Raw genomic sequence first — 56,244 nt, forward strand, 5'->3', positions numbered from 1 at the left:
GTCGTTGTTGATGCCGTTGCGCGCGTGCGTGTTCTTGTAATAGTCCCACGTGGTCTGGACGCCGTAGTGCGCGTCCACGCCCACGGACGCCCGGTTGGCGAGCGTGTTGTCACCGAACGTGGTCGTGGTGCTGGAGAACGCCGTCGAGTTCGACGTGGTGGGCGGTGGGGAGGTGCTGGTGCCCTTGTTGTTGGCGTCGCGGGTCTCGCCGTTGCCCCGGTCGGGGTCCTTGAGCTCGTACGTGCCGTCGGACTTCTGGTTCACGCCGATCGACACGTTGCCGACCAGGAAACCCTTGCCGTTGCCCGTGGCGGGCCCGGCGGCGACGGCGGTGTTCGGCGTTCCGGCCCGGCCGGTGCCGGGGCGGGCGAACGTCTGGAAGCCCTCGGTGCTGCCCAGGATCGCGCCGGAGGTCGCGTCGACCCGGACGTTCACCTGGCTGGGGCCACCGTCGGCGGTCTGGCCGTTGACAGCGACCTGCCAGACCAGCGCGGGGGCCCCGTCGAGCGCGTCGACGGCGAGGGAGGGCGTGGCGCGCAGGGAGTAGCCGGCGAGGCTGTCCCCCGCGATGGCGGCGGCCCGGGCGGCGTCGAGCCGCGGGGTGGTGTCCACCGCGACGGACGGCGCCTGGGTGCGGGCGAACTGGCCGCCGCGCGCGCTGTGCGCGACCAGGTCGCCGCCGAGGACCGGCAGGCCCTGGTAGGTGCGGTCGAACCGGACGTGCCGGGTGCCGTTCGGGTCGAGGGTGACGTCCCGGGCCGTGTAGCCGTCGGCGGGGCCGTCTCCGCTGGCGGCCTTCAGCCCGGGGGCGCCGCCGAACGCCGCGAGCGCGTCGCGGACGGCGATGTCCCGGGGGGAGCCCGCCGGGGTGTCGGTGGCCTCGGCGAAGCCCGCGGTGGCGAGCAGGCCGCCGGCGAGGGCGACCGCGCCGACGATGCCGGCCCGGCGCGACCAGGTGCCTGGTTGTCTCATGGAGGTCCTTCCGGAGGGGTGTGCCCCGGCGACGGGAGAACCAAGGGGTGTCGCCGGGGCGGACTGCACGTAGCGTCACGTAATCCGGCCTAACGGGACCTGAACACCACACCAAGAGTGACTTAAGGTATTTACGGCGGCCACCAGGTCATCAGCGGGTGACCGTCCGGTGGGGAAGCGGCCCCGACCGGGGCGGTCCCGGTCGGGGCTTGGGCCGGCCACGGTCGGCCGGCCCACGGTGGGTCACGCCGGAACGGTCCAGCGCTGGTTCGGCCCCGCGTGGCAGGTCCACAGGAGCAACCGGGTGCCGTTGGCGGTGCCGCTGCCCTCGGCGTCGAGGCACAGCCCCGACTTGGTGTTCCGCAGGGTCCTGTCCGCCTGCCAGGTCCAGCCCTGCGCGGGCGTCCCGTTGCAGTCGTGGAGCTGCACCACCGTGCCCGGGGCGGTGGCCCCGTTGCGGGCGTCCATGCACTTGCCCAGGGCGCGGACCGTCCCGTCGCCGGTGACCGACCAGGTCTGGGCCGCGGTTCCGTTGCACGTGTACAGCTGGAGCGCCGTGCCGTTGGCGGAACTGCCGCCGGTGACGTCCACGCACTTCCCGGACGTGCCGGTGACCGGACCGGCCGGGGCGACGGCGGGCAGGGCGTCGCGGACCTGGGCCGCCAGGGTGTAGGGGTCACCCGACCGGGTGGTGGTGTAGGCCTTGCGTTCCCTGTTCCAGGTGTCCTCGACCGCGAACCAGTCGATCGCCGCCGGGGTGCCGTTGGCCACCAGGGCCGCGTCGAGGCCGTCGAGGTACTTGTTCCACCGCATGGCGTAGAAGTCGCGCACGAGTCCGGACAGTTCGCGGTTGGCGTAGTCGTGCAGTTGGCCGCCCTCACTGCCCTCGCGGGGACCCCAGGTGGTGATGATCGACCGGGCGTCGTACTCGGTGGCGGCCGATCCTGTCGAGCCGGCGAGCCAGGTGCCGAGCAGGAACCGCTTGTCGGAGCCGAGGACCTGGTCGAGGAGCGTCAGGTCGCCGGACCACTCGGTGCGCAGCTGGCGGAACTTCGTCAGGTCCTTCGCGTCGTAGGCGGCCTTGAGCTGCGGGAGCAGGGTGCGGCTGCGGTTGGCGAGAGACTGGCGGGCCAGGTCGACCACGTCGTAGCGGTACGCGTCGGAGTCGCGCTGGGCCGCTGGCACGGCAAGGAGTTCGGTGAGCGCCCGCTGGACGGTGGCCGGGTCGTAGCGCATCGAGCCGGGGCTCCACTCCGCCGCGTGGGAGGCGGTCAGGCTCGGCCGGGCAGCGAACAGACTGTCCTGCGCCTCGCTCAAGTTGCCCGCCGGCATGCTGTACGGGCCGCGCCGCAGCAGATCCCACGCGGCCATGGCGTGCGGGTCGGTGGTGCCGTAGCGGCGGGCGGCGTAGGCGGTGAACCAGGCTGTCTGGTCGAGGGGGCCGGTGCGCCAGGCCAGTTCCATGAACAGTTCGAACGTGGCCGGGTCGGTGCCCGTGCCCTCGGGCAGGTACGCGATGCCCTTCAGGGCGCTGCCGGGCTTCGTGCGCCATTCGTTGAACCGGGTGGCCCACACGCCGGTGTTCGCGCCGATGGTGGTGTGCCCGCCGAAGTTGGGGATCGTGCCGAACGCGTACGGCACGCCCTTCCAGCTGGATTCGCGGTTCATGTCGTTGTAGCGGTCGGACAGTCCGTCCACGATGAACAGCCGGTCGTGGACCACGTTGTCGACGATCGCGGCCGGCGGGTTGGACTGCCAGCCGAGCAGGACCCAGGTGGCCCCCGGCCGGGCCGTGTCGAGCGCGGTGAACACGCCACGGGCCGCGTCGCCGACGGGCACGTTGCCGGGGTTGCCGCCCTCGTGCAACAGGTCCATCTTGTACATCGTGGAGTCGCCCAGCAGGGTGCGCTGGTGGCCGTAGTAGCTCGCCGCGACCTGCGCGTACTTCGCGGTGCGCGGGTCGAGCCACGACGGGCGGGTGAAGCCCTGCCAGCCGCCCTGCGCGACGACGTTGACGTTGCCGTTGCCGTTGCGGGAGGAGAAGTCGGTCGGGACGGTGCCGAAGTAGCCGGGCAGGACCGGGGTCATGCCGAGCTCGCGCAGCCGGTTGACGATCTTCTTGCCGAGGGCCGCGCGGGCGGTGAGCTGGGCTTCGGTGACCGGGCCGCCGAAGCTGGACATGTTCTGCATGAGCCACCAGGGCTGGTGGGCCGGGCCCGGGATCCAGTTGAGGAGCTCAGTCTTCGTGTAGCCGAACTCCTGCAGCGTCGCGTAGTACACCGCGTCGGCGCCCATCTGGACGAAGACCTCGTTGGCGCCGTGCAGGGCGAGGAGGTCGATCTGCCGTTCGAACGCCGGCCAGTCGCGGTAGGCGCCGGAGTACCCGTCGTCGGTGTCGTTGAGGGCGAACCGGTGCGGCACGACCGCGTCCTGGCGCAGGGTGCCGGTGGGGGCCGGCAGCGTTCCCGGCAGCCGGGACAGGCTGTCCCCCGGCCAGCCGAGATCGACCTTGGCCACATACTTCAGGTACCAGTTGACGCCGGTCAGCAGCACGGCCGGGCTGGTGCCCTGGACCTTCACCGCACCGGCCGTCCCGGACACGGCGAAGTAGTCCCCGCTGGCGGGGCGCGCGACCGGGTCGAACGTGATCTGGGCGGCGTGTGCCGGGAGCAGCCGGCCCAGGCTGGCCGCGGCGGGGGCGGGGTCGAACGCGGGGGCAGCGGAAGCGGGGGCGGCGGTGCCCGTCAGGACGGCTGCGAGGGTTGCCATGGCCGTGGCGACGGCCCAGGTTCGGCGGGGTTTCATGTGACCACCTCGTTTTAGTAACGCAACGTGCGTTACTATGCGCGTGAGATAGTGCACTGTCAATCCCCGACCGGGAAAGGGGCACACGGGTGCCATCCGCGACCGCCGCCACCGGGCCGCACGTGCTCCGGCAGATCAACGTCGCCGCCGTGCTCACCGCGCTCCGCCAGGCCGAACGCGCCGTCGCACGGGTCGCCGACCTGATGACGACCACCGGCCTGTCCCGGCCCGCCGTCACCCGCGCCCTGGCCGACCTCCGCGACGCCGACCTCGTCGAACTCGTCGCCGACGAAACCACCCGCATCGGCCGGCCCGCCCAACGCGCCCGGTTCCGCGCCGAACTCGGCCACGTCGCCGGCGTCGACGTCGGCCCGCACAAGATCCTCGTCAAGATCGCCGACCTGGCCGGCGAGGTGCTCACCACCCACCGGATCGCCACCCCGCCCGCCGCGACCGGGCCGGAGGTGTTCGACCTGGTCACGGCCGGGCTCGACCAGGCTGTCGCCGCCGCCGGGCTGACCCACGCTGACCTGTGGGCCGTGTGCGTCGGCACGCCCGGGATCGTCGACCGCGACCACGGCGAGGTCGTCCTCGCCCCGAGCATCCCCGGCTGGGCCGGCCTGCCCGTCGTGCCGCAACTCCGCGACCAACTGCACTGCCCCGTCCTCATCGACAACGACGTCAACCTCGCCGTCCTCGCCGAACGCTGGCGCGGCACCGCCATCGGCGTCGAATCCCTCGTCTTCGTCCAATGGGGCGAACGCATCGGCACCGGCCTCATCATCGACGGCGCACCCTACCGGGGAGCACACGCCGCCGCCGGCGAACTCGGCTTCCTCGACCTCGGACTACCCCCCAACGACCCCACCGGCAGGCCCGCCGCCAACGAAGGCACCGGCCCGTTCGAGCGGCTGGTCGGAGCCGCAGCGATCCATGAACTCGCTGTCGCCATGACCGCCGGCGGACGCGACCGGGACCTGCACGCCCAACTCACCGCACCCGGGGAACGCGACATCGCCCCACTGTTCGCAGCCGCCGCCACCGGCAGCCCAGTGGCCGTCGCCGTCGTCGACCGCGTCGCCGCCCGCTTCGCCCAAGGCCTCGGCGCGCTCATCCTGCTCATGGACCCCGAACAGGTCGTCATCGGCGGCGGACTGTCCCGCGCCGGGGACACCCTCCTCGACCCGGTCCGCCGGCACCTGGTCGGCCGGACGCTGTCCTCCCCCACCGAAGTACGGGCGTCGACGCTCGGGGAGGACGCGGTGGTGCTCGGGGCGGTCCGGCACGCGTTGGACTCGACGGCGGAACGGTTGACGGCGTTGGCGTAGCGCGGGTCCCCCGGGTGCCCGACGCGGGTGGGAGCCGCGGTGCCGGCCGGTGAGCAAGGTAGGCCGGTCCGTGCGGGGCTCCGGGGTCGGGGCGCCCCGTCCGCGCGGGGCCCGGCGGTCGGTGCGTCCGGTCCGCGTTGGGCCCGGCGGTCGGTGCGCCCGGTCCGCGCTGGGCCCGGCCGTCGGGGCTGCCGGGTTCAGTCGCCGTGTGACTCGCGGACGACGGCCAGCGGGCCGCCCACCCGCAGCAGCGCCGAGCTGAGCGCCCGCTCGGCGGCCACGTCCGGGCGGCCCGGGCGGGTGACCAGTCGCTGGCCGTCGACGGTGATCCACAGGGTGGTGGACTTCTCGCGCCCCCGGTACCGGATGATCTCCAGTGCCTTCACGGCGGAGGCCGGGTGGGTGAGCAGGTGGCCGTCGACCCGGCGGAGCACGACCCGGTCGGGGAGCACGAACCGCACCTCCACGATCCGGCCGCGGTCCCGCCACCAGTCCCAGCCGCAGAGGAACAGGGCCAGGGCCGGGATCACCAGGGCGTACGCCATCGCCGGGCCGGCCAGGCCGGAGTCGCCGGTCAGGGTGCCGGCCGCGCAGCCCAGCACGGGCACGGCGGCGAGCGAGATCCCGACCACCTTGGCGAACTGGCGCGTCATGTCGTCGGGATCGTCCGACATGGAGCGCCACGCGAGAGAATCGTCCACCCGCCGAGTGTCACCGACGGAGGCAACGAACCGGTAAACACGGGCGTCCGGCGGGAAGCGCGGGAGTACCGGTGCCGACCACGAGCGAGGCACGTACCCGTCAGGTGGTGGCGTCGAGGAGGACCGTGCCAGGGTGGGTGACCAGGTAGAGGACGCTGCGGCCGTGCGGGGTGCGGGCGACCAGGCCGGCCGCGAGCAGTACGTGGAGGTGCTGGGACACCGCCGCCGGGGACAGTCCGACCCGCCGGGCCAGTTCCGTGGTGGTCGCCGGGCTGCGCACCAGGGCCAGCAGCCGGGCCCGGGACGCCCCGATCGCGCCCGCGAGCCCGTCCGGCGCGGGCGCGCCCTCCCACAGCAGCGCGGCGGCCCGGGCCGGGTAGACGGCCACCGGGGGCGAGTCGGACCGGATGTTCCACAGCACCCGGCGGTCGACGAACACGCTGGGCATCAGGGGCAGGCCCCGGCCGCGCAGGTCGAGGTCGAGGTCCCACGGGTCGTCGGCGAGCAGCCGGTCGCCCGCCCAGCGGACCGTCGGGTGCAGGGTGTCGAACAGCCGCCGGGGGCCGCCCTCGGCCAGCTGCCGGGACCGGTGCGCGATGTCGCCCTCCAGCAGGGACCGCATCCGGGGCCAGTACGGCAGGATCGCGGCCTCGTGCCAGGCGGACACCGCGTCGGCGAGTACCCCCAGCAGCTGTTCCGGGTCCTCCAGGCCCGCCCGGACCCGGGGCGCCAGGGGTCGGCGGACCGTGGTCGCGGTCAGGTCGGCGGTGACCACGTCGGGTGGGGTGGCCCGCAGCAGGGCCAGCTCGTCGCTGAACTCGACCAGCGGGCCGGCCGGCGGCGGGGTCAGGAAGTCCGGCAGCCACGCGCCCGGCGCGGCGACGTCCCGCAGGAACGGCAGGCCGGCGGTCGCCCGGTGCCGGACCTCGCGGACCCAGGGCAGGTGCACGGCGTGCCGGCCGGGGTCGGCCAGGGCGTACAGGCTGCGGACCGTCTCCCAGAGCGGGGAGATGCCGAACCGGACGTCGGCGACGTCGGCGACCTCGAACCGGATCACGCTCACCGGGTACTCCATTCGGTGTGGGCTTAATCCTTGAGGGTTCCACACCGGCCTGCCGTCGACTGGACACATGACGACGACGATGGACGGACCGGCCGTGGACCGGGAACTGCTGGACTTCGCGGTGTCGGTGGCGGGGCGGGCCGGCGCGCTGTCGGCGGAGATGTTCTTCGCCGGGGCGCCGAGCACCCTCAAGCCGGACGGCACCGAGGTCACCGACGCGGACCTGGCGGTGGAGGACCTGATCCGGGCGGAGCTCGGCCGGTACGCGCCCGACGACGGGATCCTCGGCGAGGAGGCCGGCGAGAGCCCCGGCAGTTCGGGGCGGCGCTGGATCACCGACCCGATCTCGGGCACCGCGTACTTCAGCCGCCGGATGCCGCTGTTCGCGAACCTGCTCGCCTACGAGGACGAGTACGGCCCGGCGATCGGCGTGATCAACATGCCGGTCCAGCGGGAACTGGTCTTCGCCGCCCGGGGCCTGGGCTGCTGGGTGCTGGCCGGCCCGACCGACGACGTCACCGCCGCCCGCCGCACCCGGGTGGGCGGCCGGACCCGGCTGGACGGCGCGCTGACCCTGGCGATGAACCAGCACACCTGGTCGGAGGAGCTGCTCGTCGCGCTGCACCGCCGGGTGGCCGTGGTCGGCGCGATCCACCACGTGGCCGTGCACCTGGTCACCGGGCGGGCGGACGCCGCCGTGATCACCGGGCAGGGGTACGACGACCTCGCCCCGCTGCCCGTGATCCTGCGCGAGGCCGGCGGCCGGGTGACGGACCTCGACGGCGCGCCGGTGCTGACCGGGGACGGCAGCGTGCTCGCCACGAACGGGGCGCTGCACGGGGAGTTCCTGGGGCTGGTGGCGGGGCTGCCCCGGGCGGGGCGGCCGAAGGCGCTCAGCCGGGAGTGAGGCAGCCCGGGGGCCCGGGCTGCGGACGAGGGCGCCGACCGGGGGGGCGGAGCCGCGACTACGGCGGATTTCCAAGACCGGCTTCCCACAAAATGTCAGGGTGACGTAAGGAGGCCGCACCGGTCTCCGGTACCTGAGGAAAGGACGGACCCATGCACAGTCGTTTCACGGCACTCGCCCTCCTCTGCGGCGGCCTGCTGTCCACCGTGGCCCTGGCCGCGCCGGCCCACGCGGACCCCGCCGAACCCGTCGCCGCGTCCATCCCCGCCAAGTGCGTGGACGGCACCCGGATCCGGTCGTCGCCGCCGGACGGCACGGTCGTCGGGCTGTGCTACGCGCCGCACTCCGTGACCGCGCACTGCCGGCCCAGCACCGCGACCGGCTACTGGGTGCGGATCACCGACGCCACGACGGAGGTCAGCGGCTGGGTGAGCGGAAACCTCGTCAAGGCCGTGGGCTGGGAGAACCTGCCGTACTGCTAGGACCGCGCCCCCGCCGGGCCCCCCGCCCGGCGGCGGCACCCTTCCCAGGCGACCGTCACTGTGCGTATTGTGTGGGCTTGGGCGAGACAAGGGGATCTTGGTGGAGTTTCGAATCCTGGGTCCGTTGGAGATCCGGGCCGACGACGGCACGGTACGCCAACCGGCACGGCGGCGGCAGCGCCTCCTCCTCGCGATCCTCCTGACCCGCCCCAACCAGCAGGTGTCCGCCGCCCGGCTCGTGGACGAGCTGTGGGCGGGCGACCCGCCGAACTCCGCGGGCGCGAACCTGCAGTCCTACGTGTCCGACCTGCGCCGGCTCCTCGGCCGCGACCGGCTGCCGCACCAGAACGGCGGCTACCTGATCCGGGTCGACGACGCCGAGCTGGACACGACCGCGTTCACGGCGCGGCACGCGCTCGGCCGGGCGGCCCTCGACCGGGGCGAGCACGACGAGGCGGGCGAGCAGCTGGCCGCCGCCCTGGACCTGTGGCGGGGCGACGTCCTGGAGGACCTGCCCGAGCTGGACTGGCCCGAGGCCAGCCGGTGGGAGGACCTGCGCCAGGTGGCCGCCGAGGACGCGATGGCGGCGATGCTGGGCCTGGGCCGGCACGACGAGGCGGCCGCCGAGCTGCGGATCCTCACCCGCCGGTACCCGCAGCGCGAGCGGTTGTGGAGCCAGCTGATGCTCGCCCTGTACCGCTCGGGCCGCCAGACGGAGGCCCTGGCCGCCTACCGGGAGTTCTACCGGCTGATCACGGCCGAGTTCGGCGTCGAACCCGGGGCGGAGCTGCGCCGGCTGCATTCCCGGATCCTGGCCACCGACCCCGAACTGGACGCGCCGGCCGCGTCCACCGCCCCCCGGCCCCGGCAGCTGCCCGCGTCCGGGTCGGCGTTCACCGGCCGGGAGGAGCACCTGGCCACCCTGGACGGGCTGCCCGGCGATGTCACCGTCGCGGCCGTCGTCGGCGGCGGCGGGGTCGGCAAGACCACCCTCGCCGTGTACTGGGCCCAGCGCGCCGCCACCCGGTTCCCCGACGGCCAGCTGTACGTGGACCTGCGCGGCCACGCCCCGCCGCCGGCCCGCCCGCTGCGCCCGGCCGAGGCGCTCGCCGGCTTCCTCCGCGCGCTCGGGGTGCCCGCCGAGCGGGTGCCCACCGACGTGCACGAGGCGGCCGGTATGTTCCGCACCCTGCTCGCGGGCCGCCGGGTGCTGGTGCTCCTGGACAACGCGGCGTCGGCGGAGCAGGTCCGGCCGCTGCTGCCGGGCGGGAACAGCTGCCTGACGGTGGTGACCAGCCGGGACCGGCTGTCGGGGCTGGTCGCCGTGGACGGCGCGCACCGGCTGACCCTGGGCGCGCTGACCCCGGCGGAGGCGCGGGCCTTGCTGGCCCGGGTGCTGGGCGCCGAACGGCTCGACGCGGAGCCCGCCGAGGTGGACGCGCTGGTCCGGCTGTGCGCGGCGCTGCCCCTGGCCCTGCGGGTCGCCGCCGCCGTGCTCGCCGACCACCCGGACCGGACCCTCGCCGGGTACGTGGCGGAGCTGTCCGGCGGCCGGGGGCTCGACGCGCTGGAGATCAGCGGGGACGGGCAGGCCGCCGCGCGGGCCACGTTCGACCTGTCGTACGCGCGGCTCGGGCCGGACGCGCGCCGGCTGTTCCGGCTGGTCGGCCTGGCCCCGGGTACGGACATCAGTCCCGCCTCGGCGGGGGCCGTCGCGGGGATCGGGGTCGCGGAGGCCACCCGGCTGCTCGACCAGCTCGCGGCGGCGCACCTGGTGAGCGCCGGCCCGGACCGGTACGGCTGCCACGACCTGCTGCGGCTGTACGCGGTCGAGCGGGCCGAGCGGGAGGACTCCTCCGCCGAGCGCGCCGGCGCCCTGGACCGGCTGACCCGGTACTACCTGGGGACGGCGGACGCGGCGGCCCGGCTGCTGTACCCGAACAAGATCCGGCTGGCCCCCGAGACGGACCCGGCGGCACCGGAGGGGATCCCGCTGGCCGGGCGGTCGGACGCCTCGGCCTGGCTGGAGGCCGAACTGGCCAACCTGGTCGCCATGGTCACCGCCGCCGTGGACCGGGGCGCGCTGGCCGACGCGGCCCTGCTCGCCGACGCGCTGCGCGGCTACTTCTCCACCCGGCCGCACCCGCTGGACTGGTTCACGGTCGCCGACGCGGGCCTGGCCGCCGCGACCGGCAGCGGGGACCTGCGGGCCCAGGCCGCCGCGCACCTGAGCCTGGCCAGCGCGCACGCCTGCGTCGGCCGGCACGACGAGGCCATCCACCACTTCGGCATCGCCGTCGAGTTCGGCGACAAGGCCGACTGGCCCGAGCTGACCGCGACGGCGCTGACCAGCGTCGGGTCCAGCCACGCCATGCGGGGCGAGTGGCCGGCGGCGATCGACCACTACCAGCGGGCCCTCACCCTCAACGAGGAGATCGGCCGGGTGACGGGCGCGGCGGTGAACCTCACCGAGATGGGCCTGGCCTACATGGAACTCGGCCGGCCGGAGCTGTCCGTCGAGCACCAGCGCCGGGCGATCGACACGTTCCGCCGGGCCGGGCAGCGCAACGGGGAGGCGCACGCCCGCAACCGGCTCGGCATGGCCTACCACGCGCTCGGCCGGCTGTCCGCCGCCGTCGAGCATCTGACCGCCGCCCTGGACCTGGCCCGCGAGCTGGGCGACCGGACCGCCGAGTGGGCCGTCCTGGACAGCGCGGCGCTCGCCTATCTGGATGTCGGGGACCAGGACCGGGCCGACGGGTACGCGCGGGCAGCCCTGGAGCTGACCCCGCAGGTCCCGCAGCAGAACCTGGCCGCGTACGTGCACAACACGGTCGCGTTCGTGGCCCTGCGCGGCGGCCGGCTCGACGAGGCCGCCACCGAGTTCGCCACCGGGCTGCGGCTGGCCCGGCAGAGCGGCCACCGGCCGGCCGAGGGCGGGGCGCTCGTCGGCCAGAGCGCCACGCACCTGGCCCAGGGCCGGCCCGCCGAGGCCTGCGAGGACGCCCGCCGGGCCCTGGTGCTGGCCACCGACGAGGAGGGCAGCGAGCTGCGGGCCCGGGCCGGGGTGGCGCTCGCAGAGGCGCTGGTCGGGCTCGGCCGGCACGAAGAGGCCGCCGGGCACGCCGAACGGGCCGCCGAGGTGCACCGGGCGGGCGGCTACCGGCTCGGGTACGCCCGCGCGCTCGTCGTCCTCGGGCACGCCCGGGCCGGGATCGAGGGGGCCGACCCGGCGGAGTGCTGGCGGGAGGCGTACGCGATCCTCGCGCGGGCCGGGGCCACCCCGGAGGCGGCGGCGGTGGCGCAGTACCCGCGAATCGTTCCTCCGGGGTCGTGAGCCCGGCAGAATGGGGCGCGTGAAGGTCGACGCGCCGTACGCGCAGGGCACGCCCTGCTGGGTCGAGCTGATGGCCCCCACCGACCAGCGGGGCGCCCTCGGGTTCTACCGGGAGGTGTTCGGCTGGACCGGGGAGACCGGTCCGGCGGAGTACGGCGGGTACACGATGATGCTCCTCGACGGCCGGCCCGTCGCCGGCATCGGCGTCACGGTGCCCCGCCAGCCGCCCCCGTTCTGGGCCACCTACCTGGCCACCGACGCGGCCGACGCCGTCGCGGGCCGGATCCCGGGGGCCGGCGGGCAGGTGCTGATGCCGCCGACCGACGTGCCGACCGTGGGCCGGATGTTCCTGGCCGCCGACCCGACCGGCGGCGTGTTCGGCGTGTGGCAGGCCCTCGACTTCTTCGGCGCGGGCATCGTCAACGAGCCCGGCGCGTGGACGTGGAACGAGCTGGACACACCCGACGCGGGGGCCGCAGCGCCGTTCTACGCCGACGCGTTCGGGATCACCGTGCGGCCGGTGACCGACCGGCCCGACTACCGGGTGTTCACGGTCGCAGACCGGCCCGTGGCGGGGCTGCGGCAGGGCGGGGGCGCGCCGCGCTGGGCGGTGTACTTCGCGGTCACCGACCCGGACGCGACGGCCGGGGCGGTGCTGCGGGCCGGCGGGCAGGTCGTGCGGGAGCCGGAGGACGTGCCAGGGGTGGGGCGGGTGGCGGTGCTGGTGGACCCGCAGGACGCGGAGTTCTCGGTGCTGCGGCCGGCCTGACACCCACGATCGACACCCCTCGACGGGTACCGGCCGGGAGCGGTCGGTCCGGTCGCCTGTCGCCTGTCGCCTGTCGCCTGTCGCCTGTCGCCTAGAGTCTGGCGACATGAGTGTGGTTTCGCGGGTGGTGACCCGGTCCTCCGACGGGCGGATCCTCGGCTTCGACGTGTCCCGCCCGGCCCGGGAGGACGCGGTCCTCGTACCGGACGTGACGTTCGCCGTGCCCGACGGCGACGAGCCCCAGGGCCCGTCGGTGGCCCCGGACCTGGGCGCCGCCGTGTACGCGACCGCCGACGCGGTGGTGTGCCTGGCCCCCGACGGCGGCCCGGTCTGGCGGCTCGACCTCGGCACCGGCCCGGCGACCCACCACACCGCGTGGTCGACCTGCCGGTACTCCCCCGACGGCGCCACGGTCTGGGTCTACCTGCCCGACATCATGGCCGGGCGCGGCGACACGGACCGGTGGCTCGTCCTGGACGCCCGCTCCGGGGCCGTCCTCGCCCGCGCCGACCTGGACACCACCGGCCAGGGCGGCCACCAGGTGCCCGACCCCGACGGCGTCCACATGCTCCTCGACGTGGGCGAGGGCCAGGACGGCACCGTCGTGTACCGGGGCCGGCTGGACGGGGGGACGCTCGCCCTGACGGAGTACCCGTGGAGTGACCGGGTGTTGACGGGGTTGGCGCCCGACGGGCGGCGGGGCATGACCGTCGACCACAGCCAGCAGGACGTGGCGTTCCACGCGCACCCCGGCGGCGAGGTCCTGGTCGTGGTCACGGTCGCCGAGCTCGGGGACGAGGAGGCCGCCATGGAGTGGAGCGGCGGCTACCTCGACCCGGCGACCGCCGTGGTGACGCTCGTCGGGGAGACCGGGGACGGCGAGGACTGGCACCGGCACGCGCTGCTCGATCCGGGCACCGGCGCGGTGCTCGGCGACCTGGCGGCGGGTTCCCGCGACCCCTACGACCTCGAACTCGTCGGCGACGGGTCGTGGCTGACGACCGACGCCGACGGCAGGGTGTGGCGGCGGGTCCGCCGGGCCTGAGCGACCGGCTCCCGGGCCGCGACCACGCCTGCCCCGCCGGACGGGCTCACCGGGGCCTACGGGCGCGCGGTGCCCGCCATGTCGGCGGCGCTCCGTGCCTCGGTGTCCCCGGAGAAATAGCCGGTCAGGCGGCCGATCCCGCCGTCGCGGACCTCCGCCAGCAGCATGCCGTTCTCCTCGTGCCCCGGCCGGCCCGGCGCGTCGGCGGTCCGCCCGGCCCAGCGGAGCACGAACCCGTCGGCGGTCGGCGTCCAGTGCCGTTCCGTCAGATGCCGGCCGGCGGGCGCGTCCCCGGCGAGCAGCCCGGTCAGGTCCGCGACGCCGGCCGGCGGGCGGTGCGCCCGGGGCAGGTGCACGTCCAGGACGGCGTCGGGCGCGAACAGTCCGGGGCGGGGCGCGTTGGTCTCCAGGTACGCGGCGAGCCGCTCGACCAGGCCCGTCGCGTCGCACAGCTCGTGCAGGAAGGTCAGGTCCGCCAGGCTCGGGCGGTGCCGGCCCTCGACCCGGTCGAGGTTGGTGAACGTGACCGGCCCGGTGCACAGCCCGGCGAGCCGGCGGGCGGCCTCGTCCGTCTCGGGCAGGCCGGAGTTGACCATGGCCGACTCGTAGGAGGCGAACTCGTTGACCGCGACGTAGCGGCCCGGGGCGTCCCGGTCGGCGTAGAGCTCGTCCCGGAGCAGGGTGCGCCTGCCCTCGGTGGCCGCCCACCACCCGGCCTCCAGCCGGCGGAACTCGTCCACCCGGTCGGTGCTGAACGTGATGATCTGCACGAAAGACATGGCTTCCTCCAGCACGCCGCCCGGGCCGCTCCATCCCGGATCCTATGACGCGCGCCGTCGGCCCGCCGGGGAACGGAGGTCGTCGCCCGACCGCGCCCGGTGTCCGCTGTCCGGGCTCCGCAAAGCCCGGCCCCGGGCGTCGCGGCGTGCCTACGCTCAGGGGGAACGCGCCTGCGCTCAGCGTGGAAGAGGTGGTCACCATGTCCGAACTGCTGAACAAGAGCTTCGACAAGCCCGACGAGACCCGGATGTTCGAGGGGCACGGGCACGCGGACGTCCTGATGATGGGCGACCGTCCGGTGGCGCGCGGCCAGTTCGAGCCGGGCTGGCGCTGGTCGAACGACGTCAAGCCGATCGCGGGGACCGAGTCCTGTCAGGTCTCGCACCTGGGCTACGTGCTGGAGGGCCGGATGCGGGTCTTCATGGACGACGGCAGCGAGTACGACCTGACGCCCGGCCACGTCGTCGCGATCCCGCCGGGGCACGACGCCGAGGTGCTCGGTGACGGGGCGTGCGTGATGCTCGACTTCGGGGAGATCTCCGGGTACGCCAAGCGGTGACCCCGTGGCGCGGGGCCGCCGGTCCGGCCCGGGCGGCCCGGCGCTCAGCCCCGGAGGTCCTCGGTGCGGTCCACCTCGATCACCGTCGTGTGGTACGACGCGATCATGGCCATCACCTCGTCCTCCAGGCCGCCGAGCCACTCCGGCCCCCCGTAGAACGCGTCCTTCTGCCGCGCGCGCGCCTCCAGGGACGCGAACGCGCGGATCAGCACGTACCCGTCGGCGTCGTCCAGGGACGGGCCCGCGCGGACGACGTCGATGCCGTACCCGTCGGACACGGGGCGGATCCGCTCCCGGAAGACCCGGTCGAAGGTGTCGCGGACACCGGGGCGCAGCTGGTACCCGCGGATCTCGAGAATGCTCATCGGCCCAGCATGCCCGGCTTCCCTGACATCCTGTGTCAGGACGCGCGGAGCCAGCGGTCGGGACGGGCGTGTCCCGGTCAGGGCTCGCGTGTCCCGTCAGGACGGGCGTACCCGGTCAGAACGGCGTGTCCTGGTCAGGACGCGCGGAGGAAGTCCAGCAGGAGTGCCGTGGTCTCCGCCGGGCGCTCCAGGCTCGGGAAGTGCCCGGCCCACGGCAGCGCCACGTGCCGCACGTCCGGGACCAGCCCGGCCAGTTCGACGGCGATGTCCTGGAAGTCGACCAGGTCGTGCCCGCCGGAGACCACCAGGGTCCGGGCCGTGATCGCGGTGACGTCGACGGGCTCGGCCCGGGGCTGGTACTCCCCCGCCGCCAGTTCCCGGGACAGGCCGTGCCGGCACATCGTCCGGACCAGCGCGCGGGTCGGTTCGTCGGCGTCCGGGCCGACCCAGGTGGCCATGTTGCACTCGACGGCCGCGTCGAGGTCGCCCGCCGCGAGGGCCGCCTCCTCCGCGTCGTAGAAGGCCCGCAGCGCCGGTGACGGCGCGCGACCGGCCCGGGCGGCGCACAGCAGGGCCAGGGTGGTCACCCGGTCCGGCCAGCGCGCGGCGACCTCCTGGGCGATCCGGCCGCCGTAGGACGAGCCGACCAGCGCGGCGTCGGCCACCCCGAGCCCGCCGAGGAGCGCGGCGACCTCCTCGGCCTCGTTGTAGCCGGGTGCCGGGGCCGGGGAGTCCCCGAATCCGGGCAGGTCGACGCGGACCACGCGGAAGCCGGCGTCGAGGAGGGGCTCCCACTGCGGGGCCCACATCCGTCGGTCGCACACGCCGGAGTGCAGCAGGACCAGGGTCGGGCCGGTACCGGCCTCGTCATAACTGAGCGTCACGGCACCGAGGATAGCCAGCCGCCACCGCACCGTCGATCGGGTTCCCCACCGGCCGGGTCGGTCGCGACGGCCCGGAGCACAATGGTGCGATGGAGATCGCCGAGATTCTCGCGCTGAAGACCTGGGCCGTCGTCGGCCTCACCGACCACCCGCACCGCCCCGCGCACGGGGTGGCCCGCTTCCTGCTCGACCACGGCCGCGAGGTGCTCCCGGTCAACCCCGCCGGCGAGGAGGTGCACGGCCGGCCGGGGTTCGCGCGGCTGGCGGACATCCCGGTACCCGTCGATGTCGTGGATATTTTCCGCCGTTCCACCGAGGCCGGGGCGCACGTGGACGAGGCGATCGCGATCGGCGCGAAGGTCGTGTGGCTGCAACTCGGCGTGATCGACGAGGAGGCGGCCGCCCGGGCCCGGGCCGCGGGGCTCACCGTGGTGATGGACCGCTGCCCCGCGATCGAGTGGCGCGCGCACGGCCCCCGACCGGCCTGACGAACCCCCAGAAACCCGGCCTCGAGGGGTACCGGCGCCACGGCCTGACCCCGGAGTCCCCCGATCACGGGGCGGAAGCCGCTACCGGAGTGTGTCCGCCGGCAGCCGCCCGGCCCATGGTGCCCCGACCACGGGGCTGGTGCCGCCACCGGAGTGTGCCCGGCGGCAGTCGCCCGACCCGATGGAAGCGGGCCTGGCGGCCGTCGTCGCGCGCACGGTGGTCCCGTGCGCCACTGTCGCGCGCACGGGAAGGGCCGGCCGCCTGATGGCGACCGGCCCCTCGACGAACGCGATACCTAGAGGGTGAGCGTCCAGGTGTCGATCTTGCCGGTGTCCGCGGAGGCCGCGTCCTGGACGCGCAGGCGCCAGGTGCCGTTCTTGGCCTCGGTGGACAGGTTCACGGTGTAGGTCTGGTTGATGTTGTCGGCGCTGCCGCCGGCGCGGTTGTGCAGCACGTAGGCCGAACCGTCCGGAGCGACGAGGCTGACGACCAGGTCACCGATGTAGGTGTGCACGATGTGCACCTCGACCTTGGAGGTGGCCGAGGCGTTGCCGGCGCAGCCGGCCACGGTGACGTTGCTGTACACCGTGGTGTTGTCCGGGATCGCGACGTCGGTGCCGTTGGTGACGGCGGCACAGTTCGGGCCACCGGTCGGCGACGAGGTCGCGGTCGGGCTGGCGGTCGGGGTGCCGCCACACGGGGCGTCCTCACCGGCGACGGTCACACCGGTCCACACAGCCTGGACGGCCTTGTACTCCGGGGAGCACAGCCCGTGCAGGTCGGTGGCCGCCGAGAGGGTCGCGGCGCGGACGTCGTTGGTGCCGGAGGTGACGTACTTCGTGGAGCTGGTGAAGTAGACGTCCATGGCCCGGTACCAGATCTTCTCGGCCTTGGACCGGCCGATACCCGCGAGCGTGGTGCCGTTGCAGGTCGTGGCGACGCCGTACTCGGTGGAGTCGTTGCCCTCGGCCAGCAGGAAGTACGCCAGGTTGCCGACGCCCGAGGAGTAGTGCACGTCGATGCTGCCGAGACCGGAGTACCAGCAGTTCTTCGACGAGCCGTCCTTCTTCGGGTCGTACATGTACCGCAGCGGGGTGCCGTTGCCGTTGATGTCGATCTTCTCACCGACGTTGTAGTCGCCCGGGTCCGAGGCGTTGGCGGCGTAGAACTCCACCATGTTGCCCCAGATGTCCGAGGCGGACTCGTTGAGGCCGCCGGACTCGCCCGAGTAGGTCAGACCACCGGGGATGATGCTCTCGGTGATGCCGTGGCCCATCTCGTGGCCCGCGACGTCGATGGACACCAGCGGCTTGCCGTTGCCGTCACCGTACGTCATCTGGGTACCGTCCCAGAACGCGTTCACGTAGTTGTTGCCGTAGTGCACCCGGCTCTTGACGCCCGCGCCGTTGCCGAAGATGCCGTTGCGGCCGTGCACGTTCTTGAAGTAGTCGAACGTCTCGGCGGCACCGTAGTGCGCGTCGACACCCGCCGACTGCCGGTTCGAGTTCGCGCCCGTGCCCCAGGTGTTGTCGGGGTCGGTGAACGTCGTACACGTGCTCGAACCGTTGTTCATGTCACAGGTGGTGCCGTTGCCACGGACCGGGTCGACCATCGAGTACGTGCTACCCGACTGGGTCGTGTCGATCGGAACCTGGCCCAGGTACAGGCTGTTGCCCGTGCCCGTGACGTGCTTGACGTCGTCGGTCGCGCCACGGATCGCGCCCGTGTTGGCGTCGACGACCACGTGCAGGTTGCTCGGGGTCTGGTCGGCCTTGATGCCCGACATCTCGACCTCGTACGCGAGGACGGCCGCGCCGTCACCGGAGGCGTCCACCACGAGGGTCGGCGTCGCCACCTTCTCCAGCTTGCCCGAGAACGCGCGGGTCGCCGAGGAGGCCGCCGAGTCGGCGGTGATCCCCGGGGTCGTGCTGATCCGCAGCGCGGCGCTCAGCCCGACCGTCGCGCTGGAGAACGAGCCACCCGGCGCGTTGTGCACGACGAAGTCACCGCCGAGCACCTCGAGCCCCTTGTAGGTCCGGGTGTAGCGCGTGTGCGTCGCGCCGGTGTTCTTGTCGATGATGGTGCGGTTGACGGCGTACGCGTCGCCGTCCGCTCCACGGATCGCGTCACGGTTCGCCGCGAGGGCGGCGTTCGCCTGCGCGATGGCCGTGCTCTGACTGGGTATTGACGGTGCCGCATTCGCAAGCGAAGCGACCCCTGCTGCCATTCCGGCGATCAAGACCACGGTTCCCACCGCGGCGACAGATCTGTTCACCGGAGCCTCCCATTCACTGAGGGGTTCGTGACGTGCGTCACGAGGGCATGTATAACAGCGCACGTAACCTGAGTAAAGACAGGTGAAACACATTGACGCTCACCAACTCCGTGGAGTTACGTTCACCCCGCGTTTCCCCAGGATTAGGCCACGGAGCGTGACAAAGGCGTCCGATCGGTCGGACAGTCGACCAGCCCCTGTGGACGCCCCATCCGCCCCACGGGCCACTCTGGACCTCTTCCGTCCCACGGGATGGGCGGCCGGCGTCCCACCTGCTCGGACGGGGTGACAGTGGCGCGGGCTCGGGTGGGACGGGCGCGGGCGGCGCGCGGGCGCTACGGCCCGCCGGGGCCGGCCGCCGTCAGAGCAGGGACAGGGTTCCGGCCACCGCGTCGATGTCGGCGATCGCCGCCGGCCCGATGGCGCAGCAGGTCGCCGTCCCGGGATCCACCTGGGTCCGCCCCGCGTCGTGGATCACCTCGACGGGCAGCCCGGCCGCCTCGGCCGCCGCGCACACCTCGGCCAGTTGCTCCGCGCCTGACACCCGCAGGACGACCTTCGGCTGGCCGTCGCGCAGCCAGTCCATCAGCAACGGTGAGTCCAGGTTGCGCAGGACCGCGCCCACCGCCGCGTGCGCCGCCTGGGCCGCGATCTTGCCCTTGCCCATGGCGAGGTCGGTCCGCACCACGACGACGAGTTTGTGAGCCACGACCGGACTCTACGGTGCGACCCCCGCGCTACGGTGGCCGGATGATGATCACCTCGGTCCCGTTCGGCACGACCGACTGGGCGCGGGTGCCGGCCACGGAGCACCCCGGCACGACCGGCACCGCGACCTGGCGGACCCGGCGGTTCGGCGACGTGCGGGTGCGCGTGGTCGACTACAGCCCCGGCTACCTCGCCGACCACTGGTGCGACAAAGGGCACATTCTGCTGGTACTCGAGGGCACGCTGACCACCGAGCTCGCGGGCGGCGGCACGGTGACCCTGGAGGCCCGCAGCAGCTACCAGGTGGGCGACGACACCGAGGCGCACCGGTCCAGCACGGTGACCGGGGCGCGCCTGTTCATCGTCGACTAGCGAGGCCCGGCGCGCGGGTCCGGCGGTCCGAGACGGTCCGCCGACCGGGGCGCTCACGGCGACGTCTGGCGCGGGGCGGGCTGCCGCGTCTACGTGGCCGGACCGACGGGCCGGGCGCGAGCCGTGCCGCTCCCGCCGGGGCCGGCTTCCCCCGACCGGCGGGCGGCTACCCGCCGGTTCGGTGTGATTCGCGCCTCTTGTACAGCCCAGACTCTGGCCCCCGACGACCGACACTCGACATGATCAGGTGTCTTGAGGGGGTACACGTGGTGCGAGTGCTTGTGGTCGACGACGAGGCATTGGTACGTTCGGGCCTCGGCGCGATCCTCGGGTCGGCCGGCGACTTCGAGGTCCTGACCGCGACCGGCGCCGAGGCCGTGGAGGTGACCCGGCGGCACCGGCCCCGGGTGGCGCTGGTCGACATCCGGATGCCCGATGTGGACGGCCTGACCCTGCTGCGCAGGTTGCGCGCGCTGACCACCCCGGTCGCCGTCGCGATGCTGACCACGTTCGACATGGACGCGCACGTGCACGAGGCGCTGCGGTCCGGGGCGTCCGGCTTCCTGCTGAAGGACACCGAGCCCGCCGAGCTGATCGCGGCCGTCCGGGCGCTCGCCGCCGGGGGCACGGTGCTGTCCCCGCAGGTCGCGACGCTGGTGGTCGACGGGTACCTCCGGTCGGGCCCCTGCCCCACCGCGCGCGCCCGGGTCGCGGAGCTGTCCGGCCGGGAACTCGACGTGCTGGCGCTCCTGGCGACCGGCCTGTCCAACGCGGAGATCGCCGACCGGCTGTACCTGGCGTCCGGCACGGTCAAGGACCACGTGAGCGCCCTGCTGGTCAAGCTGCGCGCCGTCAACCGGGTGCAGGCCGCCGGCATCGCGCACAGGGCCGGCGTCGTCGAACGCGGCGGGGCGTGACCCGCCGCCCGTCCTGGACACCCAGGTCCCCAGACCTGCGGCCGTCCCGCCGGGCACCCGGCTCAAGGTGGCAGTTCAGCCAGACACCCGGCCCGGGGCCGCTAGTCCGGGTCGCACACGGCCCGAGGTGGCCGCTCAGCCTCGCATCCCGCCTCTGGCGGCTCCCCGGACCGGCATCCGACCCGGGGCAACCATCCCGGCCGGGCCCAGGCCCGGGACGGGCGTTCCGCCGGGTAGCCGGCATCCGTCCGGGGCCGGGGGTGCGGCGCGGGCTGGTCGACGCGGCGCTGGTCGCGACGGCAGCGGCGGACGTGCTGCTCACCGCCCCGGCCGGCGGACATCCCGTCTACGCCTGTTCGCTGCTGGCCGCCGCCGTCCTCCCGCTGCGGCGCCGTTGGCCCCGGACCACCCTGCTGCTGGTACTGCCCGGGCTGTTCGCCGGCGTGGCGGTCCTGGCGGCCGTGTTCGCCCTCTACGCCGTCGCGACCGCCGAGCACCGCCGAAGGTGGCTGTACGCGGCCACCGGCGTCGTCGCCCTCGGCGCGGCCCTGCCCTGGCCGGCGGCCGAACTGTTCACCCAGCCGCCCGACGAGCTGGCCCGGTCCGTCATCTACGGCGTCCTCGCCGGCTGCGCGCCCACCGCCCTGGGCCTGGCCGTCCGGACCCGCGCCGAACTGACCGACCGCCTCGCCGAACTGGCCGAACGCCGGGCCCGCGAACAGGAATGGACCACCCAGCGGGTACTGGCCACCGAGCGCGCCCGGCTCGCCCGCGAGATGCACGACGTGGTGTCCCACCAGGTCAGCCTCATCGCCGTGACGGCCGGCGCGTGGCGGGTCGGGGCGATTGACGACGCGGGCCGGGAGGCCGCCGAGGAAATCCGCCGCCGCGCCGCCCGGACCCTGGTGGAGCTGCGGCACATGGTCGGCGTCCTGCGCGCCTGTCCGACCGCGCCGCTGACCCCCGGGCCGGTGCCCCAGGCGGGGCTCGCGGACGTGCCCGCGCTGGTCGACGAGCACGAGGGGGCCGTGCTCAGCGGTCTGCCCGACGCGGCAGGGGTCCCCGAGGCGCAGCAGCGGGCCGCGTACCGGACGGTCCAGGAGGCCCTGACCAATGTCCGCAAGCACGCGCCCGGGGCCGCGACGACCGTCTCGGTGTCCACCACGGCCGACGAACTCCACGTCACGGTCACCAACACCTCCCCCACCCGCCGCTCCCCCGAACCACCCGGGCCGTCCGCGTCCGGAACCCAGCCACCCATGCCGACCGGACTGTCGGCCGACAGGCAAACGCCCCAGAGGAGGAACGGCTCGCCCGGAGACAGGTACGTGCCGCACGGGCCCACCGGGTGGGAAGCCGGCTGGAAAGGGAACCGGCACGGGCCGACCGGGTGGGACGGGAGCCGGCACGGGCCGTTCGGATGGGACGGGAGCCGGCACGGGCCGTTCGGATGGGACGTGGAGCCCGACGGGCCCGGGGGCGGGTGGCGGTCCGGGGCGGAGGAGTTGCCCGGGGGTGGGCATGGGCTGTCGGGGCTGCGGGAGCGGGCCGCGCTGCTCGGCGGCCGGTTGGTGGCCGGCCCGACCGGGGACGGCTACGTCATCCGGCTCGCTCTGCCCCTCGCGGACCGTGGCAGGATGATCGTCCCGCAACCGCGACCAGGAGAACCACCATGCGCCGACGACTCAACCTGATCCTGCTCGGCGTCCGCGACGTGCTCGGCTCCGTGGCCTTCTACGAGGCCCTGGGCTGGAAGCGCGCCGCCGCCGGGTCCGACGAGTTCGCGCTGTTCGAGCTGGGCGGGGTCGCGGTCGCGTTCCAGTCCCGGGAGGCGTTCGCCGCCGACGCCCGGCTCACCGACCACGGGGCGGGCGGGTTCGCCGGGTTCGCGCTCGCGTACGTGGCCCGCAGCGCCGACGAGGTGTACCAGGTCATGGCGCGCGCCGAGGAGCTGGGCGCGACGGTGACCCGGCCGGCGGGGGCCAACGCGTGGGGCCACAACGGCTACTTCACGGACCCCGACGGCCACCTGTTCGAGGTGCTGTACGAGGACGGCTGGATCTTCGACGAGCACGACGACCTGGTGCTCTGACCGCACCGGTACCCGCCGCCCGGTGCTCCGGTCGGGGCCGTCACCAGCCGGACCGTCCGGGCGCTCCGAGTGTCCGGGCACGTCGCCGCCGGCCCTGGCCGGACACCCGCGCCGAGGATCGGTCCGTCGTTGCGCCACCGACCCGTGTCCTGCCGGAGCGACCGGCCCCGGGCGGCTCCGCCGATCGGAACCCACCCGGGCGCTCACCGCGCCGCAGTTCCGGCATACCGGGGCCACCGGTGGCCGGGGCCGTCACGGCTGGTCGGCGAGGTGCCGCCACGAGGTGCCCGTCACCGTCGGGTCGCGGGAGATCCCGGACAGGGCGGCGTCGAGTGCGGGGCCCGTGTCGGCCGTACCCGTCAGATCGGCTCTGATCTGGATCGTGCCGTCCGTCCGGACGGTCTCCACGGCCCGGACCCGGGCGCCGTCGACGGTCCGCAGCGCGGTCAGCAGCGCCGTGCGGACCCGGCCGTCGTCGGGCGGCACCAGAGTCGTCTCGACCCGCCAGCCGGTGAAGACCTCGTCGCCCGAGCCGGGTTCGCGGTCGATCCGGCGGCCGGCGGCGCGGAGCACGACGTTGACGGCCACGACGGCGGCCCCGGCGGCGAGCGCGTAGCCGTACTGGCGGGCGCCGGCCAGGCTGCCCACGGCGGCCGAGCACCACAGGGTCGCGGCGGTGTTGATGCCGGTGACGGTGAACCCGTCGCGCATGATCACGCCCGCGCCGAGGAACCCGACCCCGGAGACGACCTGGGCGGCGACCCGGCTGGGCGAGGAGTCCGCGAACGCCCCGGACAGCATGACGAACATCGCCGCGCCGGCCGCGACGAGCGCGTGGGTGCGCAGGCCTGCCATGCGCTGCCGCCACTGGCGCTCCACGCCGATCAGGGTGCCGGCGGCCAGGCCGGTGGTCAGCCCGAGCGCGAAGCTGGCCGGCGTCATCATCCGCGCCGCCGGGGGCCGGGGCGGGTGGCGGTGGCGTCGGGCGCGGAGCCGGACGTCGTGACGACCCGGTCGTGGGGCATCGGCGGCGTGGCCGGCGGGGTGAGGTGTCGCATGTCGCCGACTCCTGACGTGGGCGGGAGAGCGCACGTCGGCGTGCGCCGCCCGGCAGTCTCACCCACCCCGGCCGCGCCGGTCCCCCGCCGACCGGCGGGTCCACGACCACCGGCCCGCTGGGCGATCCTGGACGCACCGGACCCCACCGAGCGGCAGGTCGACGGCCGCCGGCGCGCGGAGGCCCGGGACGCCGGACGGCCCGGAGGACGGGGGGACATCCTCCGGGCCTGGTCGGTCAGTTGCAGAACAGGAACGTCCCCACCTGCTGGCAACTGATCGCGCGGGTGGCCGTGCCGGTCCGCCCCGAGTTGTCGGTCACGGTCAACCGCGCCGTGTAGGTACCGGCGCGCGCCGGGTAGGCGTGGTTCACCTGGCGGCCGGACCCGCTGGCCCCGTCGCCGAAGTCCCAGGCGTAGCCGACGATCGTGCCGTCGGGGTCCCGGGAGTACTGCCCGTCGAACTGGCACGCCGACTGCTGGCAGAACGCGAAGATGCTCGCGGTCGGCGCCTGACCGGGGCCACCCGTCGGGGTCGGGGTCGGCTTCGTGGGCGTCGGGGTCGGGGCGGTCGGGGTCGGCGACGGGCCGGGGCCGGTGCCGCTGATCTCCCGGTTGGCCCAGTCACCCATGGCGTTGGTGAGCCGGCCGAAGCCCGCGACCCCGTTGCAGCCGGACTTGACGAACGAGGACACTCCCACGATCACGCCGTCCACGAGCGCGCCTCCCCCGCTGTCGCCCTGGCAGATGCTGTCGTGGCCGTCGGAGTACCCGGCGCAGACCATGTACTCCGCGTTGTACGTCCCCAGGATCGACTTGCACGGGCTGGCCGCCAGGATCGGGAAGTCGGCCTGCTTGAGGACGCTGCTGTTGTTCTCGTCGAGCGCGATCCGGCCGTACCCGACGAAGTGGATCGTCTTGCCGACCTCGGTGAGCGCGGTGTCGCCCGAACCCGCGACCCGGGGGTACTTGTACCCCGCCGGCACCGGGATGTCGCGGTCCACGGTGACGACCGCGACGTCCCAGCCGGTCTGCCAGCCGTTGTTGGAGTTGTAGTTCGGGTGCGCCTTGTAGTCGAGGACCTCGACCCAGGTGCCGCCGGACGGGTTGGAGAAGTTGTCGAGCCCGTAGAGGAACCGCTTCTCCCCGTCGGCGTACTTGCAGTGCGCGGCGATCAGGATCTTGCGCGGGGCGACGACCGACCCGGTACAGGAGGCGCCCTGGGGTCGGGGGCCGCCCGCCCGGGTGCCGACGATGACGTACGGGTAGTCGGCGACGTGCGCCTCCGTACCTCCGACGATCCCGGGCCCTTGCGTCACGTACTGGGACTCCGGTGTGACCGCGTCACCGACGGCGGGTGCGGCACCGAGCGCCGAGAGGGGTACCAGCGCCGCGACGACCGCGAGGCCGAGCAGGGCGCTGAAGCGTGTTGATGTGCTCACCGTTCTCCTTCCATGTCCTTGGCGGGGTGGTGGCGCGAGACTATGGTCGGAGAAACCTCCGCGAACAGCCCCTTTCAACCGTCTTGGGCCAGCCAACCGCAGTTTCTGTCACGAGGTGTGGAAACGGGGGCGGGTCCTCCGGTGGCCCCGGGGCACGGGTGCGCGCCGGCTCGCGGGGGCCTACACTCCGGGGTGTCGCCCTAGACCTCGGTGGCTGCATTCCGCGCGTGCGGAGGCGCACCACTCCCAGCAGGGCGGCTCCCCATGAACACCACAGACCAGGCCACCACGGGCCAGGCGCTCCCGCACGCCCCCGGGGCGACGCCCCGCGCCACGGACGGCCGGGTGACGCCCCGCGCCACGGACAACCGGGCGCCCCGGCAGGCCACCCCCGGCGCCGCCCGGCGCGACCCCGCCGGCAGCGACTACGCCGAGCTGATGCACCGGGTCCGCGCCGCCGGCCTCCTCGACCGCCGCCCGGGCCCGTACGCGGTCCGGATCGCCGTCAACGCCGCGCTCATGGTCGCCGGCTGGACGGCGTTCGCGCTGCTCGGCGACTCGTGGTGGCAGCTGGCCGTCGCCGTGCTCCTGGCGTTCGTGTTCACCCAGTCCGGGTTCCTCGGGCACGAGGCGGGGCACCGGCAGATCTTCCGTTCCCGGCGGGCCAACCAGGTGGTGGGCCTGACGCACGGCAACCTGGCGATCGGGCTCGCGTTCGGCTGGTGGGTGGACAAGCACCACCGGCACCACGCGCACCCCAACCAGGAGGGCCACGACCCCGACATCGGCGGCGAGGCCCTCGTGTTCACCGAGGCGCAGGCCCGGGGGCGGCGCGGGCTGGGGCTGCGGATCGCCCGGTACCAGGCGCAGCTGTTCTTCCCCATGCTGCTCCTGGAGGGCCTGGCCCTGCACGTGGCCAGCGTCCGCGCGGTGCTCCGGAAGAGCTACCGGCAGCGGGGGCTGGAGGCGGGGCTGCTCGCCCTGCACGCGGTCGGGTACGTCGGCGCGCTCGTCCTCGTCCTGCCCCCGGGCAAGGCGCTGGCCTTCGCCGCCGTCCAACAGGGCCTGTTCGGGGTGTACCTGGGCTGCGCGTTCGCCCCGAACCACAAGGGCATGCCGATCCTGTCGGCGGACGACGACACGGACTTCCTGCGCCGCCAGGTCCTCACCGCGCGCAACATCCGGGGCGGCCGGCTGGTCGACGCGCTGTTCGGCGGGCTGAACTACCAGATCGAGCACCACCTGTTCCCGAGCATGCCGCGCGGGGCGCTGCGCCGGGCCCGGCCGATCGTCCGGGCGTACTGCGCGGAGCTGGGCGTCCCGTACGCGGAGACCGGGATCGTCGACTCCTACCGCCAGGCGCTGGGGCACCTGCGCGCCGTGGGCCGCGGAGCGCCGACCGCCCCGTGACCGGTGGGCGCGCGGCCCGGATCCGGGTGCGGATCGCCCGCCAGGCGGGGGCCGAGGTGGTGTCCGTGGCGCACGTGTGCGCGGCGGCCGTGGCCGGCGTGGGGGTGGACGGGGCGGGGATGACCGTCGGGCGGTCCACGGTGCACGCCACCGACCCGGTCGCGGCGGCGCTGGAGGAGTGGCAGCTCGTGTACGGCGAGGGCCCGTGCGTGGACGCGTGGGCGACCGGCGGCCCGGTGCTCGTCGTCGACCTGGGTGCCACCGCCGCCCGGTGGCCGGTGTTCACCCCGGCGGCCCTCGACAGCGGGGCGCGGGCGGTGTTCGCGCTGCCCCTGCAGGTCGGCGCGATCCGGCTGGGGGTCCTGGACCTGTACCGCGCCGGCCCCGGCCCGCTGAGCCCCGGACAGCTCGCCGACGCGCTGGCGTACGCCGACGCGGCCGGCACGCTGCTCCTCGACGGGGCCCGGGCCGGCGCCCCCGACCCGACGGCGCACGACGCGCAGGTGCACCAGGCCACCGGCATGGTCCTCGCCCAGCTCGGGGTGAGCGCCGAGGTCGCGTTCGCCCGGCTGCGGGCCCACGCGTACGCCCAGGACCGGCTGCTCCGGGACGTGGCCCGCGACGTCGTCGGGCGGCGGCTGCGGTTCGAGCCGGAACCGTCCCCGGAGGACCAGAATGAACGGTGAGGCGTTGTGCCGAGAGGACTACCGAGGTGGGCGACGATGACTGAGCACCTGCTGGCCGAGACGTTCGTCGAGCTGGCCGACACGCTGGTCGACGACTTCGACGTCCTCGACTTCCTGCACCAGGTGACGGTGCGCTGCGCCCAGGTGCTGGGGGTCGCGGCGGCGGGGGTGCTGCTCACCGACCAGCGTGGCGCGCTGCGGGTGGTGGCGGCGTCCACGGAGCAGACCCGGATGCTGGAGCTGCTCCAGATCCAGACCGACGAGGGCCCGTGTCCGGAGTGCTTCCACACCGGCCGGCCGATCGCCGTGCCCGACGTGTCCGCCGTCGCCGACCGCTGGCCCCGGTTCGCGGCCGAGGCCCGCGCCGTCGGGTTCGCCGCGGTGCACGCGCTGCCGATGCGGCTGCGCGCCGACATGATCGGGACGCTCAACCTGTTCGACACGGAGCCCGGCGCCCTCGGCGCGGACACGATCCGGCTCGGTCAGGCCCTGGCCGACGTGGCCACCATCGGGCTGTTGCAGGCCCGCGCGATCCGGCACCGCGAGACCCTCGCCGAGCAGTTGCAGACCGCGCTCAACAGCCGGGTCGTCATCGAGCAGGCCAAGGGTGTGATCGCCGAGCGCCGGGGGCTGGACATGGACCAGGCGTTCACGCTGCTGCGGGACACGGCCCGGTCCCGCAACCTCGGGCTGTCCGATCTCGCCCGTTCGGTGGTCGACGGCGTGACCGTTCTCTGAACACGGCCGGCGATCCGGTTCGGGGCGGGCATTCCGGCGTAGGGTACACACAGGCTCTCCGCGCGGGCGGTTCCCGCGCGGGCGCGTCGCCGCCCGGACCCCGCGGTCGCACCAACGGCACCCTTCCAGGGTGTCGTACCAGACCGCGGTGTGTCCCGTAAGGGCGTTGATCCTCATGAGTACCCGACTGTTCCCCACCGGCCAGACCTCCGAACTCCTGCTCGCCGAACGGGCCGGCCTGCCCGAGGGGGACCCGCGCCGCGCGACCCTGCGGGCCCGGGTGATCGAGAAGAACCTGCCGATGGCCCACCAGCTGGCCCGGCGCTACTCCGGCCGGGGCGAGCCCGGTGACGACCTGGCCCAGGTGGCCGCGCTCGCGCTGGTCAGAGCAGTCGACGGGTACGACCCGGACCGGGAGGTGCCCTTCCTCGGGTACGCCGTGCCCTGCGTCCTCGGCGCGCTCAAGCGGCACTTCCGGGACTCCTGCTGGGACATCCGGGTGCCCCGGTCCGTCCAGGAGCTGTCCCGGCACGTCCTGACCGCGACCTCCGACCTCGGCCATCGGCTCGGCCGGCAGCCCACGCCTGGGGAACTGGCCGCGCACCTGCTGGTCGACGTCCCCACCGTGGCCGCGGCCCTCGGCGCGACGCACTCCTACCGGCTGGCCTCACTGGACGTGCCCCCGGGCGACGCGCACGGCGACCTCAGCGAGGTCCTCGGCGAGGTCGATCCGCGCTTCGCCGGGGTGGACGACCGGTTGGCCCTCGGGCCGCTGGTCGAGGCGCTGCCGGCGCGGGAGCGGCGCATTCTGCGGATGCGGTACTCCCGCGAGATGAGCCAGAGCAGCATCGCCGCCGAGATCGGGATCTCCCAGATGCAGGTGTCCCGGCTGCTGAGGCGTTCCCTGGACCAGTTGCGGTCCGGGATCGCGGCCTGAGAACGGGCGGCCGGGCCGGGCGGCCGGTCCCCGCGCGACCGCCGCGTGCCCGGACCGGACGGCCGGTCACCGCGCCGCCGCCGGGCCGCCGCCGGGCCGCCCGGCCCGGTGTCCACGCAGGTCGGCCAGTCAGGGGCGTCCCCTGAACGCTCGCTAAGTAGTACAGTGCCATCGACGGTGGGCTATCACCTGATGGTCGACCGTCTACTGTCACCCCTCTCACATGGAGTTTCCATGCGCAAACGACTCGTCACCGGGTTCGGTGCGGTCCTGCTCGCGGCGGCTGTGATCGCCGGCGGCGCCGCCACCCCCGCCAACGCCGCCCCGGCGACCCCGGGCGTCCTGGCCACCGGACTCAACGCGACCATCGCGCTCAACAACTGTTCGGCGTCGCTCGTGCGGTACCCGGACTCGGTGGACTCCGACCGGGCCCTGATGCTGACGAACGGCCACTGCTACGAGGGCGGCATGCCCGGCGCGGGCGTGGTGCTGCAGAACAAGACCAGCACCCGTTCGGGGACGCTGCTCAACGACGCGGGTACCGGCCTGGGGACGGTCCGCGCCGACAAGCTGATCTACGCGACGATGACGAACACCGACGTCGCGCTGTACCAGCTGAACACGACCTTCGCCTCGATCAAGACCAGCTTCGGCGTGACGGCGATGACGATCGCGCCCACCCACCCGGTGAGCGGCATCGCGATCACGATCCCGTCGGGCTACTGGAAGACGACCTACAACTGCGGGATCACCGGGTACGTGCCCACCCTGCGCGAGGACGCGTGGACGTGGCACGACTCGATCAAGTACACGGAGCCGTGTGCCACGATCGGCGGCACGTCGGGTTCCCCGATCCTGGACAGCGCCCGCAACGTCATCGGTGTCAACAACACCGGTAACGAGGACGGCGCGATGTGCACGCTGAACAACCCGTGCGAGGTGGACCCCGACGGCACCACCCACGCGTACCGCGACCAGAGCTACGGCCAGCAGACCTACTGGTTCACCACGTGCCTGACCTCGGCGCGGGTGCTCGACCTGACGGTCCCCGGTTGCCTGCTCACCGGCGCCAGCACCCCGGGCAACACGGTCACGGTCACCAACCCGGGTAACCAGACGTCCACGGTCAACGTGGCCGACAGCGTGCAGATCCAGGCGTCCTCCTCGGGCTCCGGCCAGACCCTGACCTACTCGGCCACGGGCCTGCCGGCCGGCCTGACGATCAACGCCTCGACGGGTCTGATCTCGGGCACCCCGACCGCGACCGGCACCTCGAACGTCACGGTCACGGCCAAGGACACGACCCAGGCGACGGGTACGACCAGCTTCACCTGGACCGTCAGCGGCTCGGGCGGCTGCACGGCCGCGCAGGTGATCGGCAACTCGGGCTTCGAGGCCACCACCGCCACGCCGTGGACCGCCTCGACCGGCGTCATCCGGGCCGGCACCACCACCCAGCCGGCGCACGGCGGCACCAAGCTCGCGCTGCTCGGCGGCAAGGGCAGCACCAACACGACCACCGTGTCGCAGTCGGTGGCCGTCCCGGCGGGCTGCTCCACCTACACCCTGTCGTACTGGCTGCACATCGACACCAAGGAGACCACCACCTCCACGCAGTACGACAAGCTCACGGTGAAGGTCGGCTCGACCACCCTGGCCAGCTACAGCAACCTGAACAAGGCCACGGGCTACAGCCAGAAGACCTTCAACCTGTCCGCGTACGCCGGCCAGACCGTCACCCTGACGTTCACCGGTACCGAGGACTCCAGCCTGGTCACGAACTTCGTCATCGACGACGTGACGCTGAACGTCAGCTGATCCGGCGCTGAACAGGGGGCGGGCATCCCCGGGTGCCCGCCCCCCACCGTGTCAGGACGCGCGCCGCTGGTCCGGGGCCGGGGCCACCGGGGAGTCCGGGGGCCACATCACCGGGTGCGCCTCCGGGTGACGTTCCCACCAGGGCAGGGTGGTGGTGTTGCGGCGCAGCGCGTCGGAGTACACGTCGATGGTCGCGCGGTGGATCACGTCCACCTCGGCGGCCGACACGGCGTCCGGCCGCCAGCGGAGCACCCGGTGGCCCTGGAGCGGCTGGCCGGCCAGCGGCAGGACGACGACCTCGCGCCGGCCCGGGTACGTCGGCGCGCACATCATCGCGCCCTGTCCCGTGGCGACCAGCTGCTCGGCGTCCATCGCCTCCAGGCTCGTGTACCGCAGCCGGGGCGAGAACCCCGCCGTCTCGCACGCCTCCCGGAACACCGCCAGGGTGCCGTCGTCCCCGCCGGGCGGCCCGATCCACCAGTCCTTGGCGAGGTCGGCCAGTTCGATCATGTCGAGGCAGGCCATCCGGTGGTCGGCGGCCAGCACCACGTACAGCGGCTCGGGGTCGACGATGATCCGTTCGAGGACGCCGGGCGGGCAGGCCGGCAGGTGGCCCTTGTGCGCGCCGATCACCACCACGTCGGCGAGGTCGTTGGCGAGCAGCTGGGCGACGACGGTGCCGGAGGAGTCGACCCGGGTCGTGACGTCGCGGCCGGGGAGGTCGCGCTGGAGCCGGACGAGCAGCGTACCGATGAAACTGCTGCGCAGGGCGCCGAGCCGCAGCGCGCCGACGTTCCCGGGACGGCCGCCGGCGACGAGCTCCCCCATCTCGGACAGGATGCCCCGCGCCCTCTTCAGCACGAACCGTCCGAGTGCGGTCGGCTCCACGCCCTGTGGCCCGCGCTCGAAGAGCCTGCCCCCCAGGGCCGTTTCGATCCGGCCGAGTTTGGCGGTGAGCGCGGGCTGGGAAACCCCCAGCGCGACGGCAGCCCGGGAGACGCTCCCGGACTCTGCGACCTGGCACAACACCCGAAGGTGCCGAAGATCCAGCTCCATAAGATCAACGTTATACCCGATCGGGATATCACAGAACGTAGGCGACGTGGCACCCTGACCTAGTCATTACATAGGAGGCTCGCCATGCCCATCGCCCAACTCACCGCTACCGCCCTCGGTACGCTCGCCACCCTGAGCGCCGCCGATCGGTTTCGGGTCAGTTGTCTGCGTCTGGACGGTGGTGGGGCATTCGTGTACTGGATGACCGCGGGCGAGACCTACCGGATCGAGCACGACGGCGTCGACTGGGCCGTGACCGGTGGCGAGTGGTTCACCCCGGGCCGGACCTACCGGCTGCGCCGCGCCGGACTGCCGGTCGGCGCGCTGCCCACGGCCCCGCACGGCCGGGTCACCCTCCGCCCCGGCACGGTGTACGAACTCCGCGCCACCTCCCCCACCCGCTGGACCCTGTACGTCCTCGACTGACCCACCCACCCGGCCGACCACCCCTCACCGGCCGGGCGACGACGGCTTCCGGGCCGGTGCCGCGTGGTCGGCCTGACGCGACCCGCCCCGGAAGCCGTCGCGCTGCCCGGCCCCGGCCCCTCGCCCACCGCGCGGTCGACTATGCGACAGCCGGACCGGGATCCGCACGCGAAAGCCGACAAAGCCCGACCCCGCGACATTGACAGGCGTGCGCCGGTGACCGAGGCTGCGGTGGCCTCTCACCGCTTGGAGACCCGATGCGCCCCTCCCGCCGTTCCCTCCTGACCGTGCTCGCCGCCGGCCTGCTCGCCCTGCCGGCGCTGACCGGCTGCGAGGGCGACCCCGCGGGCGACCCGACGGTCAACGCGTCCGCGAAGACCGGCCCGGACGCCACCGCGCCGGCCGCCGCCGCGTTCGACCCGTGCAAGGTGCTGACCGTGGCCGACGTGGGCGCGATCCTCGGCGGCACGGTGACGATGAAGGAGACCCCGGGCGGCGGCTGCCAGTTCGACCAGGACGACCCGCGCGCGCCGTCCTTCGGGATCACCAAGGCCATGCCCGCGGACCAGGGCGGCGGCATCGCGAGCTCGAAGCTCGGCGCGGAGGGCACGATCGACGGCAAGGCGGAGACGCTGTCCGGGGTCGGCGAGGCGGCCTACGTCGTGGTCGGCAAGGGCATGGCGATCCCGACGGAGTCGGTGCAGGCGGCCGGGGGCGTGCAGGTGAAGGGGCAGCTGGTCGACGTCGTCCTGGCCCAGGGCAGCAAGCTGCCGGCGGACCGGGTGACCAAGATGCTCAAGGATGTGCTGGCGCTGATCGCCGCCAACGCCTGACCTGCGGGGCACCGCCCGATCCAAGGGCACCGCTTGGTCCAGGGGCACCGCTTGGTCCAGGGGCATGCGTCGCGCCCCGTGGTCCGGCGTCGACGCGGATGACGGCCGCCGGGGAAATCACTCGGCGGGTGGCGGGGCGCCGCCGTACAGTCGGGGGATGAGAAGTCACGTCACCGCGGCCGCACGAGCTACCAGCTCGTCGGTCGTCGCTGCCTGACCCTCCCCATCCCCGGCGACCGGAAGCGGTTCGCCGGCGCCCCCTGACCTGTTCACGGCCGTGCCAGCGGTCACTTCCGGCTGCCCCGCCACCGGAAGGCCCACCGCCATGGACACCCAGGAAACCCTCGACACCTTCATCGGGTACTACCGCGAGCACGGCCACCACCGCCTCACCGGCAGCAGCCTGCGCCCGCCGCCCGGCGACCCCGTCCTGTTCACGACGTCGGGGATGCACCCGCTCACCCCGTACCTGGAGGGCCGCCCGCATCCCGGCGGTACCCGGCTGGTCAACGTGCAACGCTGCCTGCGCACCACGGACCTCGACGAGGTGGGCGACGACACCCACCTGACCGTCTTCGAGATGCTCGGCTCCTGGTCGCTCGGCGACTACGACGGCCCGACGAGCCTGCGCTGGGGCCACGACCTGCTCCGGTACGGGTTCGGCGTCGACCCGGGGCGGATGCACGTCACCGTGTTCGGCGGCGACGACCAGGTCGGCCCCGACACCGGGTCCCTCGCCACCTGGACGGACCTCGGGGTGCCCGTCGAACTGACCCGGGACGACAACTGGTGGTCCAACGGGCCGACCGGTCCGTGCGGGCCGGACTCCGAGATCTTCGTGTGGACCGGGGACGGCCCGCCGGAGGGCACCCCGACCGGCGACCCGCGCTGGGTGGAGGTGTGGAACCACGTGATGATGCGGTACCGCCGGCACCCCGACGGCAGCCTCGAACCCCTCGTGCAGCGCAACGTGGACACCGGCATGGGCCTGGAACGGATGGTCACCGTGCTCCAGGGCCACCGGTCCGTGTACGGGTCCGACGGGTTCGAGCCGTGGATGACCCGGATCCCCCGGCTCTGGGACCTCGACGGGGAGTCGCTGCGGATCGTCTGCGACCACCTGCGCTCCGGCATCGTGGTGCTCGGCGACGGGATCCGGCCGTCGAACACCGGCCAGGGGTACGTGCTCCGCCGGCTCGTGCGCCGGGTGCTCACCCGGCTGTGGCGCGGTGACGGGTCCCGAACGCTGTCGGACCTGCCGGACACGCTGATCGGCCACACCCTCGACCACTTCGGGCAGGAGGTGGGGATAGGACCCGTCCGAGGGGTACTGCTCGACGAGGAGCGTCGGTTCCGGGAGCTGCTCCGCAGGGGGCGGCCCGTGGTGGACCGGCAGCGGAGGCGCGGGCCGCTGCGGGAGGAGGACTTCCGCTACCTGCACGACACGCACGGGCTGCCCCGCGAGCTGGTGACGGGGCTGCTGTCGGAGCTGGAGTAGGCCACGGACCGCCCCGGTCGCGGGTGCCGGACGGGGCGGGCGTGCGGGGTGCCCCGGTGGCGGTGGCCGGACCCGGGTGGGCCGCAGGGGTCGCCCCGGTCGCGGGTGCCGGACGGACCGCTGCCGCGCGTCGCCCCGGGAACGGGTCGCCGGGCCGGGGCGGGCGGCCCGGGCGGCCCTGGGTGGGGGTTCCCGTTCGGGCCGCCCTGCCCCGGCGCCGTGCCCGGGCAGGGCGGCCCGGAGGTGTGCGGGCGGTCCGGGGCTGCCAGGCGGCGTACCCGGAAAAAGGGGTTCGGGGTCAGAGGAGGGCGTTGGCCGCGCGGATCAGGAGGACCGTGCCGAAGACCGCGAACAGGACCGCCGCACCGAGTTGGATGGTGCGTTGCGGCAGGCGGCGGCCCAGGTGGTACCCGATGAGGATCGCCAGGCCGTCCGCCGTGATCATGCCGGCCGTGGCCCCCGCCCACACGGCCACCGGGTTCTCGCCCGCCGCGAGGGTCAGGGAGGCCAGCATCGTCTTGTCGCCCAGCTCGGACAGGAAGAACGTGGTGGCCACGCCCAGCAGCACCCGGCGGCCCAACGGCCGGGCCTCCTCCTCGCCCTCGGGCTCCGGGCGCAGCGACCAGGCCGCGAACCCGAGGAACGCCAGGCCGCCGGCCAGCGAGATCCACGCCGTGGGCAGGGCCAGGCCGAGGCCGTAGCCGACCCCGACGGAGACGGCGTGCACGCAGGCGGTGGCGGCGGCGATCGCGCCGAGCACGGGCCAGGCCCGGTACCGGGCGGCGAACGCCATCGCGGTCAGTTGACTCTTGTCGCCCATCTCGGCGAGGAAGATCGCGCCGAAGGACAGGGCGAGGGCGGTGAACACGTGGAGGGTTCCTTCCGGTCGACCGGACCGGAGACACGCGAGACTCCGACCCGGCAGCGAACTGCCTGAGTCGAAGGTCTCGCCCACCCGGTCACCGACCGGGCCGTGCGACCGGGCGAGGATCCGCCAGTATGTCGACCGCACGTGTGGGGGCTACTCCCCTTCGCTGGACCGACCCTACCGGGTACGGCGCGCGGTTCCCCAGCCCGCGCGGGACGGATCACACTCCGGACCCTTCTGCGCGGATTCCCCCCGTTCAGCGGGGCGGTCAGGCCTTGCCTCACTGTGTAACATTCCCAATACGGACCGTTCCCAGGGCAGCAGTCGACATTCGTCGCGCGGGAGGCGTCATGTACTACACGATCGAGCGCTGCGAACTCGCCGAGGTCAGGCGCGGAGTGCCGTCGGAGTACCGGCTGTGGCGCCCGGCCTACAGCTCCCTGACCACCGGGGACGCCCACCCCCGACGCCTGGCCGCCGGGGTGCTGGAGAACTATCTGCGGGTCACCGGCGCGGCGCCGGAGACCGTGCGGGTGTCGGTCAGTTCCGGAGCGGTCGCGTTGTGCGTCGTGCACGGTGAGGTCCACGGGGACGGTTCCTAGGCCTGGCCGGAGACGACGGCCGGAACCTGGCCGGCATGCGATTCCGATGGCCCGGGCGGCGAGTTGGCCGCAGGGCCGGGCTGCCCCCGGGCGCCATCCGTGACCGGGGCGGTCTCACGCGCGACCAATGACCGGGCGGGGCTGGCCGATCGGTCCGCGGGCGCGGCGGACCGGGCACTTGCGCGGGTCGGCGATCATCAGGGCACGTACCCCCGATGATCTGGAGTGTGCATGACCGCGTGGCGCCTCGTTCTCCTCGCCGGAGCCGTCCTGACCCTGGCCGGCTGCGGCGCCGATCCCGCGCCGTCGACCAGGCAGCCGGTGTCGGTGCCCGAGGGCTACACCGAGACGTACACCGCCGTGCCGACCTATCCGACGTCCACCGTGGTCGGCACGCCGTCGCCCACGCCGTCGCCGACCTACCCGACGGTCACCCCCACCCCGCCCGGCCGGGGCGGAGTGACGACGACCGTCAAGCAGACGACGTACAGCCGCCCGCCGCAACCGCCGGCGCCGCGCACCACCCGCCGGCGTTAGTCCCCACGGTCTCCGGGCACGGTGGCGCCGGGCGGTTCGGCCCCGTCCCGTGCCCTGCGGTCCATGTCAGGGCGGTTCGGCCCCGTCCCGTGCCCTGCGGTCGAGGTCAGGGCGCGGCGGCCTCGTCCGGGGACACCGCGCTGACCGTGAACGGCGGGCCGGCCCTGCCGGACCGGTCCGCCATCAGCTGGGAGTTCACCAGGTAGAACCGGCCTTCCAGGTACGCCACCGTCGTCGGGGTGTCCGCCGCCGGCCGTTCCAGCCGGCCGACCAGTTCCCCGCCGCGCGCGTCGTCCGCCAACCGGAACGCGCTCAGGAAGAACCGGACCGCACCGTCGGGCTCCTCCACGTTGTCGCACGTGTACAACAGGCCGTCGACCAGCACCATCCCGTCGGCGGACAGGGCGAGCCCGCCCAGGTCCACCCGTTCGGCCGCCCGGGTCGCCACATCCACCCGCCACAGCACCTCGGTACCCTGCGCGGCCACCAGCAGGGTCGCGCCGTCGTGCACGGCGACGATCCCGTTCAGGAACGGCGTCCGGTCCGCGTCGCCCAGGTCGACCCACTCCTCGGGCTCGCCGACCCGGTCCCCGAGCGCGCACCGCCACACCACGGGCCGCTGGGAGTCCGTGACGTAGGCGTGGGCCCCGACGACACACACGTCGTTGAGCAGGGTACCGGCGTCCGTCGGCACCCGGACCCGGTCCACCAGCGCCCCGGTGGCCGTGTCGTAGCCGAACAGGTACCCGGTCTCCGAACCGCAGACCAGCAGCCGCCCGGAGTCGTCCACGGTCATGCCGAGCGCGCTCGTACGACCGTCGGCCCCCGCCGGCTGCCAGACCTCCAGCTCGGGCGCGTCGATCCGGCCCCGGAAGATCGTGCCGTCCCGCGAGCTGGACACATAGAACGTGCTCCCGTCGGGGTCCCCGGCGATCCCCTCGGGGAAGACCGCCCCACCAGGCACTGTGTACTCCGTGATCATGACCACCGAGCCTAGTCACCGTCGGCGGGCGACACGGCCGAAATACGGACGGTCGCCGGTTCCCATCGGGGCGACATGGGGGCGTGGACGCGGTGTCGGGCGGGGGGCCTGACTGCCCGTGGCGGGCGGGGCCGCCGGGCTGCCTGGCCCGACGGGCTGCGAGACCGCTGGCCCGCCGGGCTGCCGGACCGCCGGGCCACTGGGCTGTCGAGTTGCCCGGCCGACGGGCTACGGGTCTACCTGGCCCAACGGGTCGACGGGCCACTTGGCTGCCGGGTTCCCGAGCCGCCGGGCAAACTGGCCGTCGACCGCCGGGCCGCCGGGCTACCTGGCCCGACAGGCTACGGGACCGCTTGGCCCCTTGGCAGTCAGACTGCCGGGCGACAGGGCCGCTGGGCCGACGGACTACCGGACCGCTGAACAGCCGGGCCACTTGGCTGCCGGGCCGCCGGGTAAGTGAACCTGCGGGCCCGATGCCGGCCGGGGCTCGCGGCAGGGCTCCTCAGCACAAGCCAGCCCCACCCGGCCCACGTCGCCTGGCCCACGCACCGGCGTCGACGCGAAGTGTCCCGGGTGGGCCGGCATCACGCCCGAGGGCCCCTCGGGCAATTCCATAGCCGCGTTGGTTGCATACGTAGCGAACGCGTATATGCTTGGGTGCATGACAGACGGACCCCTGCGGGAACCCGCGTTCCTCATCCTCACCGCGCTGGCCGCCGAGCCCCAGCACGGCTACGGCGTGATCGAGGACGTGCTGCGCATCTCCGACGGCCAGGTCAAGCTGCACACCGGCACGCTCTACGCCGTGCTGGACCGGCTCCGTTCGGACGGACTCATCGAGGTGGAGCGCGAGGAGATCGTGCAGTCCCGCCTCCGCCGGTACTACCGGCTGACCGGCGCGGGCGCCCAACGCCTCGTCGCCGAGACCGCGCGACTCCGCCGGCACGCCGACGCCGCGGGACAGCGGCTGCGGCAGGTCGGGCTGACGTTCGGGGCGGGTGCGGCATGAGCGCGGCCCTCGAGGGTCGCTACCGCCGGCTGCTCGCGCTGTACCCGGCGGACTACCGGGCCGCGTACGAGGACGAGATGCTCGGCGTCCTGCTCGCCGGTTCGACCCCGGACCGGCGGTTCCCCGCCCTCGGCGAGACCATGAGCCTCGTGTGGTCCGCAGGGTGGCGGCGACTGCGGCAGCCCAGGTCAGGGACGCCCGACACCTGGTGGGGCGACGCCCTGGCGGCGGTGGGCGTGCTGGCCGCGATGCTGATGCTCGGCAGGCAACTGCGCCCGTTCAGCATGTCCGGGGGCTGGGCCATCATGGTGGGCCACCCATTGCCCGCCCTGCCGGCCATCCACTGGCTCCGGGTGGCGTTCTGGGCGGCGATCGTCGTCGCGGTGCTGTTCCGCAGCCGGCGACTGGCGGCGGCCGGGGCGTGGGCGGCGGCGCTGGGCGAGCTGGTCTCGCTCGTGGTGCGCCAGGCCCCACCGGACCTGCCGCCCCTGGCCCTGGCCTGGCCGGTCGGCCTGACCGCGATCGTCGCGGTGGCGCTGAGCGTCCCGGGCGGCGCGCGCCGGGGCGTCGCCACGCTTCGCCGACGGGGGGTGGCGTTGTGCGCGGCGGCCGGGGCGCTGCTCGCGTTCGCGCCGCTGGTCGTGCCGGCACTGACCACGGTGGGCGTGGTCACCGTGATCCAGTCCGGCGAGTTCGTGGGGCTGGACGAGCGGTGGTTCCGCGCCGAGGCGGCGTCCTCGGGCACCCTCGTCCTGGCGCTCACCGTGTGGATGGCGGCGATCCTGCCGCCGCCCGTCCGCCGCAGGGCGCTGGCACTGTGCGCGCCGGCGGTCACGTTGTGGGCTGCCGCGCAGGTCGGGTCGGACCGGCCGTTCGGCGGGATCCTCCCGACGGCCCTGCTGTGGGGGCCGGGGCACTGGGTGCTGCTGGTCGTCGGGCCGTTGCTGGTCCTGGCCACGAGCGTGTTCCTGGTGTACCGCTCGGAGCGCGTCGCCCCCCGACCGACCGCCTAGCCTTCCGGCCACCGGGCGGGCCGGTGGCCGGGAAGCTGCACCATGGGCCACCGGCACGGGGTGGCAGACCTGAGTAGCGGCTCCCGGACCACCGAAACCGCAGGTTCGACGGCCCCGTCCAGCCTCCCCAGGACCGCCTCACTGATCGTCGCCAACTGCTCGACCTGCTCGGGTGTCAACACGTCGAACAGGTGCCGCCGGACGGGCCGGCGATCCGGACCGACTGACAGACGGGTAGGAGGCCAGGACCTGCTGACAGGCGGGTAGCGGTCCGGACCGAATTCCAGGCGGGGCGGTAGACCTGCGAACTGGACCGTTGCCGTAGGTCGCCGAGCCGGATCCTCGTCTACCAACACGCTGCACCGTTGCCACCGTGAGGCGGTAGGCCAACGAGCAGGGCGGCGACCATGAGTTCCTCTCTGCCAGACCCCGTCGCGCGGCCCGCCCCGTCGACCGATCGTGAGAGCCCGGAGTTCGTGGAACTGGGCGTGGCCGAGCCCTGCTCAACCAACACACTGCACCGTTGGCACCATGGGGCGGTAGGCCGCCGAGCAGGCGGCGACCATGAGCTCCCCTCTGCCAGACCCCGTCGCGCGGCCCGCCCTGTCGACCGATCGCGAGGGCCTGGAGTTCGTGGAACTGGGCGTGGCCGAGCCCTGGTCAACCAACACGCTGGACCGTTGGCACCGTGACGCGGTGAGCCATCGAGTTGGGCCTTGGCCGACAGGCTGGGCCGGGCGACCGACCAGTTGCACCGTCGACTGCCCGACCGGGTGTCACCCCCGGGTGACGCACGGCGGGCCCTCCGGCGTGACCACGGCGCCCACCCCGCCCCCGTCGCGGGTGCGGTCAGACCGGGCTGCCCCCGCCCGGCACTGGATTCCCGATGATCATCACCACGATGGCCACGATCCACGCCGCCACGACGACGACCCCCAGCAGCACGGCGTGTCGACGTATGAACGCCCTGGCTCTGCTCATCCCGTGCACCCCCACATTTTGCGCCCGATCCCGCGCCGCCGTCCGCCGTCCAGGCTAGCCCTACCTAGGGGCCTACGATCCGCTACCTGCCCAGGCCGAACACGCCCAGGTCGGACGCGCCCAGGCGGGAAGTACCCGAGCCGGGTGTACCCGAGCCCCACGTAGCCCGGACCGGATGTGCTCCAGCCGGACACAGCCCGGACCGGACATCTCCGAGACGGCCGTGCCCGAGTGCGCCGCCGCACGGGCCGGTCGCACCCGGCCGTCGCCTTCGCGGCCGAGCCCGTCGCGCACCGCCCGCGTGGACGGCGCCCCGAAATTCCTGGTAGAAACGGGATCCCTGTCGAAGGAGTGCCCGTGACGACTTCCCCCGGCGATCGTCTCGCCGAGTTGGCCCGAGCCGGTGAGCTGCCCGGTCTGCACGCCGTGGTGGCGGTGCGCGGCGGCCGGACGGTCCTGGAGCACTACGGGGTCGGCGAGGACTTCCGGTGGGGCGACGCGCTGGGTGAGCTGGCGTTCGACGCCGGGCGGCGGCACGACCTCCGGTCGGTCACCAAGAGCGTCACCGCCCTGGTGTACGGGATCGCGCTCGGCGAGGGCCTGGTCCCCGGGCCGGACGAGCCGCTGCTGCGGTCGTTCCCGCGTTATCCGGAGCTGGCGGCCGATCCCGCGCGCGCCCGGCTCACCGTCGAGCACGCGCTGACGATGTCGCTCGGTCTGGAGTGGAACGAGGACCCGCCCTACGACAGCCCGGCCAACGCCGAGATCGCGATGGAGCTGGCACCGGACCGCTACCGGTACGTGCTGGAGCTGCCGGTCGTCGAGCCCCCGGGCACCCGGTGGACCTACTGCGGCGGCGCGACGGCCCTGCTCGGGCACCTGATCGCGGAGGGCACCGGCCGGTCGCTGCCGGAGTACGCGAGGGCCGTGCTCTTCTCCCCGCTGGGCATCGACGACGTGGAGTGGATGGCGGGCGCGGACGGTGTGGCCTCCGCCGCGTCGGGGCTGCGTCTCACGCCGCGGGCCCTGGCCCGGATCGGCGAGCTGGTGCTGGCCGGCGGCGCGTGGGACGGTCGCCCGGTGGTACCCGCCGACTGGCTCGACGCGATGCTCCGGCCCCGCCTGGAGACCGACTGGGGCGGCCGGTACGGATACCACTGGTATCTGGAGTCCGTCGACGGGCTCCGGATGGTCGCCGGGTTCGGCAACGGCGGCCAGCGCCTGTTCGTCCTACCCGAGCTGGACCTGTCCGTGGCCGTCACCGCCGGCAACTACGACCAGCCGGAGCAGTGGCGCACCCCGATGACCGTCCTGGGGCAGGTGCTACTCCCCGCACTGGCCTAGGGCCGCCGCATCGGCCCGAGCCACCGCGCTTCGTCCGGGGCCGTCGCGCTGTTCCAGGACTGCACCACCGCCGCCCCAGGGACGTCACTCTGTTCCACAACTGCCGCACCGCCGCCCCAGAGTCGCCGCGCTGTCCACGACCGCAGCACCGCCGCTCCAGGGCCGCCGCGCCGTTCCACAACGGGGCACCGCCGCTCCAGGGACGCCACTCTGTTCCAGGACGGCGGCACCGTTCTAGGGTCGCCGTAGCTGGAAGGTGTGCACCTTCTCCCATCGGCCGGCGGTGGTGACCCGCACGTCGTGGCTGTCCAGCTGGTAGGTGACCGACCAGCGGGTGTGCGACTGGGCCACGTCGCGGAGCAGCCCCAGCGCGGCGTCGGGCGTCAGCACTCCCCCGGCGCGGGTGAGCCGGGCCCGGAGGGTCTCGTACCGTCGGTCGGCGCGGCGGGTCGCCTCGTCCGCGCCGGTCAGCCGGATGTTGGTGAGCGCCTGCCACGGCGGGCCGCCCCGGAGGACCTCCATCCGGCCGTCCACGAACTCCACCACGGCCGAGGCGCCGGAGGAGTCCGCGAGCAGGTAGTGCAGCGCCGGCCCGTCGGTGAAGTCGAGGTTGTATCTGCCCAGCAGCTCCACCGCCTGGTCCACGGTCGCCGCGCGGTCCAGGATGATCCGCTGGATCCGCACGCCCCCGACGGTCGGCAGGGCCGGGTTCTTCCCCGCCCGGCCGGAGTCGTCGGCGGCCAGGCCCACCGCGAGGCCCCGCTCGTTCAGCCCGTCGAAGGGCAGCAGCGGGGCGTTGAGCAGTTCGCGGCGGGTCTTCGGGGCGGTGGTCAGGTCGTCGCCCTTCGCGACCCCGAGGTAGGACAGGTCCACGACGGACACCGCCGCGTACCCGTCCGGGGGTGCGGTGTGCAGGACCATGGCGGCGTGCGGGTCCCAGTCGAAGTTGCGGCCGAAGACGGGGGCCGGGCCGCCGGAGGCCACGAAGAGCGAGCAGCCGAACGGGCTGGCCGTCGGGACCATGGGCACGCCGGCCAGCTCGTCGTAGTCGCCGACGTAGCTCATCTCGTAGAGCGGGAGGTCGTCGACCTTGCGCAGGCTCGCGAGGGTGGCGTCGGCCTCGGCCGCGGTCTGCCGGGACGCCGACACCGTGGTCGGCGCTGACCCGCGCCCGGGGGCGGCGGTCCCGGCGGGGGCCGCCGTGCACCCACCGAGGACCAGCACCAGGAGACCCGCCAGCACGATACGCATGCCTCGACGGTATCGCGGACCCGCCCGGGGTGGGAGTGCCGTTCGGCAGGGTGCCCCGGGGCACCCCTCGGCACGACGCCCGGGGGCGCCCCCGGCACGGCGGGCGAGGCCCCCGGCACGGCCCCTCGGCACGGCCCCCTCGGCACAACGCCCGAGGCCCCGGCACGGCATCCCCCGGCCCCTCGGCACAACACCTCGGGACACCCCGCCCCGCCCACTGTGGAGCCGCCCCTCAGCGGGCGGAGAGATACAGCTCCAGCTGGATGTCGTCCGGGTCCCGGAACGCGATCAGCGTGAAGCCGGTGGACGGCGTGACCGCGATACCGGAGTGCGTGACCCCGGCGTCGGTCAGCCGCTCGGCCCACGCCTCCAGTTCCGCCACGGTGTCCACCCCGAACGCCAGATGGTCGAGGCCGGTGCGGTGCTCGCTGAACACCGTGCCGGCCTCCGGGTGCCGGTGCCGGGTCAGGGCGATCACCACCCCGCTCGGGTGGCGCATCAGCCGGCGGTCGAAGCCGTCGGTGTCCCACGGGAACCAGGGCGCGAAGTCCAGGACCTCGGAGTACCAGCGCACGGAGGCGTCGAGGTCGCGCACGTTCAGCGCGAGGTGGTGGATCCCGGAGAAGGTCGCTTCCGACACGGGTACCGCCTTTCGTCGAGGCCCCGCGCCCCACCCGGGACGCGGGCACCGTCCAGACCACACGCCCACCCTGACACGGATCCGGGGCGCCCGCCCGCCCACCCCGGACACGGATCCCGGACGCCCAACACGCGGATCCCGGGCGCCCGCCCCGAGCCGAACCGCCACCCCCCAGCCGGGTACCCCTCTCAGCCCTTCCACACCCCGGTCCCCGCCGCCGCCCGGCAGAAGTCCCCGAACTCACGGGGCTCACGGCCGAGCGCCTCCCGCACGCCGTGCGCCACCGACGCGTTGCGCCCGTCGAGCACCTCGGCGCACAGCCCGGTGAGCAGGTCGGCGTACTCGGATCCCGCGACCTCGGTGAGCGCCGCCCGGAACTCCCCGGCGGTCACCGGGACGTAGGCGACCTCGCGCCCGGCGGCGGCGGAGATCTCGGCGGCGGCCTCGGCGAAGGTCAGCAGGCGCGGTCCGGTGAGTTCGTACAGCCTGCCGGAGTGCCGGTCGTCGGTCAGCGCGGCGAGGGCGACCTCGGCGATGTCGTCGACGTCCACGAACGGCTCGGCCACCTGGCCGGCCGGCAGCGCGACCACGCCCCCGAGTACCGGCTCCAGCAGGTGTCCCTCGCTGAAGTTCTGCGCGAACCAGCTGGCCCGCAGCAGGGTGTGGTCCAGCCCGGACCCCTGGACGATCCGCTCGCAGAGCTGGGCGTTGTGTTCGCCGCGCCCGGACAGCAGCACGAACCGCCCGACGCCCGCCTCGACGGCCGCGGCGGTGAGGGCCTCGATGGCGGCCGGCGCGCCGGGGGCGGCGAGGTCGGGGTAGTAGGAGACGCAGAGGTTGCCGACGCCCGCCAGCGCGTCCGCCCAGGTCCCGGGGTGGTCCCAGTCGAAGGCGGGGTCGGAGCGCCGGGAACCGGCCCGGGTCGGCAGGCCCCGTTCGGCGAGCAGGTCCAGGACGCGCCGGCCGACCTTGCCGGTGGAACCGATGACGAGGGTGGGTCGCATGGGAACTCCTTCAGTAGGTGATGGAGTCCAGCCTGGTGGGCCCGACCTGGACTCTCAATACTCAGGAATCCGGGTTCCTTTGCCGTTCGTCCAGGATCGTGGACGCACCGGGACGACGGGTGTCACGATGGCTGCCATGCCCGGTGCTCCCCGTACGGTCCCGCCGCCCGCCGACCTCCTCGGTGAGGCGCTGCACCTGCTCCACCTCACCGGCACGCTGTACTGCCGGGCCGAACTCACCGCCCCCTGGGGCGTGGCCGTGCCGACCCTCCCCGGGCTGATGACGTTCCAGATCGTCACGGCGGGCGCGTGCTGGCTGGACGTCGACGGCGCGGAACCGCTCCTGCTGCGGCAGGGCAGCCTGGCGCTGATCCCGCACGGCACCCCGCACCGGATGCGCAGCGCCCCCGACGCGGCCACCCTGCCGCTGTTCGACCTGCCGGTGGAGCACGTCAGCGAGTGGTACGAGATCATGCGGCACGGCGGCGGCGGGGAGTTCACCCACATCACCTACGGGGCGATGACGTTCGACCACGTGACCGCCCAGCGGCTCGTCGCCCAGCTCCCGGCGGTGCTGCACGTGGACACGTGGGACGAGGACGACGCCAGTTGGCTGCACAGCACGCTGCGGTTCATCACCCGGGAGGCCCTGACGCTGCGTCCCGGCGGGGAGGCGGTGATCACCCGGCTCGCCGACATCCTGGCCATCCAGGCGATCCGGTCCTGGCTCGACTCGGCGCCCGAGGCCCGGCAGGGCTGGCTGGCCGCGTTGCGGGACCCGCAGATCGGTCGGGCGCTGTCCTCGATGCACCGCTCCGCCGGGCTGTCGTGGACGGTCGCGGCGCTGGCCCGGGAGGCGGGGATGTCCCGGTCGGCGTTCGCGGCGCGGTTCACGGAGCTGGTGGGCGAGCCGGCGATGCGGTACCTGGCGGAGTGGCGCATGCAGCTCGCCCGCACCCACCTGCGGCAGTCCACGGAGCCGCTGTCGGCGGTCGCGCACCGGTTCGGCTACCAGTCCGAGGCGGCGTTCTGCAGAGCCTTCAAACGCTCCTTCGGGGTACCGCCCGGCAGCGCCCGCCACCAGCCCGCCCCGACATCGGGTTGACCTCTCCGGTTGGACGGCCGGGGCGCCCGTGCGTCAGACTACAATGGACGGACGCACCGCGCGGCTGCCGGCCAGCGGTCGATACCAGGTGAGGCTGTGGGCGAGACGATGCGGCGATGGACCCGGGATCAGCGTGTCATGGCCGGCGGCATCCTCGCGGCGGCGATGACCGCCCTGACCTTGGGCGTCTGCGCCCTGTCCGGCATCGGCCCCTTCCATGACGTCAGTGACCGGCGGGGCGACGGCCCGACCCGCGCGACGTCCGAGGCGCGTGCGGTCGCGCCCTCCCCGGACGTGCAGGTCCTGCTGAGCGCGCCACCGAGACCTCTCCAGGGCTACGAGGGCACGTGGAGCGGGTCGGTGAAGCAGGCCGATGACAACCCCGCGTACCAGGTGGTCCTCAAGCTCGGCGTGATCGAACTCGGGAAGGTGGCCGGGACCTCGGAGTATCCGGGGCTGCCCTGTTCGGGGAGCCTGACGGTGACCGCCGCGAGCGAGGAGGAGCTGGACGTGACCGAGAACATCGTCCGCAACAACGGGAGATGTGTCGCGGTCGCCCAGCTGCGGTTCCGGCTCCAGGCGAACGGCACGCTGCTGTACCTCACCGACGCGGCTCCGGGCGTGTCCCGTTCGGAGGGCACCCTGAACCGGACGGGTTGAGCGGCCCGCGCCAGGGAAGCCGTGGCGTCGTCACCGACGGTGTGCGCCCGCCTGACCGCCCTGACCGCTACCCGGCGGCCGGGTCCGGCGGCCCGTCTGCCGCCGCGCTCCGAGCGGGCCCGGTCCAACGCCGCCCGCGCCACCGCCGTCGACTCGGCGATCTGGCGTTCGAGCTCCTCGATCCGCTGCCGGCGCCGCTCCGGCGTCAGGCCGGTCAGGCCCAGGCGGGCGTCTCTCTCCTCCTGCGACACGGCACTCCTCTCAGGAATTCGGCCCCTACCCGCGGTCGTCTGGCCACAAGTTCGGGTGTCGAGGAGGGACCCGGCCCCGGCCCGGGAGGTCATGCGAGCGCCGCCAGCCACACCTCGTGCTGGAAGTCCCCGTCGCCGTAGTACACGCACAGTTCCAGGACCAGGCGCCGCCCCCCGGTCGTCCACACCCGGGTGCTGGTGTCGTCGGAGTGGTGCAGGCACACGGTGTCCACCTCCGGCGTCCCGTACCGCGCCGTCAGCCGCTCCTCCCAGCCCGCGAGGAGCGCCCCGAACGCGGCCCCGCGCCGCTCGGCCAGGAAGTGGTACTCGCCGTACTGGTCCTCGTCGACGTGGTCGCCGGCCAGTTGGAGTGCCGCGCCGAGGGAGCCCTCGATCTCCGACGGGTCCGGGGCGCCGCCGTCCTGCGGGGTGTAGGACGGGACGGGCCCGGGCTCGGCGGCCAGCAGGTCCTCGGCTACCGCGACCACGTCGCCGCGCAGGTCGTCCAGGTCGCCGGGCCCCTTGTCGAACAGCACCGGCGGCACGCGGAACACCCCGGCCGGCGGGTCGCCCGTCCACAGGGTCGCGCCGCCGGGGTCGGTGAGCCGGGCCCGGCCGGCGGAGACCTCCAGGCGGGCGACCGGGCTGGCGTGGGTGTCCAGGTACACCCAGTGGCCGTGGTCGTCGAGGAACGGCGCGAGACCCTGGCCCGCGTCGAAACCCAGCACCCAGCCGCCGTCCTCCGTACCCGGTTCGCGGAGCCCGGACGGCAGGAACGTCCCGTCGGCCCGGAGCACCCCCCACCGGTCCCCGGACAGCGCCACGGCCGCCCCGCACCGGTCGAAGTCGTCCGCCCACGCGAACGGGCCGGCGATCCGGGACCGGCCGACGAAGCCGAGCCCCGTCAGGTCGTCGCGGGCCAGGCCGCAGGTCATCGTGTTGGACAGGTGCCGCCGGCCGACCACCACGGCCGCGCCGGTGGAGTCGAGGTAGCGGTGGCCGTTCTCCCAGGAGTCCGGTTCGGAGCAGAACGCGAGACCGTCCTCGTTGAACGGTTCCATGGCCTCGAACCGGGGCTCGACGATCCAGTCGCCGGCCCGGTCGATCAGGCCCCACCGGCCGTCGAGCCGCACCGGGGCGGCGCCGTCGGCGGAGAAGGGGTGCGCCTGTTGGAACCTCGGCCCGATCACCGTCGTGCCCGAGCGGTCGACGAAGCCGACCGGGGACCGCGCGCCGGTCCGCACCGCGGCCAGGCCCGACGTGAACGCGTCGGCCCGGTGGAACGGCCCCTCGACCACCGTGGCGCCCGTCGGGTCGACGTAGCCGAACGCGTCGCCCGTGCGCACGGCCGCGAGGCCCTCGCTGAAGTACCCGACCTCGGGGTACGTCGGCGCGACCGCCACGGTGCCCCGCCCGTCGACGAACCCCCAGCCGGAGTCGGTCTGGAACCTGGCGAATCCCTCGGCCAGGCGCATCGCGTCCAGCAGGGTGGGCTCCACGAGCCACCGGCCGTCCGAGCCGAGGTAGCCCCACCGGCCGTCGAGTGCCTGCGCCGGGGCCACCCAGCCGCCGGCGCCGTCGGACTCGAAGGTGCCCACCGCCAGCAGGTCGGGGGCGCGCAGCAGCCGGCCGGCGGGGTCGATCAGGCCGTGCCGGTCGCCGGCGGGACCGGGCACGCACAGGACACGAGGATGCACGCCCGACACTGTACGACGGGGGTGGGACACCCGGCCGGGAACTGGGCCGCGACCCCGTTCCCGGCCGGCGGTTCAGCCGGCGTGTTCGGCGCGGACCGTCCGGGCGGCGGCGACCAGGGCCGCCAGGGCCGGTTCGACCTCGGCGTAGCCCCGCGCCTTCAGGCCGCAGTCGGGATTGGCCCACACCCGTTCGGCGGGTACGGCCCGCACGGCCGCCCGCAGCGCCGCCACCATCTCCCCGACCTCGGGGACCCGGGGCGAGTGGATGTCGTACACGCCGGGGCCGACTCCCCGGGCGTAGCCGGCGGCGGCAAGATCGGCCAGGACCTCCATCTGCGACCGGGACGCCTCGATGCTGGTGACGTCCGCGTCGAGGTCGGCGATGGCGTCGATGACCTCGCCGAACTCCGAGTAGCACAGGTGGGTGTGGATCGCGGTGGCCGGTGCCGCCCCGCCCGTGGCCAGCCGGAACGCGGCGACCGCCCAGTCCAGGTACCCCGGGTGGTCCCGGCGGCGCGGCGGCAGCAGTTCCCGGAGCGCCGGCTCGTCGACCTGGATGATCGCGGTACCGGCCGCCTCCAGGTCGGCCACCTCGTCGCGCAGGGCCAGGGCGACCTGCGCGGCGGTGTCGGCCAGGGGCTGGTCGGTGCGGACGAACGACCAGGCCAGGATGGTGACGGGCCCGGTGAGCATGCCCTTGACCGGCAGGTCGGTGAGCGACTGGGCGTAGGACGTCCACTCCACGGTCATCGGCTCGGGGCGGGTGACGTCGCCGTACAGGATCGGCGGGCGCACGCAGCGCGAGCCGTAGGACTGCACCCAGCCCCGGGCGGTGGCGGCGAACCCGTCGAGCTGTTCGGCGAAGTACTGCACCATGTCGTTGCGTTCCGGCTCGCCGTGCACGAGGACGTCGAGGCCCAGCTTCTCCTGTAGCCGGACCACTGAGGCGATCTCGGCGCGCATCCGCTCGCGGTAGGTGGCGTCGTCGATCCGGGCCGCCACCAGGTCCGCGCGGGCGGCCCGTACCTCCCGGGTCTGGGGGAACGACCCGATCGTCGTCGTCGGCAGCACCGGCAGGGCGAGGGCGGCGGCCTGGGCCCGTGCCCGGTCGGCGTACGGCGCGCGGCCGTTCCCGTACCGCAGCGCGGCCAGCCGGGCCCGGACCGTCGGGTCGTGCCAGCCGGCGGGCGGCTGCGGGCGGGCGGCCCGCGAGGGTGCCACGGCTCCGTCGCGCAGCCCGGCGGCCAGGGTGACGACCTCGTCGACCTTCTGCCGGGCGAACGCCAACCGCCCCCGCAGCGCCGGGTCCAGGTCGGGCTCGGCGCCGAGGTCCACGGGGACGTGCAGCAGGGAGCACGAGGTGCCGACGGCGACCCGGCCGGCGGCGGCGCGCACCGTGGCCAGCAGGTCGTCGGCGGCGGCCAGGTCCGTGCGCCACACGTTGCGGCCGTCGACGACCCCGGCGACGATCAGCGGGGCCACGGGGGCGTGCCGGGTGAGGCGGGCGGCGTCGGCGGGCCCGGACACCAGGTCCACGCCGAGGCCGTCGACCGGGGTGGCCAGCAGGACGTCGAGCGCCGGGCCGAGTTCGCCGTAGGAGCCGGTGACCAGCAGCTTCGGCCGGCCGGGGACGGCGGCGAGCCGGCGGTACGCGCGGTCCAGGGCGCGCAGTTCGGCCTCGGTGCGGTCGGCGGTGAACGCCGGCTCGTCCAGTTGCACCCAGCCGGCGCCGGCCTCGGCGAGCGCGGACAGCAGGCCCGCGTAGCAGTCCACGAGGGAGTCGAGCAGTTCCAGGGTGCCGAACCGGTCCGGGGTGTCGGCCGCAGGCTTGGCCAGCAGCAGGAACGTGACCGGGCCGAGGAGTACGGGGCGGGTGTCCACGCCCAGGGCCAGGGCCTCGCGGTACTCGTCGACGGCCTTCTCCGGGCGCGCCGTGAACACGGTGTCGGGGCCGAGTTCGGGCACCAGGTAGTGGTAGTTGGTGTCGAACCACTTGGTCAGTTCCAGCGGCGCGATCTCGGCGGTGCCCCGGGCCATCGCGAAGTACGTGTCCAGCGGGCTCAGGCCGAGCGCGGCGAACCGGGGCGGCACGGCGTCCACGGCCACCGCCGCGTCGAGCACCTGGTCGTACAGCGAGAAGGTGCCCGAGGGCACGGCGTCCAGGCCGGCGTCGCGCAGGGTGGTCCACACCTCGGCGCGCAGCCCCCGGGCGGTGCGGCGCAGGGAGTCGGCGTCGAGCCGGCCGGCCCAGTACCCCTCGACTGCTTTCTTGAGTTCCCGGTCTCCGCCGATCCGCGGATAGCCGGTCACAGTGCTGGTGAACATCGATCCTGGTCCTTCCCTCGGGACGGACCGCCGGTCCCCGGGAAGGCGCACGCGGGCAGCGTCGATGACGGTGCCCGCCGCTGGACCCACCCGAGAGGTCGACGGCCGCGCGCACGGATGTACGCGCGGCGCGGGCAGGTCTTCGGACTCGTGGGCGACACGCTCGCTCCTACCGGCCGTCGCTTCCCAGGCTCAACGCCCAGTGCTACATGACGGCTTTCGTTCCCACTCACCGCTGCGGGGCAGTCCCGGACTCACACCGGGTTCCCTCTTACGACACCCCGGACCGACGATCGTGGACCGGGGTGAACCAGCGCCACGGGCACCCTAACACCCCGCCTGTCCGCCGTGTCCCGCTCCGGGTGGCGTCAGCCGATCCGCGCGAGCCAGTCCAGGTGCCCGCCGCCGAACGGTCCGGACCGCGCCGTCACCGCCTCCACCAGCCAGGCGGCCGACGCCGACGCGGCGGCGACCACCTCCGGCGGGTAGCCGTACCGGACCTGGTGGTCGGCGAACTCGTCCTCGTCGTCGACGAAGACCCGGCCGTCCGCGCGGACCCGGCACACGTCGAGGTCCAGGTCCACGATCGTCACGGCGTCCGGGGCCGTCCACTCCACGGGGGCGGCGACGTCGCAGTAGAGGTCCAGGTCGGTGGAGCCGCCGTAGAAGTTCGCGGTCCACCAGCTGTCACGCGGGCAGAGCAGGACCTGGGGGGCGGTGGTCGCGTACACCGGGCCGGTGGCCTTGGAGTAGACGGTGCCCTCGGGCTGGCCGAGCCAGACGCCGTGCGCGTCCTCGCCGAGCCGGACCGCCGGGATCGACCAGTGCGGGCCGCCGTCGTATTTCCGCACCGTGACTAGTACTCCGGTCATGATCGGCACGCTACCGGCCGACCGGGGCCGGCCGCAGTCCCGTCGGGGGTGGAAAGCCGACAGGCCGGCGGCCCCTTTCGGGACCACCGGCCTGTCGCAAGCCTGTGGTGAAGCTTAGATCGGACGGATGTTCTCCGCCTGCGGGCCCTTCTGGCCAGCGGTGATGTCGAACTCGACCCGCTGGTTCTCTTCGAGGCTCCGGTAGCCGCTGGACGCGATCGCCGAGAAGTGGGCGAAGACGTCAGCGCCGCCGTCGTCCGGGGAGATGAAGCCGAAGCCCTTTTCGGCATTGAACCACTTGACAGTGCCCTGAACAGCCATTTTCGTTTCCTCTGTACTGATGTGGGTGCCACATTGCGTGGCTCCCGTCGCGGAAGAGGCCGAAAGAAAAAGCACCCGTGATGATCACAGGTGCTTCGGAAAATCTTTCACCCTCAACTGCAATAGGAAAACCGTAGCACGAACCTGGAAAATCGACGGCGAAGCTGGCCAGATCGGCCCCGGAAGTGCCCGTGACAGTCGACACTCCCCGACCGGGAAGGACCCCCGCGCGTACCCGCGAAAGGGTCCTTCCCGGGTTTCTAGAGGGTCAGGGTCCAGGTGTCGATCCGGCCGACGTCGCCGTTGGCGGTGTCCTGCACCCGCAGGGTCCAGGTGCCGTTGCGGACCTCCGTCGACGCGTCGACGGTGTACGTCCTGTTGATGTCCTTGGCGTTCCCGCCCGCCTTGTTGTGCAGCAGGTAGGAGGTGCCGTCGGGCGCGACCAGGTTCACGACCAGGTCGCCCTGGTAGGAGTGCACGATGTGCACCTCCGCCGTCGAGGTGGCCGACGCGTTCCCGGCACACCCCGCGAGGGTGATCGTGCTGGTCACCGTGGTGTTGTCGGGGACCGCCACGTCGGTGCCGTTGGTGCCGGCGCACGGTGCCGGGCCGGCGACGGCTCCCCCGAGCGAGAGCGTCCAGGTGTCGATCCGGCCGACGTCGCCGTTCGCGGTGTCCTGGACCCGGAGCTTCCACGTCCCGTTGGCCACCTCGCCCGACACGTTCACCGGGTACGTCTTGTCGATGTCCTTCGTGCCGGCGCCCGCCTTGTTGTGCAGCAGGTAGGCGGTGCCGTCCGGCGCGACCAGGTTCACCACCAGGTCACCCTGGTAGGAGTGCACGATGTGCACCTCCACCGTGGACGTCGCCGACGCGTTGCCCGCGCAGCCGGCCACGACGACGGAGCTCTCCACCGTCGTGTTGTCCGCGATGTTCACGTCGGTGCCGTTGGTGACCGTGCAGCCGCCGGGCGCGGGGGCCGGGTCGGCGACGGAACCGCTGGTGACCAGCGCGTACGTCTGCGGGCCGTTCGGGACGTTGAAGCCGCGCACCCGGACCGTCCAGGTGCCCGCGGCCGGGTTCTGCAGGTACACGTTCTCGACGTTGTTGCGCCGGTCCGCGTTGCCGCCGGCCGGGGTCCAGCCGCCCGCGAACACGTTGCCCCGGTAGACGGTGCCGTTGGGGGCGACGACCTCCAGGTCGAGGTCGTTGACCAGGCTGACGGCGGCGGCCACCGCGCCCTCGCGGTCGGTGTAGGCCATGCTGACCCGCAGCGGCTGGCCGGCCGCGACCTGGTACCGGACCTCGCGCACGCCGTCCGTCGCCAGACCCGCGCCCTCGTCCACGTACTTCGCGGTACCCGCCGTGGCCCGGTCGAGGTTGATCCGGCCCCAGCCCTCGTGGCTGTTCGGGATCGGGAAGTCGTTGTCGTCGACGCCGTCGCCGTTCTCGTCGAGCAGGTCGTCGGCGCTGTTGATCAGCGTGGCCTTGACCAGCGCGGCGCTGGCGGCGGCGTGCCGGTGGTGCTTGTTGTAGAAGTCGCGCACGATCACCGCGCCGCTGGCCGCGATCGGGTTCGACATCGAGGTGCCGCTGAAGTACTTGTACTGGTTGCTGACCGGGAAGCCGTACCCGTCGTGCTGCCAGGCGTTGCCGCGCGGGTTGGCCGCCGCGTCGTAGCCCTGCTGGTACTGGTCGGAGTAGCCGGACACGATCCACGAACCGGGCGCGACGATGTCGGGCTTGATCCGGCCGTCGTTCGTCGGACCCCGGCTGGAGAAGGCCGCCACCTGCTGGTCGTTGTCCGCCTGCCGGTCGGTGCTCAGCGGCGCGACCGGGTAGTCGTTCGGCCACCAGTCGCCCCAGGTCGGCATCGGGTTCTCGCCGTCGAGCTGGGCGCAGGACCGGTTGCCGGTGGTGTCGATCTCCTTCTGGCTCGTCGGCAGGTACCGCAGGTTGCGGTCGCACGGGTAGTTCGCCCGCTCGTTCTCCGACGCGCCCACCGTGATCACGTTCTTCGCCGTGCCCGGGGAACCGATCGAGTCGTTGTCGACCACCCCGTCGCGGTTGGCGTCCGTGCCCGAGTTGCCGGCGGAGAAGGTGACCGCCATGTCCCGGTGGCCGTTGACGAACGCGTCGGCCTCCCGGGCGTTGTCGTTGTAGGCCCCGGCGACCGGCGCGCCCCACGAGTTGGCGTGCACCCGGGCGCCCAGGTCGTAGGCCTCCTGGAACAGGTCGCCGAGGGCGTCGGGCAGGCCGAACAGGTAGTACCCGTCGCGCTGGTCCTCGGTCTCGCACTGGCCCTGCATGTCGACGTACTCCTCGACGGCCTGGAACACCAGGCTCGCGGCGGGGGCGCCGGCCCGGCCGATCCCGTTCGCGTCGCCGTCGCCGACGACGGACACCGCCACATGGGTACCGTGGCCGCTGTCGACGTCGGCGGCGCCGTTGCCGACCACGTCGTAGCAGCCGGCCGCGTCGGGCTTCGTCCAGCTCCGGATCGCCGTGATCCGCGCGGCGGGGATGTCCGCGTGCGCCGTGGCCGCCGTGCCCCCGCCGAGGCCGGTGTCGGCCACCGCCGCGATCTGGGTGGACCCGTCGTAGCCGCGCGCGTCGGCGGCCGGGATCCGGATCAGCGCGCCGGCGGTCTCGTTGTGCTTCTCCGGGACCTGGAACTTCTCGATCCAGCCGGTCTCGTCCAGGTTCACCAGACCCCGGACCTGATCCGGGGTACCGGCCACCAGCACGGTCGCCCCGGACTCGCGGACGACGACGGCACCCGCCCGGACCGCCGCGTCGCGGATCGCCACCCCGTTGGCCCGGGGCTCGACGCTCAGCCGGTACACGGCCGGCCTGCCCGCTGCCAGCTTGTCCTTCGCCGAGGGCGCGACCTTCCACGATGGGTCGAACCGTCCGATGTAGGAGACGCCGCCGAGCTCCCCGATGGCGCGCGCCACGGCCGGGGTGGCCCGGAGCTTGAACGCGAAGTCGGGCAGGTACTCCAGCAGGTCGCCGCCGGCCGCCGTCACCGCGCGCTTCCACTCCTCGCGCACGGGGCCGTCGAACTGCACCAGGTACGTGCCGGCGCGCTGCTCGCCGAGCGCGAGGCTGGACAGCCCGGGGAGCTTCGCGGGCGCGGCCTTCCCGGGTACGAAGGTGCCGGCGACCAGCCGGATCGGCGCGGCCTCCCCGGCGGCGGGTCGCGCATGGGCGGGCAGGCTCGTGATGCCCAGCGCGGCGAGGAGCAGCGCGGCCGAGGCCAGCCCCGCCCCGCCCCTGCGCGTGACGTGTTTCCTGATCATGAGAGGGGTCCCGTTCCTTGAGGGGTGAGGGCGGGAGCCTAAACGCAGAGTGATCAAGGGCATGTGAAATGTGGCTTAAGAACACCTCATTAACAGCGGCGGTTACGGAGAGCCAGCCAGGTGGCCGGCGCCACGGTGCCGTGGCCGCCGGTCGGGTTCGTCCGCCGCCGCGCCCACCGGCGGCGGGATCCGCCCGTGGTTGTCGATGCGGGCGTCCACCGGCCACAATGGCCGGCATGTCCCGATGGCGGAACAGGTTCACGGCGCTGGCCCGGACGGGCATGCCCGAGGCGTTCGGCTGCCCGGTCCCCGACGCCGAACGGATCTGGATCGACGAGCACCTGATCTGGCTCGCCGACGAGTTCGGCCCGCAGGCCTTCCAGGGCCCGGTGGTGCTGCCCACGGCGGAGTTCTTCCCGGAGCCCTACCACGGCGGGATCGAGGACGCGGCCCGGCTGCTCGACCGGGTCGCCGGCCTCCTCGGCGTCGAGTCGCGCCGGATCGACCTGGAGGTCTACTCGGCGGAGCAGGCCCCGGGCACCGCCGGCCATTACCAGTTGCGCGACGGCCGGCCGGTGATCTCCATCGAGCGCGGCCAGCTGGAACGCTCCGGCGCGGTGATCGCCACGATCGCGCACGAACTGTGCCACGACCGGCTGATCGGGGAGGGCCGGATCGGGCGCCCCCTGCGGGAGGACCACGAGCGGCTCACCGACCTGCTGGCCGTCTTC

51 protein-coding genes and 1 riboswitch (2 of these 52 running past the window's edge) are annotated in these 56,244 nt (G+C 73.8%); of the genes, 28 read left to right on the forward strand and 23 right to left on the reverse strand.

Annotation, left to right across the window (positions count from 1 at the left end; genetic code table 11):
• Positions 1-972: the start of a M4 family metallopeptidase gene (locus AB0M43_RS03650; RefSeq protein ID WP_363720791.1), read on the reverse strand. The gene continues 1,260 nt to the left of window position 1, outside the view; 972 of the gene's 2,232 nt are visible here — the first part of the coding sequence; the start codon lies at positions 970-972; the stop codon falls past the left edge of the window.
• A 243-nt stretch (positions 973-1,215) separates the two neighbouring features.
• Positions 1,216-3,777 (reverse strand): alpha-N-acetylglucosaminidase TIM-barrel domain-containing protein, encoded by a 2,562-nt coding sequence (locus AB0M43_RS03655; RefSeq protein WP_363720793.1) that lies wholly within the window; start codon positions 3,775-3,777, stop codon positions 1,216-1,218.
• Positions 3,778-3,866: 89 nt separating this feature from the next.
• Between AB0M43_RS03655 and AB0M43_RS03660 the strand changes: the two genes are divergently transcribed.
• Positions 3,867-5,105: an ROK family transcriptional regulator gene (locus AB0M43_RS03660; protein WP_363720795.1), complete on the forward strand. Its 1,239-nt coding sequence runs from the start codon at positions 3,867-3,869 to the stop codon at positions 5,103-5,105.
• A 197-nt stretch (positions 5,106-5,302) separates the two neighbouring features.
• Here AB0M43_RS03660 and AB0M43_RS03665 read toward each other — a convergent pair whose 3' ends face one another.
• Both AB0M43_RS03665 and AB0M43_RS03670 read right to left on the reverse strand, forming a co-directional pair.
• Positions 5,303-5,806, reverse strand: coding sequence for a hypothetical protein (locus AB0M43_RS03665; RefSeq protein ID WP_363720797.1), 504 nt, complete (start codon positions 5,804-5,806; stop codon positions 5,303-5,305).
• Between the two features lie 100 nt (positions 5,807-5,906).
• Positions 5,907-6,869 (reverse strand): helix-turn-helix domain-containing protein, encoded by a 963-nt coding sequence (locus tag AB0M43_RS03670; RefSeq protein WP_363720799.1) that lies wholly within the window; start codon positions 6,867-6,869, stop codon positions 5,907-5,909.
• A 67-nt stretch (positions 6,870-6,936) separates the two neighbouring features.
• On the opposite strand from AB0M43_RS03670, the gene AB0M43_RS03675 reads away from it, so the two are divergent.
• The 5 genes from AB0M43_RS03675 (at position 6,937) to AB0M43_RS03695 (ending at position 13,409) form a co-directional block, all read left to right on the forward strand.
• Positions 6,937-7,776: an inositol monophosphatase family protein gene (locus AB0M43_RS03675; RefSeq protein WP_363720801.1), complete on the forward strand. Its 840-nt coding sequence runs from the start codon at positions 6,937-6,939 to the stop codon at positions 7,774-7,776.
• A 152-nt stretch (positions 7,777-7,928) separates the two neighbouring features.
• A complete protein-coding gene (locus AB0M43_RS03680; RefSeq protein ID WP_363720803.1) occupies positions 7,929-8,258 on the forward strand; it encodes a hypothetical protein in 330 nt (109 codons plus the stop codon).
• Between the two features lie 100 nt (positions 8,259-8,358).
• Positions 8,359-11,595 carry a BTAD domain-containing putative transcriptional regulator gene (locus AB0M43_RS03685; RefSeq protein WP_363720805.1) on the forward strand — a complete coding sequence of 1,079 codons (3,237 nt, stop codon included), beginning with the start codon at positions 8,359-8,361 and terminating at the stop codon, positions 11,593-11,595.
• Between the two features lie 19 nt (positions 11,596-11,614).
• Positions 11,615-12,364 carry a VOC family protein gene (locus AB0M43_RS03690; protein ID WP_363720806.1) on the forward strand — a complete coding sequence of 250 codons (750 nt, stop codon included), beginning with the start codon at positions 11,615-11,617 and terminating at the stop codon, positions 12,362-12,364.
• 106 nt (positions 12,365-12,470) lie between these two features.
• Positions 12,471-13,409 (forward strand): hypothetical protein, encoded by a 939-nt coding sequence (locus AB0M43_RS03695; protein ID WP_363720808.1) that lies wholly within the window; start codon positions 12,471-12,473, stop codon positions 13,407-13,409.
• Positions 13,410-13,465: 56 nt separating this feature from the next.
• Here the strand turns inward: AB0M43_RS03695 and AB0M43_RS03700 are convergent, their stop codons facing one another.
• Positions 13,466-14,188 (reverse strand): hypothetical protein, encoded by a 723-nt coding sequence (locus AB0M43_RS03700; protein WP_363720810.1) that lies wholly within the window; start codon positions 14,186-14,188, stop codon positions 13,466-13,468.
• Between the two features lie 200 nt (positions 14,189-14,388).
• Here AB0M43_RS03700 and AB0M43_RS03705 point away from each other — a divergent pair, with 200 nt between their 5' ends.
• Positions 14,389-14,748 carry a cupin domain-containing protein gene (locus tag AB0M43_RS03705; RefSeq protein ID WP_363720812.1) on the forward strand — a complete coding sequence of 120 codons (360 nt, stop codon included), beginning with the start codon at positions 14,389-14,391 and terminating at the stop codon, positions 14,746-14,748.
• A 44-nt stretch (positions 14,749-14,792) separates the two neighbouring features.
• On the opposite strand, the gene AB0M43_RS03710 is transcribed toward AB0M43_RS03705, so the two are convergent.
• Both AB0M43_RS03710 and AB0M43_RS03715 read right to left on the reverse strand, forming a co-directional pair.
• Positions 14,793-15,113, reverse strand: coding sequence for an NIPSNAP family protein (locus AB0M43_RS03710; RefSeq protein ID WP_363720814.1), 321 nt, complete (start codon positions 15,111-15,113; stop codon positions 14,793-14,795).
• 134 nt (positions 15,114-15,247) lie between these two features.
• The gene (locus AB0M43_RS03715; protein ID WP_363720816.1) at positions 15,248-15,997 is read right to left on the reverse strand and encodes an alpha/beta hydrolase; all 750 of its coding nucleotides are present in this window, start codon (positions 15,995-15,997) and stop codon (positions 15,248-15,250) included.
• Between the two features lie 89 nt (positions 15,998-16,086).
• On the opposite strand from AB0M43_RS03715, the gene AB0M43_RS03720 reads away from it, so the two are divergent.
• Positions 16,087-16,485, forward strand: coding sequence for a CoA-binding protein (locus AB0M43_RS03720; protein ID WP_363720818.1), 399 nt, complete (start codon positions 16,087-16,089; stop codon positions 16,483-16,485).
• 296 nt (positions 16,486-16,781) lie between these two features.
• On the opposite strand, the gene AB0M43_RS03725 is transcribed toward AB0M43_RS03720, so the two are convergent.
• The gene (locus AB0M43_RS03725; protein ID WP_363720820.1) at positions 16,782-18,761 is read right to left on the reverse strand and encodes a M4 family metallopeptidase; all 1,980 of its coding nucleotides are present in this window, start codon (positions 18,759-18,761) and stop codon (positions 16,782-16,784) included.
• A gap of 361 nt (positions 18,762-19,122) precedes the next feature.
• Positions 19,123-19,470 (reverse strand): peptidyl-tRNA hydrolase Pth2, encoded by a 348-nt coding sequence (gene pth2 / locus AB0M43_RS03730; protein WP_363720822.1) that lies wholly within the window; start codon positions 19,468-19,470, stop codon positions 19,123-19,125.
• A gap of 41 nt (positions 19,471-19,511) precedes the next feature.
• Between pth2 and AB0M43_RS03735 the strand changes: the two genes are divergently transcribed.
• From AB0M43_RS03735 to AB0M43_RS03750, 4 genes are all read left to right on the forward strand, one after another.
• The gene (locus tag AB0M43_RS03735) at positions 19,512-19,841 is read left to right on the forward strand and encodes a DHCW motif cupin fold protein (RefSeq protein WP_363720824.1); all 330 of its coding nucleotides are present in this window, start codon (positions 19,512-19,514) and stop codon (positions 19,839-19,841) included.
• A 266-nt stretch (positions 19,842-20,107) separates the two neighbouring features.
• Positions 20,108-20,758, forward strand: coding sequence for a response regulator transcription factor (locus AB0M43_RS03740; RefSeq protein WP_363720826.1), 651 nt, complete (start codon positions 20,108-20,110; stop codon positions 20,756-20,758).
• 260 nt (positions 20,759-21,018) lie between these two features.
• Positions 21,019-22,452, forward strand: a complete 1,434-nt coding sequence (locus AB0M43_RS03745) for a histidine kinase (RefSeq protein ID WP_363720828.1) — start codon at positions 21,019-21,021, stop codon at positions 22,450-22,452.
• Positions 22,431-22,850: a VOC family protein gene (locus AB0M43_RS03750; RefSeq protein ID WP_363720830.1), complete on the forward strand. Its 420-nt coding sequence runs from the start codon at positions 22,431-22,433 to the stop codon at positions 22,848-22,850. Before AB0M43_RS03745 ends, AB0M43_RS03750 begins: the two co-directional genes overlap by 22 nt.
• Before the next feature lie 252 nt (positions 22,851-23,102).
• Here AB0M43_RS03750 and AB0M43_RS03755 read toward each other — a convergent pair whose 3' ends face one another.
• On the reverse strand, positions 23,103-23,795 hold the full coding sequence (locus AB0M43_RS03755) for an MgtC/SapB family protein (protein ID WP_363720832.1): 693 nt from the start codon (positions 23,793-23,795) through the stop codon (positions 23,103-23,105).
• 349 nt (positions 23,796-24,144) lie between these two features.
• A complete protein-coding gene (locus AB0M43_RS03760; RefSeq protein ID WP_363720834.1) occupies positions 24,145-25,347 on the reverse strand; it encodes a trypsin-like serine protease in 1,203 nt (400 codons plus the stop codon).
• A gap of 438 nt (positions 25,348-25,785) precedes the next feature.
• On the opposite strand from AB0M43_RS03760, the gene AB0M43_RS03765 reads away from it, so the two are divergent.
• The 5 genes from AB0M43_RS03765 to AB0M43_RS03785 all read left to right on the forward strand — a co-directional run bounded on the left by AB0M43_RS03765 (position 25,786) and on the right by AB0M43_RS03785 (position 30,936).
• On the forward strand, positions 25,786-26,757 hold the full coding sequence (locus AB0M43_RS03765) for an acyl-CoA desaturase (protein ID WP_363720958.1): 972 nt from the start codon (positions 25,786-25,788) through the stop codon (positions 26,755-26,757).
• The gene (locus AB0M43_RS03770; RefSeq protein WP_363720836.1) at positions 26,754-27,443 is read left to right on the forward strand and encodes a GAF and ANTAR domain-containing protein; all 690 of its coding nucleotides are present in this window, start codon (positions 26,754-26,756) and stop codon (positions 27,441-27,443) included. Before AB0M43_RS03765 ends, AB0M43_RS03770 begins: the two co-directional genes overlap by 4 nt.
• 36 nt (positions 27,444-27,479) lie before the next feature.
• Positions 27,480-28,181: a GAF and ANTAR domain-containing protein gene (locus AB0M43_RS03775; protein ID WP_363720838.1), complete on the forward strand. Its 702-nt coding sequence runs from the start codon at positions 27,480-27,482 to the stop codon at positions 28,179-28,181.
• A 175-nt stretch (positions 28,182-28,356) separates the two neighbouring features.
• On the forward strand, positions 28,357-29,118 hold the full coding sequence (locus AB0M43_RS03780; RefSeq protein WP_363720839.1) for a sigma-70 family RNA polymerase sigma factor: 762 nt from the start codon (positions 28,357-28,359) through the stop codon (positions 29,116-29,118).
• Positions 29,119-29,352: 234 nt separating this feature from the next.
• Positions 29,353-30,936: a putative Ig domain-containing protein gene (locus AB0M43_RS03785; RefSeq protein ID WP_363720841.1), complete on the forward strand. Its 1,584-nt coding sequence runs from the start codon at positions 29,353-29,355 to the stop codon at positions 30,934-30,936.
• 51 nt (positions 30,937-30,987) lie between these two features.
• On the opposite strand, the gene AB0M43_RS03790 is transcribed toward AB0M43_RS03785, so the two are convergent.
• Positions 30,988-31,992, reverse strand: a complete 1,005-nt coding sequence (locus AB0M43_RS03790) for a LysR family transcriptional regulator (RefSeq protein WP_363720843.1) — start codon at positions 31,990-31,992, stop codon at positions 30,988-30,990.
• A gap of 84 nt (positions 31,993-32,076) precedes the next feature.
• On the opposite strand from AB0M43_RS03790, the gene AB0M43_RS03795 reads away from it, so the two are divergent.
• The 3 genes from AB0M43_RS03795 (at position 32,077) to AB0M43_RS03805 (ending at position 34,749) form a co-directional block, all read left to right on the forward strand.
• Positions 32,077-32,418 (forward strand): hypothetical protein, encoded by a 342-nt coding sequence (locus tag AB0M43_RS03795; RefSeq protein ID WP_363720845.1) that lies wholly within the window; start codon positions 32,077-32,079, stop codon positions 32,416-32,418.
• A gap of 257 nt (positions 32,419-32,675) precedes the next feature.
• Positions 32,676-33,251, forward strand: coding sequence for a hypothetical protein (locus tag AB0M43_RS03800; RefSeq protein WP_363720847.1), 576 nt, complete (start codon positions 32,676-32,678; stop codon positions 33,249-33,251).
• Positions 33,252-33,576: 325 nt separating this feature from the next.
• Positions 33,577-34,749, forward strand: coding sequence for an alanine--tRNA ligase-related protein (locus AB0M43_RS03805; protein WP_363720849.1), 1,173 nt, complete (start codon positions 33,577-33,579; stop codon positions 34,747-34,749).
• Positions 34,750-35,047: 298 nt separating this feature from the next.
• Here AB0M43_RS03805 and AB0M43_RS03810 read toward each other — a convergent pair whose 3' ends face one another.
• Complete coding sequence (locus tag AB0M43_RS03810) at positions 35,048-35,617, reverse strand: TMEM165/GDT1 family protein (RefSeq protein WP_363720851.1); 570 nt, start codon at positions 35,615-35,617, stop codon at positions 35,048-35,050.
• Positions 35,618-35,967: 350 nt separating this feature from the next.
• Here AB0M43_RS03810 and AB0M43_RS03815 point away from each other — a divergent pair, with 350 nt between their 5' ends.
• Together AB0M43_RS03815 and AB0M43_RS03820 are read left to right on the forward strand one after the other, a co-directional pair.
• Complete coding sequence (locus AB0M43_RS03815; RefSeq protein WP_363720853.1) at positions 35,968-36,219, forward strand: hypothetical protein; 252 nt, start codon at positions 35,968-35,970, stop codon at positions 36,217-36,219.
• A gap of 231 nt (positions 36,220-36,450) precedes the next feature.
• Positions 36,451-36,756 (forward strand): hypothetical protein, encoded by a 306-nt coding sequence (locus tag AB0M43_RS03820; protein WP_363720854.1) that lies wholly within the window; start codon positions 36,451-36,453, stop codon positions 36,754-36,756.
• A 106-nt stretch (positions 36,757-36,862) separates the two neighbouring features.
• On the opposite strand, the gene AB0M43_RS03825 is transcribed toward AB0M43_RS03820, so the two are convergent.
• Complete coding sequence (locus AB0M43_RS03825) at positions 36,863-37,738, reverse strand: SMP-30/gluconolactonase/LRE family protein (protein WP_363720856.1); 876 nt, start codon at positions 37,736-37,738, stop codon at positions 36,863-36,865.
• Between the two features lie 661 nt (positions 37,739-38,399).
• Here AB0M43_RS03825 and AB0M43_RS03830 point away from each other — a divergent pair.
• Positions 38,400-38,747: a helix-turn-helix transcriptional regulator gene (locus AB0M43_RS03830; protein ID WP_363720858.1), complete on the forward strand. Its 348-nt coding sequence runs from the start codon at positions 38,400-38,402 to the stop codon at positions 38,745-38,747.
• The gene (locus AB0M43_RS03835) at positions 38,744-39,760 is read left to right on the forward strand and encodes a hypothetical protein (protein WP_363720860.1); all 1,017 of its coding nucleotides are present in this window, start codon (positions 38,744-38,746) and stop codon (positions 39,758-39,760) included. The genes AB0M43_RS03830 and AB0M43_RS03835 overlap by 4 nt, the downstream gene beginning before the upstream one ends.
• Before the next feature lie 849 nt (positions 39,761-40,609).
• Here AB0M43_RS03835 and AB0M43_RS03840 read toward each other — a convergent pair.
• Positions 40,610-40,741, reverse strand: coding sequence for a hypothetical protein (locus AB0M43_RS03840; protein ID WP_363720862.1), 132 nt, complete (start codon positions 40,739-40,741; stop codon positions 40,610-40,612).
• A gap of 357 nt (positions 40,742-41,098) precedes the next feature.
• Between AB0M43_RS03840 and AB0M43_RS03845 the strand changes: the two genes are divergently transcribed.
• Complete coding sequence (locus tag AB0M43_RS03845) at positions 41,099-42,085, forward strand: serine hydrolase (RefSeq protein WP_363720864.1); 987 nt, start codon at positions 41,099-41,101, stop codon at positions 42,083-42,085.
• Positions 42,086-42,319: 234 nt separating this feature from the next.
• Here the strand turns inward: AB0M43_RS03845 and AB0M43_RS03850 are convergent, their stop codons facing one another.
• The 3 genes from AB0M43_RS03850 to AB0M43_RS03860 form a co-directional block, all read right to left on the reverse strand.
• Entirely contained in the window at positions 42,320-43,336 is a 1,017-nt protein-coding gene (locus AB0M43_RS03850) for a carcinine hydrolase/isopenicillin-N N-acyltransferase family protein (protein ID WP_363720866.1), read from the reverse strand.
• Between the two features lie 232 nt (positions 43,337-43,568).
• Complete coding sequence (locus AB0M43_RS03855; protein ID WP_363720868.1) at positions 43,569-43,976, reverse strand: VOC family protein; 408 nt, start codon at positions 43,974-43,976, stop codon at positions 43,569-43,571.
• A gap of 188 nt (positions 43,977-44,164) precedes the next feature.
• Positions 44,165-44,980: an NmrA family NAD(P)-binding protein gene (locus tag AB0M43_RS03860; RefSeq protein ID WP_363720869.1), complete on the reverse strand. Its 816-nt coding sequence runs from the start codon at positions 44,978-44,980 to the stop codon at positions 44,165-44,167.
• Positions 44,981-45,116: 136 nt separating this feature from the next.
• Between AB0M43_RS03860 and AB0M43_RS03865 the strand changes: the two genes are divergently transcribed.
• Both AB0M43_RS03865 and AB0M43_RS03870 read left to right on the forward strand, forming a co-directional pair.
• A complete protein-coding gene (locus tag AB0M43_RS03865) occupies positions 45,117-46,085 on the forward strand; it encodes an AraC family transcriptional regulator (RefSeq protein ID WP_363720871.1) in 969 nt (322 codons plus the stop codon).
• Positions 46,086-46,181: 96 nt separating this feature from the next.
• Entirely contained in the window at positions 46,182-46,745 is a 564-nt protein-coding gene (locus tag AB0M43_RS03870; protein WP_363720873.1) for a hypothetical protein, read from the forward strand.
• Between the two features lie 340 nt (positions 46,746-47,085).
• Here the strand turns inward: AB0M43_RS03870 and AB0M43_RS03875 are convergent, their stop codons facing one another.
• From AB0M43_RS03875 to AB0M43_RS03895, 5 genes are all read right to left on the reverse strand, one after another.
• Positions 47,086-48,693 (reverse strand): WG repeat-containing protein, encoded by a 1,608-nt coding sequence (locus AB0M43_RS03875; RefSeq protein WP_363720875.1) that lies wholly within the window; start codon positions 48,691-48,693, stop codon positions 47,086-47,088.
• Positions 48,694-48,765: 72 nt separating this feature from the next.
• Positions 48,766-51,018, reverse strand: a complete 2,253-nt coding sequence (gene metE / locus AB0M43_RS03880) for a 5-methyltetrahydropteroyltriglutamate--homocysteine S-methyltransferase (protein WP_363720876.1) — start codon at positions 51,016-51,018, stop codon at positions 48,766-48,768.
• A gap of 115 nt (positions 51,019-51,133) precedes the next feature.
• A riboswitch (cobalamin riboswitch) is annotated at positions 51,134-51,348 on the reverse strand.
• Between the two features lie 38 nt (positions 51,349-51,386).
• The gene (locus AB0M43_RS03885; protein ID WP_363720877.1) at positions 51,387-51,890 is read right to left on the reverse strand and encodes a DUF402 domain-containing protein; all 504 of its coding nucleotides are present in this window, start codon (positions 51,888-51,890) and stop codon (positions 51,387-51,389) included.
• Positions 51,891-52,004: 114 nt separating this feature from the next.
• Positions 52,005-52,211 (reverse strand): cold-shock protein, encoded by a 207-nt coding sequence (locus tag AB0M43_RS03890; protein ID WP_363720878.1) that lies wholly within the window; start codon positions 52,209-52,211, stop codon positions 52,005-52,007.
• Between the two features lie 260 nt (positions 52,212-52,471).
• Positions 52,472-55,513 carry a proprotein convertase P-domain-containing protein gene (locus AB0M43_RS03895; RefSeq protein ID WP_363720879.1) on the reverse strand — a complete coding sequence of 1,014 codons (3,042 nt, stop codon included), beginning with the start codon at positions 55,511-55,513 and terminating at the stop codon, positions 52,472-52,474.
• A 236-nt stretch (positions 55,514-55,749) separates the two neighbouring features.
• Here AB0M43_RS03895 and AB0M43_RS03900 point away from each other — a divergent pair, with 236 nt between their 5' ends.
• On the forward strand, positions 55,750-56,244 hold the 5' portion of the coding sequence (locus AB0M43_RS03900) for a hypothetical protein (RefSeq protein WP_363720880.1). Its footprint extends 231 nt past the window's final position; only the first 495 of its 726 coding nucleotides appear in the window; the start codon lies at positions 55,750-55,752; its stop codon lies beyond the right edge, outside the window.

Origin of the sequence: Longispora sp. NPDC051575 (assembly GCF_040681875.1) — a bacterium.
GTDB lineage: Bacteria > Actinomycetota > Actinomycetes > Mycobacteriales > Micromonosporaceae > Longispora.

Excerpts from the sequence above, each read along its gene's own strand:
- AB0M43_RS03815 (WP_363720853.1), top strand. The coding sequence starts at position 35,968 with ATGTACTACACGATCGAGCGCTGCGAACTCGCCGAGGTCAGGCGCGGA.
- AB0M43_RS03885 (WP_363720877.1), bottom strand. The coding sequence starts at position 51,890 with ATGACCGGAGTACTAGTCACGGTGCGGAAATACGACGGCGGCCCGCAC.
- AB0M43_RS03775 (WP_363720838.1), top strand. The coding sequence starts at position 27,480 with ATGACTGAGCACCTGCTGGCCGAGACGTTCGTCGAGCTGGCCGACACG.
- AB0M43_RS03705 (WP_363720812.1), top strand. The coding sequence starts at position 14,389 with ATGTCCGAACTGCTGAACAAGAGCTTCGACAAGCCCGACGAGACCCGG.
- AB0M43_RS03755 (WP_363720832.1), bottom strand. The coding sequence starts at position 23,795 with ATGATGACGCCGGCCAGCTTCGCGCTCGGGCTGACCACCGGCCTGGCC.
- AB0M43_RS03860 (WP_363720869.1), bottom strand. The coding sequence starts at position 44,980 with ATGCGACCCACCCTCGTCATCGGTTCCACCGGCAAGGTCGGCCGGCGC.
- AB0M43_RS03655 (WP_363720793.1), bottom strand. The coding sequence starts at position 3,777 with ATGAAACCCCGCCGAACCTGGGCCGTCGCCACGGCCATGGCAACCCTC.
- AB0M43_RS03695 (WP_363720808.1), top strand. The coding sequence starts at position 12,471 with ATGAGTGTGGTTTCGCGGGTGGTGACCCGGTCCTCCGACGGGCGGATC.
- AB0M43_RS03780 (WP_363720839.1), top strand. The coding sequence starts at position 28,357 with ATGAGTACCCGACTGTTCCCCACCGGCCAGACCTCCGAACTCCTGCTC.
- AB0M43_RS03735 (WP_363720824.1), top strand. The coding sequence starts at position 19,512 with ATGATGATCACCTCGGTCCCGTTCGGCACGACCGACTGGGCGCGGGTG.
- AB0M43_RS03750 (WP_363720830.1), top strand. The coding sequence starts at position 22,431 with ATGCGCCGACGACTCAACCTGATCCTGCTCGGCGTCCGCGACGTGCTC.
- AB0M43_RS03765 (WP_363720958.1), top strand. The coding sequence starts at position 25,786 with ATGCACCGGGTCCGCGCCGCCGGCCTCCTCGACCGCCGCCCGGGCCCG.
- AB0M43_RS03820 (WP_363720854.1), top strand. The coding sequence starts at position 36,451 with ATGACCGCGTGGCGCCTCGTTCTCCTCGCCGGAGCCGTCCTGACCCTG.
- AB0M43_RS03675 (WP_363720801.1), top strand. The coding sequence starts at position 6,937 with ATGACGACGACGATGGACGGACCGGCCGTGGACCGGGAACTGCTGGAC.
- AB0M43_RS03785 (WP_363720841.1), top strand. The coding sequence starts at position 29,353 with ATGCGCAAACGACTCGTCACCGGGTTCGGTGCGGTCCTGCTCGCGGCG.
- metE (WP_363720876.1), bottom strand. The coding sequence starts at position 51,018 with ATGTTCACCAGCACTGTGACCGGCTATCCGCGGATCGGCGGAGACCGG.
- AB0M43_RS03790 (WP_363720843.1), bottom strand. The coding sequence starts at position 31,992 with ATGGAGCTGGATCTTCGGCACCTTCGGGTGTTGTGCCAGGTCGCAGAG.
- AB0M43_RS03825 (WP_363720856.1), bottom strand. The coding sequence starts at position 37,738 with ATGATCACGGAGTACACAGTGCCTGGTGGGGCGGTCTTCCCCGAGGGG.
- AB0M43_RS03805 (WP_363720849.1), top strand. The coding sequence starts at position 33,577 with ATGGACACCCAGGAAACCCTCGACACCTTCATCGGGTACTACCGCGAG.
- AB0M43_RS03720 (WP_363720818.1), top strand. The coding sequence starts at position 16,087 with ATGGAGATCGCCGAGATTCTCGCGCTGAAGACCTGGGCCGTCGTCGGC.
- AB0M43_RS03840 (WP_363720862.1), bottom strand. The coding sequence starts at position 40,741 with ATGAGCAGAGCCAGGGCGTTCATACGTCGACACGCCGTGCTGCTGGGG.
- AB0M43_RS03795 (WP_363720845.1), top strand. The coding sequence starts at position 32,077 with ATGCCCATCGCCCAACTCACCGCTACCGCCCTCGGTACGCTCGCCACC.
- AB0M43_RS03700 (WP_363720810.1), bottom strand. The coding sequence starts at position 14,188 with ATGTCTTTCGTGCAGATCATCACGTTCAGCACCGACCGGGTGGACGAG.
- AB0M43_RS03835 (WP_363720860.1), top strand. The coding sequence starts at position 38,744 with ATGAGCGCGGCCCTCGAGGGTCGCTACCGCCGGCTGCTCGCGCTGTAC.
- AB0M43_RS03890 (WP_363720878.1), bottom strand. The coding sequence starts at position 52,211 with ATGGCTGTTCAGGGCACTGTCAAGTGGTTCAATGCCGAAAAGGGCTTC.
- AB0M43_RS03710 (WP_363720814.1), bottom strand. The coding sequence starts at position 15,113 with ATGAGCATTCTCGAGATCCGCGGGTACCAGCTGCGCCCCGGTGTCCGC.
- AB0M43_RS03800 (WP_363720847.1), top strand. The coding sequence starts at position 32,676 with ATGCGCCCCTCCCGCCGTTCCCTCCTGACCGTGCTCGCCGCCGGCCTG.
- AB0M43_RS03865 (WP_363720871.1), top strand. The coding sequence starts at position 45,117 with ATGCCCGGTGCTCCCCGTACGGTCCCGCCGCCCGCCGACCTCCTCGGT.
- AB0M43_RS03830 (WP_363720858.1), top strand. The coding sequence starts at position 38,400 with ATGACAGACGGACCCCTGCGGGAACCCGCGTTCCTCATCCTCACCGCG.
- AB0M43_RS03680 (WP_363720803.1), top strand. The coding sequence starts at position 7,929 with ATGCACAGTCGTTTCACGGCACTCGCCCTCCTCTGCGGCGGCCTGCTG.
- AB0M43_RS03895 (WP_363720879.1), bottom strand. The coding sequence starts at position 55,513 with ATGATCAGGAAACACGTCACGCGCAGGGGCGGGGCGGGGCTGGCCTCG.
- AB0M43_RS03850 (WP_363720866.1), bottom strand. The coding sequence starts at position 43,336 with ATGCGTATCGTGCTGGCGGGTCTCCTGGTGCTGGTCCTCGGTGGGTGC.